The sequence below is a fragment of the Agrobacterium sp. SORGH_AS_0745 genome (assembly GCF_030818995.1).
GTDB lineage: Bacteria > Pseudomonadota > Alphaproteobacteria > Rhizobiales > Rhizobiaceae > Agrobacterium > Agrobacterium tumefaciens.
Genome location: NZ_JAUTBI010000003.1, coordinates 1,229,113 through 1,286,783 on the forward strand (window position 1 = coordinate 1,229,113; position 57,671 = coordinate 1,286,783).

50 protein-coding genes, 1 tRNA gene and 1 pseudogene (1 of these 52 running past the window's edge) are annotated in these 57,671 nt (G+C 59.0%); 38 read left to right on the top strand and 14 right to left on the bottom strand.

Features of this window, described 5'->3' with window-relative positions:
* The first annotated feature begins 119 nt into the window (after nt 1–119).
* The 22 genes and pseudogenes from QE432_RS15705 (at nt 120) to folD (ending at nt 20,505) form a co-directional block, all read left to right on the top strand.
* A complete protein-coding gene (locus QE432_RS15705; protein WP_306624889.1) occupies nt 120–770 on the top strand; it encodes a hypothetical protein in 651 nt (216 codons plus the stop codon).
* On the top strand, nt 767–2,059 hold the full coding sequence (locus QE432_RS15710) for a MotB family protein (RefSeq protein WP_306624891.1): 1,293 nt from the start codon (nt 767–769) through the stop codon (nt 2,057–2,059). The genes QE432_RS15705 and QE432_RS15710 overlap by 4 nt, the downstream gene beginning before the upstream one ends.
* Entirely contained in the window at nt 2,056–3,330 is a 1,275-nt protein-coding gene (gene motC, locus QE432_RS15715) for a chemotaxis protein MotC (protein ID WP_306624893.1), read from the top strand. Before QE432_RS15710 ends, motC begins: the two co-directional genes overlap by 4 nt.
* Complete coding sequence (gene fliK / locus QE432_RS15720; protein ID WP_306624895.1) at nt 3,327–4,682, top strand: flagellar hook-length control protein FliK; 1,356 nt, start codon at nt 3,327–3,329, stop codon at nt 4,680–4,682. The genes motC and fliK overlap by 4 nt, the downstream gene beginning before the upstream one ends.
* Nucleotides 4,630–5,196, top strand: a complete 567-nt coding sequence (locus tag QE432_RS15725; RefSeq protein WP_019564301.1) for a lytic transglycosylase domain-containing protein — start codon at nt 4,630–4,632, stop codon at nt 5,194–5,196. Before fliK ends, QE432_RS15725 begins: the two co-directional genes overlap by 53 nt.
* A 282-nt stretch (nt 5,197–5,478) precedes the next feature.
* Entirely contained in the window at nt 5,479–6,150 is a 672-nt protein-coding gene (gene rem / locus QE432_RS15730; RefSeq protein WP_003515107.1) for a transcriptional activator Rem, read from the top strand.
* Nucleotides 6,151–6,254: 104 nt separating this feature from the next.
* A pseudogene (locus QE432_RS15735) lies at nt 6,255–7,536 on the top strand (flagellar hook protein FlgE).
* A 22-nt stretch (nt 7,537–7,558) separates the two neighbouring features.
* Nucleotides 7,559–9,037 carry a flagellar hook-associated protein FlgK gene (flgK, locus tag QE432_RS15740; protein ID WP_003515109.1) on the top strand — a complete coding sequence of 493 codons (1,479 nt, stop codon included), beginning with the start codon at nt 7,559–7,561 and terminating at the stop codon, nt 9,035–9,037.
* Nucleotides 9,038–9,040: 3 nt separating this feature from the next.
* Nucleotides 9,041–10,144, top strand: a complete 1,104-nt coding sequence (locus QE432_RS15745; protein WP_003515111.1) for a flagellar hook-associated family protein — start codon at nt 9,041–9,043, stop codon at nt 10,142–10,144.
* Between the two features lie 34 nt (nt 10,145–10,178).
* Complete coding sequence (gene flaF / locus QE432_RS15750; protein ID WP_003515112.1) at nt 10,179–10,523, top strand: flagellar biosynthesis regulator FlaF; 345 nt, start codon at nt 10,179–10,181, stop codon at nt 10,521–10,523.
* On the top strand, nt 10,520–10,969 hold the full coding sequence (gene flbT, locus QE432_RS15755; RefSeq protein WP_003515113.1) for a flagellar biosynthesis repressor FlbT: 450 nt from the start codon (nt 10,520–10,522) through the stop codon (nt 10,967–10,969). The genes flaF and flbT overlap by 4 nt, the downstream gene beginning before the upstream one ends.
* On the top strand, nt 10,960–11,430 hold the full coding sequence (gene flgD / locus QE432_RS15760; RefSeq protein ID WP_306624897.1) for a flagellar hook assembly protein FlgD: 471 nt from the start codon (nt 10,960–10,962) through the stop codon (nt 11,428–11,430). The genes flbT and flgD overlap by 10 nt, the downstream gene beginning before the upstream one ends.
* A gap of 49 nt (nt 11,431–11,479) precedes the next feature.
* Nucleotides 11,480–11,746: a flagellar biosynthetic protein FliQ gene (locus QE432_RS15765; protein ID WP_003515115.1), complete on the top strand. Its 267-nt coding sequence runs from the start codon at nt 11,480–11,482 to the stop codon at nt 11,744–11,746.
* A gap of 159 nt (nt 11,747–11,905) precedes the next feature.
* Nucleotides 11,906–13,993 carry a flagellar biosynthesis protein FlhA gene (flhA, locus tag QE432_RS15770; RefSeq protein ID WP_003515116.1) on the top strand — a complete coding sequence of 696 codons (2,088 nt, stop codon included), beginning with the start codon at nt 11,906–11,908 and terminating at the stop codon, nt 13,991–13,993.
* The gene (gene fliR / locus QE432_RS15775; protein ID WP_003515118.1) at nt 13,990–14,745 is read left to right on the top strand and encodes a flagellar biosynthetic protein FliR; all 756 of its coding nucleotides are present in this window, start codon (nt 13,990–13,992) and stop codon (nt 14,743–14,745) included. Before flhA ends, fliR begins: the two co-directional genes overlap by 4 nt.
* Nucleotides 14,746–14,760: 15 nt before the next feature.
* Nucleotides 14,761–15,180: a hypothetical protein gene (locus QE432_RS15780; RefSeq protein WP_003515120.1), complete on the top strand. Its 420-nt coding sequence runs from the start codon at nt 14,761–14,763 to the stop codon at nt 15,178–15,180.
* Nucleotides 15,181–15,295: 115 nt separating this feature from the next.
* Nucleotides 15,296–15,853: a rod-binding protein gene (locus tag QE432_RS15785; RefSeq protein ID WP_003515121.1), complete on the top strand. Its 558-nt coding sequence runs from the start codon at nt 15,296–15,298 to the stop codon at nt 15,851–15,853.
* 29 nt (nt 15,854–15,882) lie between these two features.
* Nucleotides 15,883–16,251: a hypothetical protein gene (locus QE432_RS15790; protein WP_003515122.1), complete on the top strand. Its 369-nt coding sequence runs from the start codon at nt 15,883–15,885 to the stop codon at nt 16,249–16,251.
* Nucleotides 16,251–16,787: a hypothetical protein gene (locus tag QE432_RS15795; RefSeq protein ID WP_003515123.1), complete on the top strand. Its 537-nt coding sequence runs from the start codon at nt 16,251–16,253 to the stop codon at nt 16,785–16,787. The genes QE432_RS15790 and QE432_RS15795 overlap by 1 nt, the downstream gene beginning before the upstream one ends.
* A 177-nt stretch (nt 16,788–16,964) precedes the next feature.
* Nucleotides 16,965–17,639, top strand: a complete 675-nt coding sequence (locus QE432_RS15800) for a WecB/TagA/CpsF family glycosyltransferase (protein ID WP_065688341.1) — start codon at nt 16,965–16,967, stop codon at nt 17,637–17,639.
* 113 nt (nt 17,640–17,752) lie between these two features.
* Nucleotides 17,753–19,528, top strand: a complete 1,776-nt coding sequence (locus QE432_RS15805; protein ID WP_306624901.1) for a hypothetical protein — start codon at nt 17,753–17,755, stop codon at nt 19,526–19,528.
* A 77-nt stretch (nt 19,529–19,605) separates the two neighbouring features.
* A complete protein-coding gene (gene folD / locus QE432_RS15810) occupies nt 19,606–20,505 on the top strand; it encodes a bifunctional methylenetetrahydrofolate dehydrogenase/methenyltetrahydrofolate cyclohydrolase FolD (protein WP_112290872.1) in 900 nt (299 codons plus the stop codon).
* A gap of 9 nt (nt 20,506–20,514) precedes the next feature.
* Here folD and QE432_RS15815 read toward each other — a convergent pair whose 3' ends face one another.
* Nucleotides 20,515–21,540 carry a LacI family DNA-binding transcriptional regulator gene (locus tag QE432_RS15815; protein WP_013635488.1) on the bottom strand — a complete coding sequence of 342 codons (1,026 nt, stop codon included), beginning with the start codon at nt 21,538–21,540 and terminating at the stop codon, nt 20,515–20,517.
* Between the two features lie 275 nt (nt 21,541–21,815).
* On the opposite strand from QE432_RS15815, the gene QE432_RS15820 reads away from it, so the two are divergent.
* The 6 genes from QE432_RS15820 (at nt 21,816) to QE432_RS15845 (ending at nt 28,872) form a co-directional block, all read left to right on the top strand.
* Entirely contained in the window at nt 21,816–23,177 is a 1,362-nt protein-coding gene (locus QE432_RS15820; protein WP_306624904.1) for an ABC transporter substrate-binding protein, read from the top strand.
* 107 nt (nt 23,178–23,284) lie between these two features.
* Nucleotides 23,285–24,298 carry a carbohydrate ABC transporter permease gene (locus QE432_RS15825; RefSeq protein ID WP_306624906.1) on the top strand — a complete coding sequence of 338 codons (1,014 nt, stop codon included), beginning with the start codon at nt 23,285–23,287 and terminating at the stop codon, nt 24,296–24,298.
* Nucleotide 24,299: 1 nt separating this feature from the next.
* Complete coding sequence (locus tag QE432_RS15830; protein ID WP_003515133.1) at nt 24,300–25,460, top strand: carbohydrate ABC transporter permease; 1,161 nt, start codon at nt 24,300–24,302, stop codon at nt 25,458–25,460.
* A gap of 36 nt (nt 25,461–25,496) precedes the next feature.
* Complete coding sequence (bglA, locus tag QE432_RS15835) at nt 25,497–27,152, top strand: beta-galactosidase BglA (protein WP_306624909.1); 1,656 nt, start codon at nt 25,497–25,499, stop codon at nt 27,150–27,152.
* Nucleotides 27,153–27,173: 21 nt separating this feature from the next.
* Nucleotides 27,174–28,262, top strand: coding sequence for an ABC transporter ATP-binding protein (locus tag QE432_RS15840; protein ID WP_003515137.1), 1,089 nt, complete (start codon nt 27,174–27,176; stop codon nt 28,260–28,262).
* A gap of 253 nt (nt 28,263–28,515) precedes the next feature.
* Nucleotides 28,516–28,872: a hypothetical protein gene (locus QE432_RS15845; RefSeq protein ID WP_034501827.1), complete on the top strand. Its 357-nt coding sequence runs from the start codon at nt 28,516–28,518 to the stop codon at nt 28,870–28,872.
* A gap of 21 nt (nt 28,873–28,893) precedes the next feature.
* Here the strand turns inward: QE432_RS15845 and QE432_RS15850 are convergent, their stop codons facing one another.
* The 7 genes from QE432_RS15850 to QE432_RS15880 form a co-directional block, all read right to left on the bottom strand.
* The gene (locus QE432_RS15850; RefSeq protein WP_111782933.1) at nt 28,894–30,258 is read right to left on the bottom strand and encodes a metallophosphoesterase; all 1,365 of its coding nucleotides are present in this window, start codon (nt 30,256–30,258) and stop codon (nt 28,894–28,896) included.
* Nucleotides 30,259–30,451: 193 nt separating this feature from the next.
* Nucleotides 30,452–32,272: a phosphogluconate dehydratase gene (gene edd, locus QE432_RS15855; protein ID WP_111782809.1), complete on the bottom strand. Its 1,821-nt coding sequence runs from the start codon at nt 32,270–32,272 to the stop codon at nt 30,452–30,454.
* Nucleotides 32,273–32,395: 123 nt separating this feature from the next.
* Nucleotides 32,396–33,094, bottom strand: a complete 699-nt coding sequence (gene pgl, locus QE432_RS15860) for a 6-phosphogluconolactonase (protein WP_019564290.1) — start codon at nt 33,092–33,094, stop codon at nt 32,396–32,398.
* Nucleotides 33,095–33,104: 10 nt separating this feature from the next.
* Nucleotides 33,105–34,580: a glucose-6-phosphate dehydrogenase gene (gene zwf, locus QE432_RS15865; protein ID WP_038489859.1), complete on the bottom strand. Its 1,476-nt coding sequence runs from the start codon at nt 34,578–34,580 to the stop codon at nt 33,105–33,107.
* Nucleotides 34,581–34,717: 137 nt separating this feature from the next.
* Nucleotides 34,718–35,068, bottom strand: a complete 351-nt coding sequence (locus QE432_RS15870) for a hypothetical protein (RefSeq protein WP_013635497.1) — start codon at nt 35,066–35,068, stop codon at nt 34,718–34,720.
* A 26-nt stretch (nt 35,069–35,094) separates the two neighbouring features.
* A complete protein-coding gene (locus QE432_RS15875) occupies nt 35,095–36,381 on the bottom strand; it encodes an NAD(P)/FAD-dependent oxidoreductase (protein WP_306624914.1) in 1,287 nt (428 codons plus the stop codon).
* 10 nt (nt 36,382–36,391) lie between these two features.
* On the bottom strand, nt 36,392–37,828 hold the full coding sequence (locus QE432_RS15880) for a glutamine synthetase family protein (RefSeq protein ID WP_013635499.1): 1,437 nt from the start codon (nt 37,826–37,828) through the stop codon (nt 36,392–36,394).
* Between the two features lie 129 nt (nt 37,829–37,957).
* On the opposite strand from QE432_RS15880, the gene QE432_RS15885 reads away from it, so the two are divergent.
* A complete protein-coding gene (locus tag QE432_RS15885) occupies nt 37,958–39,139 on the top strand; it encodes an NAD(P)/FAD-dependent oxidoreductase (RefSeq protein WP_111804400.1) in 1,182 nt (393 codons plus the stop codon).
* Nucleotides 39,140–39,248: 109 nt separating this feature from the next.
* Here the strand turns inward: QE432_RS15885 and QE432_RS15890 are convergent, their stop codons facing one another.
* On the bottom strand, nt 39,249–39,596 hold the full coding sequence (locus tag QE432_RS15890) for a hypothetical protein (protein WP_003515148.1): 348 nt from the start codon (nt 39,594–39,596) through the stop codon (nt 39,249–39,251).
* A gap of 83 nt (nt 39,597–39,679) precedes the next feature.
* Here QE432_RS15890 and QE432_RS15895 point away from each other — a divergent pair, with 83 nt between their 5' ends.
* On the top strand, nt 39,680–40,552 hold the full coding sequence (locus tag QE432_RS15895) for a LysR family transcriptional regulator (RefSeq protein WP_003515150.1): 873 nt from the start codon (nt 39,680–39,682) through the stop codon (nt 40,550–40,552).
* A gap of 6 nt (nt 40,553–40,558) precedes the next feature.
* Here the strand turns inward: QE432_RS15895 and QE432_RS15900 are convergent, their stop codons facing one another.
* A complete protein-coding gene (locus tag QE432_RS15900; RefSeq protein WP_003515151.1) occupies nt 40,559–40,816 on the bottom strand; it encodes an SMc00767 family acetate metabolism repressor in 258 nt (85 codons plus the stop codon).
* 83 nt (nt 40,817–40,899) lie between these two features.
* Nucleotides 40,900–42,189 (bottom strand): isocitrate lyase, encoded by a 1,290-nt coding sequence (gene aceA / locus QE432_RS15905; protein ID WP_013635503.1) that lies wholly within the window; start codon nt 42,187–42,189, stop codon nt 40,900–40,902.
* Nucleotides 42,190–42,443: 254 nt separating this feature from the next.
* Here aceA and QE432_RS15910 point away from each other — a divergent pair, with 254 nt between their 5' ends.
* The 5 genes from QE432_RS15910 to QE432_RS15930 all read left to right on the top strand — a co-directional run bounded on the left by QE432_RS15910 (nt 42,444) and on the right by QE432_RS15930 (nt 48,182).
* Nucleotides 42,444–43,859, top strand: a complete 1,416-nt coding sequence (locus tag QE432_RS15910; protein WP_003515152.1) for a helix-turn-helix domain-containing protein — start codon at nt 42,444–42,446, stop codon at nt 43,857–43,859.
* Nucleotides 43,860–44,010: 151 nt separating this feature from the next.
* Nucleotides 44,011–45,108, top strand: a complete 1,098-nt coding sequence (locus QE432_RS15915) for a polyamine ABC transporter substrate-binding protein (RefSeq protein WP_003515154.1) — start codon at nt 44,011–44,013, stop codon at nt 45,106–45,108.
* 179 nt (nt 45,109–45,287) lie between these two features.
* Complete coding sequence (locus tag QE432_RS15920) at nt 45,288–46,445, top strand: ABC transporter ATP-binding protein (protein WP_013635505.1); 1,158 nt, start codon at nt 45,288–45,290, stop codon at nt 46,443–46,445.
* Nucleotides 46,446–46,456: 11 nt separating this feature from the next.
* Nucleotides 46,457–47,365, top strand: a complete 909-nt coding sequence (locus QE432_RS15925) for an ABC transporter permease subunit (RefSeq protein ID WP_003515156.1) — start codon at nt 46,457–46,459, stop codon at nt 47,363–47,365.
* 4 nt (nt 47,366–47,369) lie between these two features.
* Complete coding sequence (locus tag QE432_RS15930) at nt 47,370–48,182, top strand: ABC transporter permease (RefSeq protein WP_003515157.1); 813 nt, start codon at nt 47,370–47,372, stop codon at nt 48,180–48,182.
* 311 nt (nt 48,183–48,493) lie between these two features.
* Here the strand turns inward: QE432_RS15930 and QE432_RS15935 are convergent, their stop codons facing one another.
* Nucleotides 48,494–50,152 carry an ABC transporter permease gene (locus tag QE432_RS15935; protein ID WP_065703845.1) on the bottom strand — a complete coding sequence of 553 codons (1,659 nt, stop codon included), beginning with the start codon at nt 50,150–50,152 and terminating at the stop codon, nt 48,494–48,496.
* Between the two features lie 85 nt (nt 50,153–50,237).
* On the bottom strand, nt 50,238–53,984 hold the full coding sequence (locus tag QE432_RS15940; protein WP_306624919.1) for a PAS domain-containing sensor histidine kinase: 3,747 nt from the start codon (nt 53,982–53,984) through the stop codon (nt 50,238–50,240).
* Nucleotides 53,985–54,345: 361 nt separating this feature from the next.
* Here QE432_RS15940 and QE432_RS15945 point away from each other — a divergent pair.
* From QE432_RS15945 to QE432_RS15955, 3 genes are all read left to right on the top strand, one after another.
* Nucleotides 54,346–54,422 (top strand) — tRNA-His (locus QE432_RS15945).
* A gap of 166 nt (nt 54,423–54,588) precedes the next feature.
* Complete coding sequence (locus tag QE432_RS15950; protein ID WP_162632878.1) at nt 54,589–56,220, top strand: Ppx/GppA phosphatase family protein; 1,632 nt, start codon at nt 54,589–54,591, stop codon at nt 56,218–56,220.
* The gene (locus tag QE432_RS15955; RefSeq protein ID WP_097101564.1) at nt 56,217–56,957 is read left to right on the top strand and encodes an RlmE family RNA methyltransferase; all 741 of its coding nucleotides are present in this window, start codon (nt 56,217–56,219) and stop codon (nt 56,955–56,957) included. Before QE432_RS15950 ends, QE432_RS15955 begins: the two co-directional genes overlap by 4 nt.
* On the opposite strand, the gene QE432_RS15960 is transcribed toward QE432_RS15955, so the two are convergent.
* Nucleotides 56,958–57,671: the 3' portion of an MDR family MFS transporter gene (locus QE432_RS15960; RefSeq protein ID WP_003515163.1), read on the bottom strand. 684 nt of this gene lie beyond the right edge of the window; the window shows 714 of its 1,398 coding nt (coding positions 685–1,398); its start codon lies off the right edge, out of view; its stop codon occupies nt 56,958–56,960.

Sequence of the window (57,671 nt, forward strand, 5' to 3'; positions counted from 1 at the left end):
CCGGAAACAATTGAAGAGACGGGCAGGGTAGCAAGGATGACGGTGGTGCCGCCAAACGGCTTAGATCGCAGGCAACGAAACATGTCTCGCCCCTTTGGCCTGTCTTGCCGGGGGCCGGCATGAGCGCGTCCATTGCAAGATATCTCAAGGATTTCGGTGACGTGCAGCCCGCGGGACTGACGTTCGGCGAACCGTTGGCGGATGTCGACGGCATTTCCGGTTTTGGCGATATTGCGTCCGGTTTCGATGAATTCGAGCCGCTCGACGTCGAAAGCGAAAAACAGGCCGCCTATGCCCGTGGTCACGAGGATGCGAGCCGCGAGATCACGGAGAAAATGCAGGCCGAGCGCGAGGAGCTTCTTGCCGCTCATGCCGCAGAACTCGAAGGCTTACGTTCCGTCTATCTGGAAGAAATTGCCGTTTTCCTGTCGCTAAGGCTGCGTGAAGGCATCGATGCGATCGCGACCAATCTCAGCGAACAGACCGCCAATATCCTTGCCCCGGTTCTGACCGAAGAGCTGTCGCTGAAGGCGGTTTCGGCGCTTGCGGATGTCGTTCGCGCTTCCATGCCGGATGGCGAGGCCGTGACCCTTGTCGTGAAAGGCCCGAAAGATTTGTTTGAGCAGCTGAAGACGCAGCCGGGCTTTGAAGAAGAGACGATGAAATTTATCGAGACGGCAGATATCGACCTCTCCGTTGAGTTGGGTGAAAGCGTGTTCGTCACGCGCATGTCCGCCTGGGCGTCCAGTCTTCGCAAGGTGATGAAATGAGTGAAGGCGAAAATCACCACCACGGCAAGAACGAGATCATCATCGTCAAACGCCACAAGGGCGGGCACGATGGCGCCCATGGCGGCGCGTGGAAGATCGCTTATGCCGACTTCATGACGGCCATGATGGCGTTCTTCCTCGTCATGTGGCTGGTCAACGCCGCAAACGAGGAAACCAAGGCCTCGGTCGCCAGCTATTTCAATCCGATAAAGCTGTCCGATGAGAAACCCTCGTCCAAGGGGCTGGAAAAACCCGTGGACAAGGAAGAGGGCGTCGAGAAGAAAGACCAGTCCAACATAAAGGCGGAAAAGGTCACCCAGGGTTCAGCCGCCGCGACAGGTGAAGACCTGACCTCGCAGACCGGGGAGCAGTCGAACTTCTCAGAAGCGGACTTTTTCGAGAATCCCTATTCCGTTCTGGCGGAAATTGCCCAGCAGGTCGGGCAGCAGGCCAATGTCAGCGCCAAGGGCGAAGGTGGTGCTGCCGATTCCGGCCCGGCGACGGGTGCGAGCGGCGGTGAGGCTTACCGCGATCCCTTCGATCCCGATTTCTGGACCCAGCAGGTGAAGATCACACGTGCGGACCAGCAGCAAAATCCGGTCGAACAGCAGCAATCTGCCGAGAACAAGCAGCAGGACGCTGCCAAGGATAATGAAGCGGTTGCGGCTAAATCGTCTCAGCAGTCAGCCGATGGTGCAGATCACGGCAAGGCCATGGAAATCGCCGCCGTGGTGCCGCAGCAGCGGCCGGGTGCCGCCGAGCAGGCAGCACTTACGCAGCCTCAGCCGGAGCAGCAGCAGCAGCAGCAAGGTACTGCTGCGCAGAAGGAAGAGGCTAAAGAGCTGCGCCAAGAGATCGAGAAGCAGATATCCGGCATCAGCGGCAAGCTCGCCGAAGGTCTGGTGGTGACGCCCGCCGAAGGCGGATTGCTGTTGACCATTTCCGACCAGACGGAAACGCCGATGTTCAATGTCGGATCGGCTGTGCCCCGCGGCGAAATGGTCCTGGCCATGGAGAAGATCGGCAAGTTGCTTCAGGAGCGTGGCGGCAGCGTGGTAATCCGCGGCCATACCGATGGACGCCAGTTCAAGGGTGAGGCCAATGACAATTGGCGGCTTTCCATGGACCGCGCGCATAGCGCCTATTACATGCTGGTTCGCGGCGGCCTGTCGGAAGAGCGGGTGAAACAGGTTTCGGGTTTTGCGGACCGCAGATTGCAGGTGCCGGCAGACCCGCTGGCGAATGCGAACCGCCGTATCGAAATCCTGCTTGAGGCCGATCGGGGGTGAGTGTGACGAAATCCTCGAAACGTTGGGTTTTTCTTGCGGCGACACTGTGTGGTCTCGGTGCCGAACCGGCGAAGGTTTTTGCGCAATCGCAAGACAACCTCATGCCCTATGCCATGTTGCGCTCCCTGCAGTTCGTGCAGGATTCGGTCACCATGGGAGACCATTCGGCAACCGAAATGCAGCGGTTTCTGCTCCAGACGATCGACGAGCGGCTTAAGAGCGCACCTTCGGCGATCTTCAAGGATCCGCGCAATGTCGATGCGGCGCTTGTCTACGCGATGAGCGGCGGCAATCCGGCCACGCTCGAATTGCTCGTCGCGCGGGATGTGGACGGCAATTTCGACAGCCGCGTCGCCGATATTCTGCGCAAATATCTGTCCGGCAAGGGAACGCTGGTCGCCCAGAGCATCGCGGCCATGGTGCCCGAGTATCGCGGCACGAGAATTGGCGCCTATCTTGCACTGATCGGCGGCAATGTGACGATCCCCCGCGATCCGGTGGCTGCCCTCGGTTTCTATGACATAGCCCGGCTCGAAGCGCCCGGTACCATCGTGGAGGAGGCTGCACTCCGCCGCTCGCTTGCTATCGCCGTTGAAGACGGCGATGCCGGGCGTGGCGTCGAATATGCACAGCGTTACGCGCGGCGGTTCCTGCATTCGCCCTATGCCAGCCAGTTCGCGGACCTTCTGGTCTCACTGGTGGTCAAACGTGTCGATTCCATCGGGCACGACACGATAGAGGAAACATTCGCCATGATGGACGCGGAGAGGCAGAAGGAAGCTTATCTACGCCTGTCCCGTCTCGCGGCGATCAGCGGCAAGGATTCGCTGGCGCGCATGGCGGCGTTAAAGGCGAAAGCGCTGTCGCCGGATATGCCGGACCAGCCGCAAGTTCAGGCAAATCTCTATGAAAGCCTTTCCAATATCGGCACGCCCGATGTGGTGAGCGCGATTGAAACAATCGGGCAAATTCCCGAGGCCCAGCTTTCGGATCGCGACAGGGCCCTGCGGGACGCGGCAAGGGCAATCGCCGACCAGGTGGTTCGTCCGCCTTCCCCGCAGCCTGGCACCGATCCCGGTGTCACGGCAGGGCAGGGGGCCGGGTCGGGCGCGCCCGCGAATGAGGCCAGTGCCGAGACCAAGGGCATATGGAGAGTTGAAAACCACAAGGCTGAGGATGAGGGCGAGAACGTCCGGCAACTCGTGACGAGCGGCCGCAGTAAGCTCGATGAAATCGACAGCCTTTTGAAGAAAGGCGAGGGGGCACCATGATCGACGCAACCATCAACGCGATAGTGAATGCGCCATTTAACGATCCGCGCGCTGGCAGCGCCAGTGTGAGGGACGACGCCAAAGGCGGAAGTTTCGGCGACACCCTCGCGACGGTCAGGGAAGAGCGCCCGCCGCAGGCACCGCACTCGCGTCATCAGCAGGAAGCGGGATCGGCTGAGGAGCAGCATGCGCAACCGGATGACGATGCGGAAAAGACTGATGTGCCGGTCAAGCGGCCCCCGAGCTTCCTGAACGTGCTCGTCAAGGACCATTCCGGAGAAGGCCATGGTCACGAGGCGCTGGCGGAGCTTCAGAATGCGATTAAGACGGCGCACACATCGCCTGAAAACGGCAAACCTGGCAAGAAGGTCAAGGACGCCGACAAGGAGAGCCAGACGGCGGCGGATGCAATCGATCCGAAGCTGGCAGAGCTGCAGACGCTCACGGCCAATGTCGGCGATATCGTGACAGCCAAGACGCCCCTTGAGGAAATTGCGCAGGCGATTGCCGGCAAGGCCGATGTCAAATCCGAAAAGGTTGAAACTGTCAGGGGTAAGGCTGAGCCTCTGGCGAAGGACATGCACGCACGGACCGAGCTTGCCGGAAACGAAGCCGGATCCGGATCGGGCACTGAAGGCGACGCCTCGGCATTCCGCTTCGCATCTCCTCGTTCCGGCACGGCCCGCGCTCTCGATATGAGTACGGTTCAGCGGGATGGCCGCGTCGAGTTCGATGCCCGGGAAAGCAGCGGCAAGGCGACCGAGACGATTACGGTTCTCGATTCGCGGCGGTTCATTGGTCTGGCACCTTCATCCAACGCCTCGGCTCTGACTGGCCTCATCGCCAATGATTCTGAATGGGTTAGCGCCATGCAGCCCGGCTCGTCGCTGTCCAATGAGGCGGCCCAGAGCAGTACCGGCAAAGTCGTCCATACGCTGAAGCTGCACATGACGCCGATCGAGCTGGGATCGGTGACGATGTCGTTGCGTCTTGCCGGCGATGAGCTTGCCGTTCACATGACGGTGGAGAACGTGGCCGCCTACAAAAAGCTTCAGCAGGACAGCAAGAGCATCCTCGATGGCCTCAAGGCGCAGGGTCTGACGGTCGATAACATCACCATCAGCATTGCTTCTTCTGACAAGAGTGACCAAACGGGCACACAAGCCAACAATCAGCAAAATCAGCAGGCGCAGCAGCAAGGCCAACAGGCCGCCGCAGGGCGCAACCGTGACGAGTCCGGCACACGCGGCGGACGGCAGGGCAATGGTGATAATTTGGGGGTGCATAATGAAGGCATGGATGGCGCTCTTGGCTCTGCCCGCACTTCTGCTGACAACGGCGTTTACCTCTGAAAACGCCTCCGCTTCGGCAACGTCAGGTGTCTGTGAAAGGGAAATTCAGTCCGCCGCCCGCAAATACGGCGTGCCGGAGGGAATTCTCTATTCTGTCGGCCTGACCGAGACCGGTCGCAAGGGTCGGCTTGACCCCAACGCCATGAATATTGAGGGAAAACCGGTATTTGCCTCCTCCACCGAGGAGGCATTGACCACTTTCGAGACGGCAAAGCGCAACGGCGCCAAGCTGATCGACCTGGGATGCATGCAGATAAACCACTATTTCCATGGCGAAAACTTCACATCCGCGCGTGAAATGTTCGATCCGCGCCGCAATGTCGAATATGCCGCCATGTTCCTGCGCAATCTCCACAACAGGCACGAAACCTGGACCATGGCGGTCGCCCGCTATCATGCCGGGCCCAACAACGACCCGGCTCAAAAGAAATATGTCTGCCGGGTGATCGCCAATCTGGTGGCGACGGGCTACGGAAAATGGACCGCCAACGCGAAAAATTTCTGCGACGGATAACAACCATCGATTGTTTTGATGCGATCAAGGACTCGCAATTTGAAATGTGGCGAGAGAAAGCCCTAAAAAAGGCGCCGCAAGCGATTTTTTCGGATTTTTGAAATTTTTACACAAAAATTTTGTACCGTATATGGTTAACAACCACTATATATAGATCAAATCGGCACAAAATGGTTAATCAATTATTAATAACTATCGATGATTTCCTACAGTTGTCGCTGAATCCCCCGATTCGTACCAATGCCGCATTGGAAAACACCACACTGATTCGGAGGCGGACGAATGATCGTAGTGGTTGATGAGCGCGAGCTCGTTAAAGACGGCTATACTTCTCTATTTGGGCGTGAGGGCATCCCCTCGACCGGTTTCGATCCGGTCGAATTCGGGGAGTGGGTCTCGACGGCAGCGGACAGCGATCTGGCGGCCGTAGAGGCATTCCTGATCGGTCAGGGCGACCGGAGCTTCTCCTTGCCGAAGGCGATCAGGGATCGCACGACGGCACCGGTGATCGCGGTCAGCGACCAGCCCTCGCTGGAATCGACTCTGGCGCTGTTCGACAGCGGCGTCGATGACGTCGTGCGCAAGCCGGTTCACCCCCGTGAAATCCTTGCGCGTGCGGCGGCGATCCGTCGCCGCCTGCAGGTTATCTCGAATTTCACCGATGCGGGACCGATCCGGGTTTTCTCCGACGGTCGTGATCCCGAAGTTGGTGGCGAGGTCTTTGCCTTGCCGCGGCGCGAGCGCCGCATCCTTGAATATTTGATTGCCAATCGCGGACGCCGCGTTTCCAAGGCGCAGATTTTCAATGCCATCTACGGCATCTTCGATGATGACGTCGAAGAGAACGTCGTGGAAAGCCACATCAGCAAGCTTCGCAAGAAGCTTCGCAAGAAGCTCGGCTACGATCCGGTCGATTCCAAGCGTTTCCTCGGTTACAGCATTGATTGGCAATAATATTCATTCATCCGCGTGGTCTTTTTCAAACGCGGTATTTCAGACAGCTTCACGCAAGCCAAACGCTTTACCTTCTCCCTGAAGATGACCACGAGGGTTTTTGAATGAGTATTTTCGGCACTATGCGAACCGGTGTGTCCGGCATGAATGCACAGGCTAACAAGCTGGGAACCGTTGGCGACAACATCGCCAACGCAAGCACCACCGGCTACAAGCGCGCATCGACGTCGTTCTCCTCGCTCGTTCTGCCCTCCTCGTCGGGCAGCTATGCCTCCGGCGGCGTGCAGTCCAACGTTCGCTACAGCATTTCAGAGCAGGGCAACCTGTCCTACACCACGTCGAGCACCGATCTTGCCATTCAGGGCAACGGTTTCTTCGTGGTTCAGGATGGTGGCGGCACGCCTTATCTCACACGTGCCGGCTCGTTCGTGAAGAATGCGGAAGGCTACCTGGAAAACGCAGCGGGCTTCCAGCTGATGGGTTACCCCTACGGGGCAAATGCGCCAGCTGCCGTCGTCAACGGCTTTACCGGCCTTGAGGCCGTCAACGTCAATAATTTCGGCCTGACAGCATCGCCCTCCACGCAGGGCAGCTTCCCGGCCAACCTCAATCGCGATGAAGCCGCTGTTGCGGCGGGCTCGCGTCCGAGCGACAACCTTGCAACATCGACGATCGGTAACAAGACATCGTTGACGGCGTACGACAGCGGTGGCGCGAAGGGTTCTCTACGATTTCTATTACACCAAGACCGGCGCCAATACCTGGGAAGTGGCAGTCTATCGTCAGGACCAGTCGACCAATGGCGGCTTCCCTTACACGGCGACCCCAGCAGCGAACCTTGTCAAGGAATCAGTCACGCTGGCATTCGACCCGGCGACCAATAAGCTCACACCTACCTCTCAAAAGTCGATCACCATCAACGACACGGTCAGCGGCGTCCCGCAGGCAATAAGTATCGACCTGTCCGACATGTCGCAGTTCTCGACGAAGTTCACGCCCGGCACCGCGATCCTGAACGGTAACGGCCCGAGCCAGATCAAGGACGTGGAAATCGGCAAGGACGGCGTAGTGACTGCAGTCTATCAGGATGGTGGCCGCCGCAACATCTACCAGCTGGCGGTTGCCACGGTACCGAGCGTCGACAACCTCTCCCCTCAGAACGGCAACGTTTATCTGCCGAGCAACGAGTCGGGCGTCGTCACCATCGGTTTCCCGCAGACGGGCAGCTTCGGTTACATCCAGAAGGGTGCGCTTGAGGGCTCGAACGTCGATATCGCCAGCGAACTCACCGATATGATTGAATCCCAGCGTATCTATACAGCGAATTCGAAAGTCTTCCAGACCGGGTCGGATTTGATGGATGTCCTGATCAATCTGAAGAGATAGTAATTCTCACGAGGACAAATGAATGTCGCTCACGTCAGCAATGAATACTGCGCAGTCGATCTTCAACAATACAGGTAAGCAGACGGACGTTACTTCGAAAAACATTGCCAATGTCGGTAATGCGAACTACGTCAAGCGAACCGCCATTCTCGGCACGACCATGTCAGGTGCAAGTATTGTCGCCAACGGCCGTGCCCAGAATGAGAGCCTCCTGAGGCAGACGATCTCCAGTGCATCCCTCGCTTCCGGCCAGAAAACCGTTCTGACCGGGCTCGAGGAGATGAAAAGCCTTTTCGGCGGCAACGATTACGAGAGTTCGCCTGCCACCTATATGAAGGAACTGCTGAAGAGCCTTGACGGTTACGCCTCAAAGCCGAGCGATTCCGCGCTTGCTGCGACTGCGGTTACATCCGCCGTGGACGTCGCCAATTCCCTGAACAAGGCTTCGTCCGAGTTGCAGGCGATGCGCCTGCGTGCCGACAAGGAAATGTCCCTTCAGGTCGACAAGCTGAACGGCCTGCTCGCGAAATTCGAGGAAGCCAATAACGAGGTCAAGGCGCAGACCGCGATCGGCGGCAATCCAAGTGATGCTCTCGACCAGCGCGAGACGCTGCTGAAGGACATTTCGTCCATCATCGGGATCAACGTCGTCAATCGTGAAAACAACGACGTGGCGCTCTACACGGCGGATGGCGCGACCCTGTTCGAAGTCGTGCCGCGCAAGGTTACTTTCAAGGCGCAGCCGGGCTACGACGCGACGGTCACGGGGAACGCGATCTACGTTGATGGCGTCGCGATCAAGGCGAGCAGCGGCAGCAACACGACAGCGGAAGGTTCGCTTCAGGGTCTGATGCAGGTTCGTGACGACCTGGCGCCAACCATGCAGAGCCAGCTCGACGAAATTGCGCGCGGCCTCATCACCATGTTTGCGGAAAAGCCGGCCAGCCCGACCAGCACGCTGCCGAAGATGCCAGGCCTCTTCACCTACGGCTCCCCTGCGGCCACAACCATTCCGGCAAGCGGTGTTGTCTCTCCCGGGCTCGCTGCGAGCATTACCGTCAACCCTGCGTTAATTATTTCCAAAGGTGGAAACCCGGAATTGTTGCGCGACGGCGGTATCAACGGTACCGCTTATGTAATCAACAGCACAACTTCAGGCGGAACCGGGTTTTCCGCACTGATCGACAGCTATGTCACTGCTTTTGACGCGCCCATGAATTTTGCCGCGTCGACACGTATCGATACGAATACAAGCATCCTGAAATACGGCACCAACTCGGTGGGGTGGCTCGAACAGGAACGATCCGGCGCAACTTCGGCAAACGAAGCGAAAAGCGCGCTCTATGAGCGCTCCGCCACCTCCTATTCGAACAATACTGCCGTCAGCCTGGATGAGGAGCTTTCGCTGCTCATGGATATCGAGCAATCCTACAAGGCCGCCACGAAGCTGGTGACCACCATCGACGACATGCTCAAGTCGCTGATGGATATGGTGAGGTAATAGATGAAAACGTCCTTCATTTCATCGCTGGCGATGCAGAACAGCATGCGCAGCACCATCCTCAAGGCCCAGCTTGAGATGACGAACCTCAATACCGAGCTGACCACGGGTAAACATGCGGACCTGGGCGTGACGCTGGGTGCCAACACGGCCCGCAGTCTTGACCTTAATCGCGATGTCGATCGTCTCTCTTCGCTCGTCAGCGTCAATTCCATCGCCACGCAGCGCCTCAAGTCCTCTCAGGCGGCACTTGATGGCATGGCAAAGGCCGCCCAGGAAATTCAGAAGGTTCTTGTTCCGAATACCAGCAGCGCAGCACCAACGCTGGCAACGGTCGCCAAAACCATTTCGAATGCGTTCAACACCTTCACCGGTTTTGCCAATACGGCAGTCAGTGGCGAATTTCTGTTTTCCGGCATCAATACGGATGTGAAGCCTATCGATGACTACTTTGCCGAAGGATCGACGCTGAAGGCAGCCTATGAGGTTGAGCTGAACGCGTTCATGGCGGCACAGACACCTGCGGTCGGTAACATTGCCGACCTGTCCAAGGATCAGGCCGCGGCGTTCATGACCCGTATCGAAGGCGTGTTCAACGGTACTACGCCGGTTACGAACCCACCGCACAGCGATCTGACGGCCGGCCAGAATTACGATTTCTGGACGACCTATGGATCGAAGGCGAGCGACACGAACATGACGAGCCGCATCAGCCAGAACGAGGTGGTCGAGACATCGACCAACAGCAACTCGCAGGGCATGCGTTATTTCGCGATGACAGCAATGACGGCGATGACGTTCCTTGATGACAAGGTCCCAAGCGACGTTCGCGAATTGGTGGCAACCAGGTCGGTGACCAATATAGGCACGGTCATTAGTGGTTTGAACCAGCAGCAGAGCCAGCTCGGCCTTTCCGAAAGCCGTGTTTCGAAAGCGAACGACTCGCTCGCCGCCCAGAAAAAGATCATCGAGACTCATCTGCTGGATATCGAGGGGATCGATACCTACGAGGTGAAGACACGCCTGGATCTGCTCCAGCAGCAGATTGAAATTGCCTACAGCCTTACGTCGCGTCTGCAAAAAATGAGTCTGGTAAACTACCTCTGATGAACAGGGGTGGCGGCAGATAAAGGATACATGAATGTACCAGTTTTCCTACGCCGAAATCATGGAGGATGGTGTCGCAGACGCGAAGGATCGCGAGCGGCAGGCGTTGACAAAATCGATCGATCTACTGGTGGAGGCAAAGGATTCCTCTTCCCAGCGCCACACGATCGAAGCGCTTTTTTACACTCGACGGGTCTGGATCCGCTTCATTGAGGACCTCAAGCAGCCCGAAAACCAGCTGGCCATGGAACTCAGGGCAAATCTGATTTCGATCGCGATCTGGATTTTGAAAGAGTGCGAACTGATCCGGAAACGTCAGTCGACGAATTTCCAGGGTATAATTGACGTGACAACCATCATCAGGGATGGACTGAAATGAAAAGTACACTTCGAATCTCGCTGAAATCGGGCGAAAAGATTTTCATCAACGGCGCGGTTTTGCGGGTGGATCGCAAGGTGGCCCTCGAATTCCTGAACGATGTCACGTTCCTGCTTGAAAACCACGTCCTGCAGCCGGAGCAGGCGACGACGCCGCTCAGACAGCTTTATTTCATCGCCCAGATGATCCTCATCAACCCGGAAGGACGCGAACAGTCGACGAACCTGTTCCGCAAATCCGTGAGCATGCTGCTGAATTGCTTCCAGCATGAGGAGATTCTGGCCGAACTCAAGCGTATCGACGGTCTGGTTGCCTCGGGTAAGGCTTTCGAAGCGCTGAAGGCCATTCGTGGCCTGTACCCGACCGAGGAAAAGATCCTCAACAATCAGGAAATGACCCCCGCAACGATCGAGCAGATTCGCAAGGAGATCGCACCATGGCGGTAGATGCAGTCACGTCGGCAGCCTCTAACCCCTGGGCAAATGCCGGGGCGAGCAGCAACGACAAAAGCGCGGCCTCGCTTAACTACGACAGCTTCCTGAAGCTTCTCATCGCCCAGATGAAAAACCAGGATCCGACCAGCCCGATGGATGCCGGCCAGCAGATGTCGCAGCTTGCGAGCTTCTCGCAGGTCGAGCAGACGATCAAGACCAACACCCATCTGAAGAGCATGCTGCAGGCCGAAGCCCTGACGCGCGCTTCCGACCTGGTTGGCAAAACGGTCAAGAGCGCCGACGACAAGGTCACCGGCGTGGTAAAGGAAGTCGAAGTCTATTCGGACGGCGTCGTCGCCATCACAGAAGCTGGTGACAAAGTGCTGCTGCAGGCCGGTGTGACCTTCTCGAACGGTCCGATCGCGACTACACCTGATAGCGGCACCGATTCGGACGTGCCGGCAGATTCCTGACATTGAAGAGGCGGCATGACGCCGCCTTTCCGGAATAAAGGATGCGACGATGAACGAGGCCGATGCGCTTGATATCATGCAGGCGGCAGTCTGGACGGTTCTCGTCGCGGCCGGTCCCGCCGTTCTCGCGGCCATGATCGTTGGTGTCGCCATCGCCTTCATCCAGGCCCTGACCCAGGTTCAGGAAATGACGCTGACCTTTGTCCCTAAAATCGTAACGATCATGATCGTTCTCGGCGTTGCCGCCCCGTTCGTGGGCGCGCAGATCGCCCTTTTTTCCAATCTCGTCTTTTCGCGGGTTCAGTCGGGCTTCTGACGCCCGTACCGTCTGGATGCCATCCTCGCGCAAGCTTCAGCGACTAGGGATAGGCTGAAGCATCGGGCTGAATTGCGTCAGCGATTTTAGAAAACCGGTGCCGCGGAACCGTGCGGCGGCTTTTCCGTCGCCCTTCTCATGAAGAGACAGGACGATTTTATGGCGCAACCACCAGTCATTTCCTTGCCCAAGGTAAGCCCGAGCATGCGGGATGTCGGTTTCGCATTGGGCATCGTGTCGATCCTCTGCGTGCTGTTCCTGCCCATTCCGGTCGTTCTGGTGGATGTCGGTCTGGCCTTTTCCATAGCACTTTCGGTCCTCATCCTCATGGTGGCGCTCTGGATACAGCGTCCGCTGGATTTCTCGTCTTTTCCAACCGTGCTGCTGATCGCGACCATGATTCGCCTGTCGCTGAACATTGCGACGACGCGTGTCATCCTTTCGCACGGCAACGAGGGGCCGACGGCGGCGGGCGGCGTGATTGCGGGCTTCTCCAGCCTCGTCATGTCGGGCGACTTCGTGATCGGTCTGATTGTCTTTCTGATCCTGATCACCGTCAACTTCATCGTTATCACCAAGGGTGCCACCCGTATCGCCGAAGTCGGCGCGCGCTTCACGCTGGATGCCATTCCCGGCAAGCAGATGTCGATCGATGCGGATTTGTCCGCTGGCATCATCGATGAAAAGGAAGCGCAACGCCGTCGCCGCGAGCTGGAAGAGGAAAGCTCGTTCTTCGGTTCGATGGACGGTGCCTCGAAGTTCGTACGCGGCGATGCGATCGCCGGCCTGATCATCACCGCGATCAATATTTTCGGCGGCATCATCATCGGTTACTTCCGCCACGGCATGCCGATCGGCGAGGCTGCCGATGTTTTCGTGAAGCTTTCGGTCGGCGACGGTATCGTTTCGCAGATCCCGGCCCTTATCGTGTCGCTGGCGGCCGGCCTTCTGGTGTCGCGCGGCGGCACCTCGGGATCGACGGATCAGGCCGTCATCAATCAGCTGAGCGGATATCCGCGTGCCTTGATGGTCGCAGCCATGCTGATGGGGCTTCTTGCCGTCATGCCTGGATTGCCCTTCCTGCCCTTCACGCTTTTGGGCGGCATCATGGCCTTCGGCAGCTGGTATATTCCGCGCCAGGTCGAAGCGGAAAGCGCGCAGCGCCGTCAGGAAGAGGAGGACAAGGTTCTCCAGACCAACGAAGCGGAAAAGGACTCCGTCAAGCAGGTCCTCAAGACGTCCGAAATCGAACTTGCCCTCGGCAAGCAGGTTTCGACCCGCCTCCTCGGCGCGCATCAGGAACTGGCTTTCCGTGTCGGCAAGATGCGCAAGAAGTTCGCGACCCAATACGGCTTCGTCGTGCCGGAGATCAAGGTCTCCGACGACATCATGATCCCGGAAAAGGCCTACCAGATCCGTGTCCATGGCACGACGATCGCGTCGAGCAATCTGCGCGTTGGCGATGTTCTTGTCGTGACGGGGGCAGGGCGCAAGCCGAGCATTCCGGGCGACGAAATCCGCGAACCCGCCTTCGGCATGCCGGCCGTTTCCATTCTCGAGACATTCACCGAGGATTTGAAGCGCGAAGGTTTCCACCCGATCGACAATGTCTCTGTGGTGCTGACGCATCTGAGCGAAGTCATTCGCAACAATCTGCCGCAATTGCTGTCCTACAAGGACGTCAAGATCCTCATCGACCGGCTGGACCCGGAATACAAGAAGCTTGCCGACGAAATCTGCTCGTCGCACATGTCCTATTCCGGCCTGCAGGCCGTGCTGAAACTGCTGCTCGCCGAACGTGTGTCGATCCGCAACCTGCATCTCATTCTGGAAGCGGTCGCCGAACTTGCCCCGCATGTGCGCAAGACCGAGCAGATCGTCGAACATGTACGGGTGCGCATGTCGCAGCAGCTCTGCGGCGATCTTGCCGACAATGGCGTATTGCGTGTGCTTCGCCTCGGCAACAAATGGGACATGGTCTTCCATCAGGCGCTCAAGCGCGATCAAAAGGGCGAAATCGTCGAATTCGATATCGATCCCCGCCATCTCGAGGAATTTTCCGAGCAGGCATCGAAAGTTATCCGTGAATTCATGGATCGCGGACTACCCTTTGTCCTTGTCACGTCGCCGGAAACACGGTCCTATGTGCGCATGATCATCGAACGACTCTTTGCGACCCTGCCGGTTCTCTCGCATGTGGAACTGGCCAAGGGGCTGGAGATCAAGATTCTGGGCGCCATTTCATGATAACCGACCCGCAAGGGACAATTATCGCATTGTTCCTTGCAATTTGCCGTATCGGCGCCTGCTTCATGACCATGCCGGGCTTTTCCAGTTCGCGCATCTCGCCGCAGATACGCATTCTCCTGTGCGTTGCGGTGTCCATGGCGCTTCTGCCGGTACTGTGGGATACGATCTATCCGAAAGTCTCCGGCGCAAGCCAGGGCGCCGTTGTCGGCCTCATCTTCACCGAGATCGTCATTGGCGCGATGTACGGGCTGATCGCGCGGTTTTACACGCTCGGCTTCCAGTTCACGGGCGCGCTCATCGGCGCATCCATCGGGCTTAGCGCTCCCGGCGGAGCGGATGCCGTTGAAGACGTGCAGGAAAACCAGATATCGAACTTCATCACCTTCGGTGGGCTCATGGTGCTGTTCATCCTGGATTTCCACCATATCGTCCTGCGGGCGCTGGTCGATTCCTACGCCACGACACCGGTCGGCGCGCTCATCAGCGGCCAGAAGATGCTGATAACCCTGACAGATACGCTGCGCGCCTCCTTTTCCATCATGCTGCGGCTTGCCAGCCCCTTTGTAATTTACGGTCTGATGTTCAACGTTGCGGTCGGCCTCATCAACAAGCTGGCGCCGCAGATACCGGTCTACTTCATATCGACGCCTTTCGTTCTCGCGGGCGGTATTTTCATGCTTTACCTGTCGATCGCGGCCCTCATCCGGCAATTCGTGGATGGTTTCGGCCCGGTCTTCATCGGCTTCTGATCTGGAGAAAACGCCATGGCTTCGGACAAGCGTTCGGCCAAACTCAAGCGCCTGGTAACGGTCCAGCGCCACATGGAGAAAATGGCCGAGGTTGAACTGGCCGACACCACCCGCGTGCGTGCCGAAGTGGCGCAATCCATGGAGAATGTGCTTGAAGCGATGAGTTCCATGGAGCCGGTCCACCAGACGTTCTCCAGGCACTATTCGGATCGTTACGGCCGCCTTGTCGTCAAGGACCGTCAGCTCTCCGGCGTGCAGCAATTGCAGGAAAACAAGGTGCTCAAGGAAAAGACCAAGGCCGACCGGCTGGAGGACAGGATGCATCTCGCCCGCGATCTCGAGGATCGTGAGGCCGACGACAATGCAATCTATGATCTGTTAGAAATCACGAACGCATCCCGGACACCAGCCTCCAGCAAGGTTGGCGATCCATAGTCTGTCCCGTTGTTGCATCGTTGGGCGTCCAGAGAGACGTATTCAGCGGTGTTTCTTGATTGAGCGAACGCCCCGGTTTTAATGCCGCCCGTTCGTCAGCTCGGGAGTTCTGGACGTGGCGATATCGGTTATAAGCGATCTGGTGATGGATGTGGTTCGCGCTGCGGACCCTCAGGAAGTGCAGGTCGCCCAGGAAAAATTGAAGGCGAACAAGGCGGCTTTTGCTGCGACGAGCCTTGCCGATTCGGGCAAGGGCTTTGGCGCTGCCATTGATATGCTTGACAGCGCCACTTCGAAGGCAGGTCTCGGCAATACCAACATCCGCTCTGCCCGTACCGAAGTTCCGGAAACATATCGCAAGTATGAGGCTTCCGTGCTTCAGACCTTCGTTGCCAACATGCTGCCGAAAGACAGCGAGGAGGTCTACGGCAAGGGCAACGCCGGCGAGATCTGGAAAAGCATGATGGCGGAACAGTTTGCCGACACTATCTCCAGAAATGGCGGCGTTGGCATTGCAGAACAGGCCTACAAGGATGCGTTGCGGAAAGCCGAGAGCAAAGGCATCACCGACGTATCCATGAATGACAAAGACCATAATGCTGCAATTCGGATGGTGGCGGAGTTCGAAAGGCAGGTCCTCGGCGTTTCCAATGATAAAACGGACGAGGCTTGAGCATGATAAATCATAACGAGGAGACAAGCATGGACCTTATGTCGAACGACCACCGCATCAAATCCGTTCTCGGCCGTCTTGAAATGATCATCGACAATGAGAATGACAATATCGGTAAGGACCCCCAGTTCGATTTCAAAGTCTCCAATGCCCATAAAAGCCGTTGCCTCTATGAGTTGACGATGTTGTTCCGCGATACGCCCCATGAGGAAATCGCCGCCGGACATCTCGATCAGGTGCAGGGCATCAAGTCCAAGCTCGCGACCAATGCCAGCCGCGTCGAGGCGCATCTGAATGCGGTTCGCGCTGTTGCGGATCTTCTCAAGACCGCGATCCAGGAAGCCGATACGGACGGCACCTATTCCCAGGAACAGTTCATGTACGGCGCAGCCTCCTGATGTTGAAGCTTCTTCTCACCGGCGTCTGGGTTTGCGCCGTCACGCTCGGCGCGGTGTATTTCTCCGTCCAGATGGCGACGGCCCCCTCGTCGGGAGATGAGGCGGGGGCGAAAAAGGCAAGTCTGCAGCTGGTCAAAGGCGAAAGCATCACCATCCCCGTCATCAATGACGGTGGTGTGAACGGTTATTTCCTCAGCCGCATTTCCTTGCGTGTCGACAAGGACAAGATGGCGAAGATCGAACTGCCAGCAACGCAATTAATGACCGACGAACTGTTCACGCTTCTGGCGGGTTCTTCCATGGTCAACATCGCCAATATCTCCACCTTCGACCCTGATGTCTTCAAGCAGCGCATCCGAGAGGGGCTGAACAAGAAACTTGGAGACGAGGTGGTCGGGGACGTCCTGATCGAGCAGCTCGATTATCTGTCGAAGGCCGATATTCGCGAGCAAAAGGGCAACGGCTCGCCCCGTTCGGTCAAGCTTGTCGAAGGCGAGAAAGTCGACACCGGAAAAGAAGCGGCCCCAAGCCACTAACGGCGGCGCGGTGCAGGCCACCGGTCTGGTTAATCGCCCCTTTCTATTTTCCGGAATATTCGATCGGTTGCCTTCAGGGTAAATTCAACCAGCACCTGTATAAACAGATCCATGAGCTGCCGTCCCGCAAACCATGCGCCGGATTGGCGGCGGTGGATTTGGCATTCGGGGGCTGGCATGAATTTCGCGGCAGATTTTGCGCGGACGGGATCGCAACGGAATATTCACGGACTGCGCGTCTGTGATCTGGACTGGAACGGGGCGCTGGAAATGGTCAGCGGCCAGGCTTCGGCTTGTGATGGCCACACGATGCTCTCGTTTCTTACCATCCAGAATGCCAGGCTGTCCCTCAAGGACATTGCTTACAGGCAGATTCTGGAAAGCTGTCTGCTTCTGCCGCAGGGCAGGGGGATGAATGCCGCCGCACGCGCCGAGCACGGCAAGCCTCTGCCCGAGACCATCGATGGCGTTGCCTTCGTCATGGCACTTCTGACCTATATGGCGGTGCCGAAACGTATCGGCGTTGCGGGGGATGATGCAGCACAGGTCGGAGAGGTCCTCGCCAAGCTGCGCGCACATGCGCCCTGGCATGATTTCGTGATGCTGAATCGGGATACGTCGGGCGTGAAGGTGGATGTCGTGCTGGCGGGCATGCTTGCGGAAAACCAGGAGAAATGGCTGCATCGCAGCATCAATCGCGATGATGCGCGTCTCGCCATCGCGGTCGGTCCCCTGTTCAAGGTGCTGGCGTCCGAAGTGGCTGGCATGCCCGAAATCTTTCGCAAGCTGCATATGAGCTGGCTTTACAGCCTTTGCGCCGAGCCCTGGCACATCGCGCTCGGCAAGGGCTGAGGCGGGTCGGCAAAGCCCGCGTTAACCATTTGTTTGCCACGATCCTTTAACCTCCCGTAAGGTTTTGAAAGCCGCCTGTTGCGGGCGGCGCCGAGCGTGGCAGACGGCTTCAGATGGTTGATCACAGTCCCGATATGATGGCGACGCGCCCTGATGAGGATGGTGTTGCCGTGCCTGCGTCGCAATTTCGCAAACATTGTCTGCGGCTTCTGACAGCTGGTTGCGTAGCCGCCGCCACCGTTGTGGGGGCTGCACTTCCGCTGCTGCTCATCGATTCCGGTTTTCGCGGATATGTTTCGCAGGCGCATGTCGAGGTTACCCAGACCGGCTACGATGCACCCGATGCAGCACGCTTTCTTGCCATGGCCCGCCGCACCCTGCTTTCTCCGTCCGGTCTGGACCGTATAACGGGCGACCTCAAATTGAAGCCCGCCGACATGGTCGGCGTTCGCAATCAGGGCGAACTTGGCCTGCTTTTCGACCTTTTGACCGGGGCGGATACCCGTTCGCTTTCCCCGCGTGAAGCATTGAACGGTGCTGTGGGCGAGGCGATACGTCTGGAACTGACGCCGGATGAAAACACGCTGATCGTAACCTCGAAGGCAGCGACGCCGGAAACCGCGATGCGGCTTACGGATTATCTTTCGATGCGTGTCATGGCGGATGGCAAGGCCGGCACCATGACGCCCGCCATGCGCGAGACGGAGCGGGCGCGCACCCGGTTGGACGAGGCGGAAGCCGCCTTGAACGGTTTCCAGATGCGCCACGGCGAGGCCGTCCTGGCGGAAGTGCAGCAACTCGAGCAGCAATTGCGCGACCTCAATGACAGCCTTGCGGGGACGACCCAGCAGCAGCAGTCGCTTCAGACGGATCTGGCGGTGGCCACCGGCCTCAAGCCGAATGACGTATTGTCAAAGCCCCTGCCGTCAGGCGCTGCTTTCTCTGTGCTTGAGGACATCAGGCAAAGACATGCAAGTGCCAGCATGGCGCTTTCAGGCGTCTCGGTCGATTACGGCCCGAAACATCCCCGCCGCATCGCCGCCCAGAATGCCGTAGATGCCGTGCAGGCGCTTGTCGCTCCCGCATTGCGTCAGCTGGTCGATGGCTTGCGCGCCGATGAGAAGCGCGTCGCACAGGAAGTTGCAACCGCGAACGCCGAACGAACGAAACATCTCGACCGCCTGAGCAGCCTTGGTGTCACGCCCGGTGGATTCTCCAGATTGCAGGGTGAACTGGAAACGGCGCGAAATGCCTACCTTGAGGCGAGCGAGCGTCGGGACATGTCCTCATCCACCACAACCGCCGTGGAGACCCGCCTCACCAGGAAGGCCGGACCGGGCGAATTGTCGCGCGACCTCACACAAGCCGCTATGCTGGCAGGCGGTGGCGCGTTGCTTGGCCTGTTGGGCAGCTTGTATCTCCTGAGCTACCGTCGCCATGACGAGGAGGAGGCACTCGTCTTTGATGATGCGCATGTTCTGCCCTCCGAAAAAGCGCCTGAGCAATCGGGGCAGTTTCCCGAGTTCGAGCCGATCGAGCCGGATGTGTTCGATGATCTTGAAGAACTGGCCGCGGACAGCGAATTCGAGCCGGAGGCTGAGTTCGTGGACTATTACGCCGGGGCGGCGAACGATAGCGGATTCGATACCGATGACATTCCGCTGGACGAGCGTGTGCGGCAGGTTCTGATGGGCAACCGCACCGTCAGGAATACCCCCCAGACGACACCGGAGCTGCCGCCCTTGCTCAGTGAAGCCCTTGCCGGGCATTTCGATCACGAGCAGGCCGAAGCCGAGGAATTGGCGGAATTGAGACGCGAGTTGGCGCTCTTGAGGGAGCGCCTCGCCGATTACGCCGAGCATCGCGACGACTACCGCAAAACTGCCTGACGAAGCTGCATTTTTGCTTGCATTCCTGCAAAGTCGGCACCATACGGGGCCAACGTAATCCAGCAGGAGCAGGACGCATGGCAGTTGTGATTGACGGAAAGGCAAAGGCGGCTTCGGTAACGGAGGCGGTCCGCAAATCGGCAGAAACGCTTGAGGCGGAACAGGGTGTGAAGCCCGGTCTCGCGGTTGTCATCGTCGGCAACGATCCGGCCAGCCACGCTTACGTGAATTCCAAAAGCAAGACAGCCAAGCAATGCGGTTTCAATTCCGTTCAGCACACGCTGCCGGAAGAAACAACTCAAGATCAGCTTCTGAAGTTGGTCGGCGAACTGAACGCCGATCCCTCCATCCACGGCATTCTGGTACAGCTTCCTTTGCCGAAACACTTCAATTCCGATGAGATCATCCAGTCGATCCTGCCCGAGAAGGATGTGGATGGCCTGAGCGTGCTGAACGCCGGCAAGCTGGCGACCGGCGATCTCGCAACCGGCCTCATCTCCTGCACGCCAGCCGGCGCCATGCTTCTGGTGCGCAGCATTCACGGCGAAGATCTTTCCGGCCTGAACGCCGTGGTCATCGGCCGCTCCAACCTTTTCGGCAAGCCGATGGGCCAGCTTCTCCTGAATGCCAACGCCACGGTGACGATGGCGCATTCGCGCACCAAGGATCTCGCCACCGTCTGCAAGACGGCCGATATTCTCGTGGCGGCGGTGGGTCGCGCGGCAATGGTGAAGGGCGATTGGGTGAAGTCCGGCGCGACCGTCATCGATGTCGGCATCAACCGCATTCCCGCTCCGGAAAAGGGTGAAGGCAAATCGAAACTGGTCGGTGACGTCGCCTATGATGAGGCAAGCGCAGTCGCTGCTGCCATCACCCCCGTTCCGGGCGGCGTAGGCCCGATGACGATTGCCATGCTGATGGCCAACACCGTCATCGCCGCCTATCGCGCGCTTGGAAAAACCGCACCGAAGTTCTGAAATCGGTAGTTACTCTTTCGGAGCCGGTCCTGTGGAGGCGCGGACGACAAGTTCCGCCTTCCAGAGCTCCTGATGAGGTTCGGTCTGGTTAAGCTTGATCCGGTTGATCAGGCGCTGCCCGACACGCACCCCCGCCGCCCGCAGGGATGAGCGGGTGGTGGTGAGAGGCACCGAGAAATTGTCGGGCTTCAACAGCGGCAACACATCGTCATGGGCAATCAGCGAAATATCCTTGCCCGGTTTCAAGCCGCGCTGGTTGAGCGAGCGGATCACGCCGAGTGCCAATGCGGTACTGGCGCATACAATGGCGGTTGGTCTTTCCGGCTGTGACAACAGCGCTTCCATGCCGAGATAACCCTCCTCATCGGTCATGCTGCTGTGTCTTGTGTGTTCCGGGCGCAATGTCAGCCCATTTGCCGTTAGCGCCTTTTCCACCCCGAGACAGCGGCGGAAGGTGAAGTCGTAGCCCTCCGGCCCGTTAAGAAGCCCGATCCGCTTGTGGCCAAGCTGAAGCAGCAGCTGGGTCGCATCGCGAAATGCGGCCTCATTGTCCACGTCGAGAAAGGGATAATCCTCTTCCACGCCGATGGAGCGGCCATGGACGAGGAAGGGCAGGGAAAGCGATTGCATCATGGCGATGCGGGCGTCGTTCTTCTTCATATAGGCGAGGTAGATGCCATCGACGCTGCCGCTCGCCGCCAGCCCCCGCAGGGCTTCCCGTTCCTTTTCCGGCTCAGTGGGCGTGATGACGAGGTGAAATCCGCTGCGAGCCGCTTCTTCGCCTAGACCGCTCAGGAATTCGCCGAAATGCACATCCGAGCGGTGGTGCTCGCCAACCGGCATGACCAGTCCGATGGAGCCGACCTTGCCGGTCGCCAACCGTTGCGCCGCGGCATTCGGGCGATATCCGGTCTTTTCGGCGGCTTCCATGACGCGGCGGCGCGTCTCTGCGCTCACCTCGGGATATCCGTTGAGCGCTCTGCTGACGGTTGTCTGAGAAATCCCCAGCAGTTGCGACAACTGTTTCAGGTTCATGTTTGTTTTTCCTCCATGCGCGCGCATCGGAAATGGCAAAAGCCTCTCCTCTAACTCCCAAAGCGCTTTAGTTTTTTACCAGTCCCTGCCGGTTTTCTCAATCGAAAACGATAGCCGCCTTTCTAAGTAAGTATGACTATTCATACGACAATGCGGCATGTCCAGCGAAAGAGCCTCTTGACTCCTTCTCAATGACAATGAGATGAATAGGCAGCCAAAGCGCTTTGATTTATGGGAGATGCTTTGAGCCTTTTATGTGATGGGAGGTAAATCACATGCAGAAGACCTTTTTGGCGACGGCGGCTTCTATAGTGCTGCTGTCGGGTTCGGCCTTTGCCGCCGATCTGAAATTCGCGCCCGGTCAGGATGCCAAGTTCAACTGGAAAAGCTACGAAGACTTCAAGGCGGCCCATGCCGATCTGAAAGGTCAGACGCTGACGATTTTCGGGCCCTGGCGCGGTGAGGACGAGGCGCTGTTCCAGACGGTGCTGGCCTATTTCTCCGATGCGACCGGCGTGAACGTCCGCTATTCCTCCTCGGAAAACTACGAACAGCAGATCGTCATCGATACGCAGGCGGGTTCTCCGCCCAACATCGCCATCCTGCCGCAGCCCGGTCTTCTGGCCGATCTCGCCGCAAAGGGTTTTCTGGTTCCGCTCGGCGATGAGACGGCAAACTGGGTCAAGGACAATTACGGCGCAGGCCAGTCCTGGGTTGATCTCGGCAGCTACAAGGGCAAGGACGGCAACAAAGCTTACTTTGCATTTCCCTTCAAGGCCGACGTGAAGTCGCTCGTCTGGTACGTACCTGAGAACTTCGAGGAAGCGGGCTATAAAGTGCCCGAGAGCATGGAAGACCTGTTCAAGCTGACGGACCAGATCGTTGCCGATGGCGGCACACCCTGGTGCATCGGCCTCGGTTCCGGCGGTGCGACCGGCTGGCCGGCAACGGACTGGGTGGAAGACCTGATGCTGCGCACGCAGCCACTCGACGTCTATCAGAAATGGACGACGAACGAGGTGAAGTTCACCGATCCGGCCGTCGTTGCGGCAATCAATGAATTCGGCAAATTCGCCAAGAACGAAAAATATGTCAGCGGCGGCGTTGCGGCTGTGGCCTCCACCGACTTCCGCGACAGCCCGAAGGGTCTCTTCGACATTCCGCCGAAGTGCTACCTCCACCATCAAGCGTCCTTCGTGCCGTCCTTCTTCCCTGATGGTACCAAGGTCGGAACGGATGTGGATTTCTTCTATATGCCGACCTATGCCGCAAAGCCTGAACTCGGCAAGCCGGTTCTGGGCGCCGGCACGCTCGTCACCATCACCAAGGAAGCGCCCGCCGCCAAGGCTTTCGTCGATTTCCTGAAAACCCCGATTGCGCATGAAGTGTGGATGGCACAATCCAGCTTCCTGACGCCATACAAGGGTGTGAACGTCGATACCTATGCCAATGAGCAGATGAAGCGCCAGGGCGAAATCCTGACCACCGCGACGACCTTCGGCTTTGACGGTTCCGACCTGATGCCGGGCAAGATCGGCGCGGGTGCATTCTGGACCGGCATGATCGATTTCGTCGGCGGCAAGTCCGCCGATCAGGTCGCCGCCGATATCCAGAAGGCCTGGGACGGCCTGAAGTAACCTCAACAGAGCTTGGCCCGGCGGTGATGCCGCCGGGCCTTTGCCAACGGAATGGCGCGTCGACCGCATAAAATCAGCGCGGCGCGGAGAAGATCAAGGGAGGGAATATGGCTCAACAACTCGTTTCTGCCATAGGCGTCATGGTAGCAGGCGTTTTTGCCTGTGCCGCCTATTATTGGCTATCCGACAAACTGTTGCAGGTGATCTTTCCCGTCCGCTCGGGAGACGTGTTGCAGGCATCCCGCAACCTCAACCGCCGCGCGGCGGTCCGGCCCTGGCTGTTCATCGGCCCCGCCCTCCTGCTTCTTCTCGTTTATCTGGTCTATCCCGTCATCGCCACGCTGATCCTCTCGTTCCATGACCGGACCGGCGCCGAATTCGTCGGCCTTGCCAACTATCGCTGGGCATTTTTCGATGCGGGTTTCCGCCAGTCGATCTTCAACAACATTCTCTGGCTGGCCGTGGTGCCGGCTGCCTGCACCTTCTTCGGCCTCGTCATCGCCGTCATGACCGACCGCATCTGGTGGGGCAATATCGCCAAATCCATCGTCTTCATGCCGATGGCTATCTCCTTCGTCGGTGCCTCCGTCATCTGGAAATTCATTTACGAGTATCGCGCCGAAGGTCAGGTGCAGATCGGTCTCCTCAACGCCGTCGTCGAGTTTTTCGGCGGCAGCCCGGAGGTGTGGATTTCCATGCCCTTCTGGAACAACTTTTTCCTGATGGTCATCCTCATCTGGATTCAGACCGGCTTTGCCATGGTCATCCTGTCGGCAGCGCTGCGCGGCATTCCGGAAGAGACAATCGAAGCGGCCGTCATCGATGGCGCCAATGGCTGGCAGATCTTCTGGAAGATCATGGTCCCGCAAATCTGGGGCACCATCGCCGTCGTCTGGACGACGATCACCATTCTCGTTCTCAAGGTTTTCGACATCGTGCTGACCATGACCAACGGTCAGTGGAACACCATGGTTCTCGCCAATCTCATGTTCGACTGGATGTTCCGCGGCGGCGGTGACAGTGGCCGAAGTGCGGTCATAGCGCTCATCATCATGGCGGCGGTCACCCCGATCATGGTCTGGAACATCCGCCAGGCGAACCGCGAGATGGAGGGCCGCTGAGATGGATATCGTAAAACGTCTGCGCCGCGTCGGCCTGCCGCGCCTCATCGTCCATGCCAGCGTGCTGGTCGTCGTGCTTCTCTGGCTTCTGCCCACACTCGGTATTCTCGTAAGTTCCCTGCGCGACAAGGACCAGATCACCGTGTCAGGCTGGTGGACGGCCTTTTCCAGTTCCGAGCAGACCGCGGCGGTTCGCCTTGCCGACGCTGCCGTGCAGAAGCAGGACGGGAACCGCTACGTCATATCAGGTAATGTTTTTGAAAGCGGACAGGGGGGCAAGGTTGCAGCCTTCGGCGTTCGCGTGCAGGAGCCGACGGCCTTCAAAGCCGGTGAAGCGGCAGATATCGGCGACGGGGAAACGCTGCTCGTCAATACGGACGGCACCTACGAATACAGCAAGGCCTCAAGCTTCGAGGGCTCTCGCGGCAAGCGCGTCTATATTTCCGTCGCGACACCGCCGGTCTTCACACTCGACAATTATCGAACCGTCCTGACATCGGAAGGCATCGGCCAGTCCTTCGTCAACTCGCTGACAGTCGCCGTTCCGGCAACCGTCATTCCGATCCTCATCGCCGCCTTTGCCGCCTATGCGCTGTCATGGATGAGCTTTTCCGGCCGCAATTTTCTGATTGCGATGGTGGTGGGCCTGATCGTCGTACCGTTGCAGATGTCGCTGATACCGCTCCTGAAACTCTACAACGAAATCGGCAATATCTTCGGCGTACCCTCCAAGACCTATGCCGGCATCTGGCTGGCCCACACCGCCTTCGGTCTGCCGCTCGCCATCTACCTGTTGCGCAACTACATTTCCGGCCTGCCGAAAGAGATCATCGAAAGTGCGCGTGTCGACGGCGCGAGCGATTTCGAAATCTTCGTCAAGATCATCCTGCCGCTGTCCTTCCCGGCGCTCGCCTCCTTCGCCATCTTCCAGTTCCTGTGGACCTGGAACGACCTGCTCGTCGCCATGGTCTTCCTCGGCACGCAGAAGGATGAGCTGGTGCTGACCGGTGCTTTGAACGCGCTGCTCGGTTCGCGCGGCGGCAACTGGGAAATTCTCACCGCCTCGGCCTTCGTTACCATTGTCGTGCCGCTCGGCGTCTTCTTTGCCCTTCAACGTTATCTCGTGCGTGGCCTGCTCTCAGGCTCCGTCAAGGGAGGCTGATTATCCATGAACGCCCATACCAGACAGGATGAGACTATGACCGCTCCGGTGATTTCCGCTTTGACGCCCAACAAGGATTGGTGGCGCGGCGCCGTGATCTATCAGATCTACCCGCGCTCCTATCAGGACTCCAATGGCGACGGCATCGGCGATCTCAAGGGCATCACCGACCGGTTGGCGCATATTGCCGGTCTCGGTGCCGACGCCATCTGGATTTCGCCCTTCTTCACCTCGCCAATGAAGGATTTCGGTTACGACGTCTCGAATTATGTCGATGTCGATCCGATGTTCGGTACGCTTGCCGATTTCGACGGGTTGATCGCGGAAGCGCACCGTCTGGGTATCCGCGTCATGATCGACCTCGTCATGTCGCACACGTCTGACCAGCATCCGTGGTTCGTGGAAAGCCGCGCCAGCCGCAACAATCCGAAATCGGACTGGTATGTCTGGTCGGACAGCAAGCCGGATGGCACGCCGCCCAACAACTGGCTGTCGATCTTCGGCGGCTCCGGCTGGCAGTGGGACCCCACCCGCATGCAATATTACATGCACAACTTCCTGACCTCGCAGCCGGATCTCAACCTGCATAATCCGGAAGTGCAGGAAGAACTGCTCAATATCACCCGCTTCTGGCTGAAGCGCGGCGTCGATGGTTTCCGCCTCGATACCATCAATTTCTATTTCCATGATCTGGAATTGCGCGACAACCCGGCGCTGGCGCCGGAGCGCCGCAACGCCTCCACGGCACCTGCGGTCAATCCCTACAATTTCCAGGAACATCTCTACGACAAGAACCGCCCCGAAAACATCGCCTTTCTGAAACGCTTCCGCGCCGTGCTGGACGAGTTTCCGGATATCGCCGCTGTCGGCGAAGTGGGCGACAGCCAGCGCGGACTCGAAATCGTCGGTGAATACACCTCCGGCGACGACAAGATGCAGATGTGCTACGCCTTCGAATTCCTGGCGCCGGATGCGCTCACGCCGCAGCGTGTTGCCGATGTGCAGGCGGATTTTGCCAGGGCCGCACCGGAAGGCTGGGCCTGCTGGGCTTTCTCCAATCACGATGTCGTTCGCCATGTCAGCCGCTGGGGCGAGCATGTCGAGGACAAGGACGCTTTCGCCAAGGTGCTCTCGGCGTTGTTGATGACGCAGCGCGGCTCCGTCTGCATCTATGAGGGTGAAGAGCTGGGCCTTACTGAAGCCGATATTGCTTTTGAGGATTTGCAGGACCCCTACGGCATCCAGTTCTGGCCGGAATTTAAGGGCCGCGACGGTTGCCGCACACCGATGGTGTGGGATGCGGGCCATGCGCAGGCCGGCTTTTCGACCTCGGACAAGACCTGGCTGCCCATTCCGGCCGAACACAAGCAGCGCGCCGTCAGCGCCCAGCAGGGCAATGAGGCATCCGTGCTGGAGCACTACCGCCGCTTCCTTTCCTTCCGCAAAAAGCATCCCGCTTTTGCCAAGGGCGGCATCGAATTCCAGCCAGTGGAGGGCGACGTGCTGAGCTACACCCGCACGCTCGGCAACGAAACCGTTCTGTGCCTCTTCAATCTGTCCGCGACACCGGCAAAGGCGACGCTGCCGGAAGGGAACTGGGAGGTTCTCGAAGGCCACGGCTTTGCAAGCGGTGTGGACGGCAGAAGCGTAGAACTTCCGGCATGGGGCGCTTTCTTCGCCCGTTACGCCTGATAGAGCAGGGAGGAACAACCCATGACAAGTCTCGTTCTCAAGGATATCCGCAAATCATACGGGCAGGTAAAAGTCCTGCACGGCATCGATCTGGAGATCGAACAGGGCGAATTCATCGTTTTCGTCGGGCCGTCCGGCTGCGGGAAATCGACGTTGCTGCGCATGATTGCGGGTCTGGAGGAAATCACCGGCGGTGAGATGTTTATCGACGGCCAGCTGGTCAATGAAATCCCGCCCTCGCGTCGCGGCATTGCCATGGTGTTCCAGTCCTATGCGCTTTATCCGCATATGACTGTTTACGACAACATGGCCTTCGGCATGAAGATCGCCAAGGAAAACAAGCAGGAGATCGACCGCCGCGTCCGCGCCGCTGCCGAAATCCTGCAGCTGACGCAATATCTGGAGCGTTTGCCCAAGGCTCTTTCTGGCGGCCAGCGCCAGCGCGTCGCCATCGGCCGTGCCATTTGCCGCAATCCCAAGGTGTTCCTGTTCGACGAACCCCTGTCGAACCTCGATGCCGCGCTGCGCGTCGCAACCCGCATCGAGATCGCCAAGCTCAATGAGCAGATGGCAGACACGACGATGATCTACGTCACCCACGATCAGGTGGAGGCGATGACGCTGGCCGACCGTATCGTCGTTTTGAATGCGGGTCGTGTGGAACAGGTCGGCCCGCCGCTGGAACTTTACGAAAACCCCGCCAACCTCTTCGTGGCGCGGTTCATCGGCTCGCCCGCCATGAACATCATTGCGGCAAAAATTGCCGTAACCGGGGAGCGGACTTCGATCGAACTTGCCGGAGGCAAGACGCTGAACATCGTCGTTCCCACGCCTGCAACCGAGCAGGGCAAGGCCGCGAGCTTCGGTGTCCGGCCGGAGGATTTGAGCATCGTCACCGGCGACGATTATCTTTTCGAGGGAAAAGTCGCGATCGTCGAGGCTCTCGGTGAAGTGACCCTGCTTTATCTCGAAGCGCCCAAGGGGCAGGAGCCGATCATCGTCAAGGTGCCGGGCATCGTATCCGTCGCCAAGGGTCAGACCCTGCGTTTTGCGGCACCGCAGGCAAAGCTCCATCTCTTTGATGCCGAGGGCAAGAACTACCGCAGATAGTTGCGGAAACAATGGCCGTGAGCTTCAGGAAACATGCCCCGGAACGTCCCGTTCCGGGGTTTTTTCATGATATTTTGCCGCTGTGGAAAAATGCCAAAAATGTTCCGTCTTCGGTCTGTTTAAGGTGACGCTGATATGAATTGTTAAAGACTACGTTTTAATCTTGGAGACGTTGAAAGAGCATGGAGGTCAGGGCGTGCAGAGCAGTGCGGGTGTTATCAAGAACAGTTACCTGACCAAGGAAGAATCCTTCATGTACGACCGCGAAGGCCGGTTTCGCATGGAAGACACCATGAATGCGGCGCGCATCGAATATACCGAGAAGGCCGTCATGCATATGGCCGCTCGCCGTTGCGACGTCATTCGCATTTCCCAGACCGAGGCCGTGCTGGCGCTGCTGACGAAATACAATCTTCCGAACCAGTTCTATCTGGATATTCCCGACGCCCGCATCACCAAGATCGGTTGCGTTATGTTGCGCGTCAACGCCAACAACACCATCCACGTCCGTTTTCTGCGCATGTTGACGCAAAAGGAACTCGACCGCATTTTCGTGTTCAGCACGCATCCGGCGCACAAGGACCGGAAGCTCGATATCCGGTCTTTCTAAGGGGCTGGAGAATCTCCGGCTTCAGGAAAGCCCACCCAGAACCGTCTGCTTCAGCTTCACATCCGGCACTTCCGCAAAGGCAAGATCGCTGCGGCCGAAATAGGATTTCTGGTTGGTGGCGGACCAGTCGTTGCAGACCAGTTTGTATCGCTCTCTCGCGACCGGTTTTTCCGGCATGGCGTAAAGATAATCGCCGGTGCGGTCAGCAAGCGGAATGTCGCCGTCCTGATTGCAGCGCTTGAGGATTTGCGCAAGCGTTTCGCCATCCACTTCCGTCACCATCAGCTTGCCGTCGAAACGCAGCGAGGCGTTGAAATCGTAGCGGCGGATATCGCCCCTTGGCAAACCAGCGCCGAAGGAGGTGTGGCCGATGAAGCCGACATCCGCGCCGGTTTTTGTGGCGATTAGCTGCGCCACACGGCGTCCTGCCTCGTCAACTGTCATCGCCTTTTCCGTTTTGCCGACAACCGCCTTCTCTTCTGCCGTCAGATGTTTGTCGAGCGTCTGTTCGATCAGGCCTTTGAGCGCCGGGGAGGAGGGGGCGTCGCTGTCGATGGCGACGGTCTCGATCGTCGGCGCCTTGCCAGCAGCTTCGATCGTCGCAATGGCCATGGAGGTGCACCATGAGCCCGTGTGGACATAGCGCGTCGCACCCTGTTCATGCACGAAGTTCAGGTGATCGTGGCCGCCGACCAGCAGGGTGCCATCGGGCAGCAACGGCAGGATATCGCGGTCGGCAACGACACCGGCGTGGCTGAGAACGATGTTGATCGCCTCCGGCTTGACGATTGCAGGCAGATTCGCCTTGGCCCATTCCACAGGCTGCGGAATATCCAGCATCTCACGCGTCGCCTTCGGATAGGTATTGATCGCGTTGGTGGCAAGGCCCGCAACGACGACCGTCCGTCCGCCCACACTCACCTCCGCACTGGCCGGTGCATAGGGTGCGCCGCTGCGCTTGTCGATGATGTTGGACAGCACGGTAATGCCGAGCGCGCGGGCACGACTGACGAAATTGGCGAGGTCGTTATCGATATCCGGTTCATGGTTGCCGATATTGATGACGGTGGGCGCGAGCCTGGCGAGCGCCGAGAGGAACGTCCACTCGATTTCGCCAGACGACCGTGTCGCCACCGCATTGCCGGTTTCGAACAGGTCGCCGTTCAGAAGAATAATGTGGGGCGTCTTTTCAGCCGCGATGCGCATTTCTATGGCTGCTAGGAGCTGCCCGATGCGCTCATAGGCCGAATGCAGGTCGGAAATCACGATTGCACGCAGGGCCACATCCTGCGCTTCCGCCGGCGTTGCCACCACCATCAGCGGCAGTATGGCGGTGCCAGCCATAAGCTTCAGCACGTCACGGCGTTTGCTTGAGAAAATCGTCATGTCTGGCCCCATCATCTTGAAATGCGTCATCGTCCCGCGGCTGGCTGAGAAGCCCCTATAGGGCGATCATCACAGCCGCATGACAAGTTTGGCGTTTAAGAGACGGGAAATAAAGCGGTTTCAGCGCGAGTTATGCGGGTCATGCCAAGAGGGTGCGGAGGCGAGGCCGAATCCGGCCTTCGCCTCCGGACGATCAATGGAACAGAACGCTGGCGCCCTGGTCGGCAGGGCCGACATTACGGCGGAACGGGGCGAAAAGTTCGCGGCCCATGCCCCATTCGTTGGCGGAAAGGTCGGCGCGCGCCGGTTCGCGCTTTGCCAGCTCTGCGGCTGGAACAAGCACTTCAAGCGTTCCGGAAATGGCGTCGAGACGGATGATGTCGCCATCGCGGATGAGCGAGATCGGGCCGCATTCGGAAGCTTCCGGCGTGACATGGATGGCGGCCGGCACCTTGCCGGAAGCGCCGGACATGCGTCCGTCCGTTACCAGCGCCACCTTGAAGCCGCGATCCTGCAGCACGCCAAGTGGCGGTGTCAGGCGGTGCAGTTCCGGCATGCCGTTGGCCTTCGGACCCTGGAAGCGGACGACAGCGATGAAATCGCGGTTGAGCTTGCCGTCCTTGAAGGCATCCTGAAGCTCCTGCTGGTCGCTAAAGACGATCGCGGGCGCCTCGATGATATGGCGTTCGGGCTTGACGGCGGAGATCTTGATGACCGATTTGCCGAGGTTGCCGGTCAGCATTTTTAGACCGCCGGTCGGCTGGAACGGCGTTTCAATGCTGGCGAGAACCTTGGGATCGTGGCTCTGCTCGGGAGAAGGCTCGCGGGTCACCGCGCCGTTTTCGTCAAGCTTTGCATCCACGGTGTAGGCTTCGAGCCCCTGTCCGAAGACGGTGCGGACATCGTCATGCACGAAGCCCTGTTTCAAAAGCTGCTTGATGAGGAAGCCCATGCCGCCTGCGGCGTGGAAATGGTTCACATCCGCAAGACCGTTGGGATAAACGCGGGCAAGCAGCGGCACGGTATCCGACAGGTCGGAAATATCCTGCCAGGTGAGGATGATGCCTGCTGCGCGCGCCATGGCGATCAGATGCATGGTGTGGTTGGTCGAGCCGCCCGTCGCGTGCAGGCCAACGACGCCGTTGACGATCGAGCGCTCATCGATCATTTCGCCGGCGGGCGTGAACTCGTTGCCCTGCGCGGTGATGGCGAGCGCCCGCTTGGCGGCCTCGCGTGTCAGCGCGTCGCGCAGCGGCGTGCCGGGATTGATGAAGGAAGAGCCGGGCATATGGAAACCCATGATCTCCATCAGCATCTGGTTGGAATTTGCCGTGCCGTAGAAGGTGCAGGTGCCGGGACCATGATAGGATTTGGACTCCGCCTCCAGCAGCTCGGCGCGCCCCACCTTGCCCTCTGCATAAAGCTGGCGAATGCGGGATTTCTCGTCGTTCGGCAGGCCGGTGGTCATAGGCCCGGCGGGGATGAAGATGGAGGGTAGGTGACCGAAGGAAAGCGCTGCGATGACGAGGCCGGGAACGATCTTGTCGCAGACACCGAGATAGACGGCGGCGTCGAACATGTTATGCGACAGGCCGATGCCGGCAGCCATGGCGATGGCATCACGGGAGAATAGCGAGAGCTCCATGCCCGGCTGGCCCTGGGTTACGCCGTCGCACATGGCAGGCACGGCACCCGCGACCTGCGCCACGCCGCCGGCTTGCGCTGCGGCCTCGCGGATGATTGCCGGAAAGGTCTCGTAGGGCTGGTGCGCCGACAGCATGTCGTTATAGGCGGTGATGATGCCGAGATTACCAACCCGGTCGCCGGCAAGGAGGTCCTTGTCGGCGGGGGAACAGACAGCAAATCCATGCGCGAGGTTACCGCAGGAGAGAGTGGAGCGATGAACGCCCTTCGAAACCTGCAGCCGCAGCCGCTCTAGATAGGTCTCGCGGTAAGGCTTGGAGCGTTCGACGATGCGGGCGGTAATGGCCTGAATGCGGGAATCGGCGGACATGAGCGTTCATCCTGTTCGTTGGTCGAGAACCGGCGTTCCGGGAGATGAAGGACCGGTTATCGTGTTTTCGTCTTGTGTCGTCGGGCGCTGTCGCGGGGCCGCTTGCGCGGCAACCGCATCCAGTTATGGCGCCCAGTAAATATCCAGGGCGGTTTCTGCCCGGTTCAGCACGGCGCGGATCGGCATTTCGTCCTCATCCTCGCCCGACTGTGCTTTTTCAAGCGTCGCCTTTTTTGCTGCACCTTCGATGTGGAGCACCAGAAAACCTGCATCGTGAAGGCTGGAGAAGTTGAACGTCAACCGTTCTTCCCCCGCGGTTTCCGCCGCCATGGTCAAAACGCCGCGCGGTTCGTCAAGGTCGAGCGCTTCGTAGAGATTGTCGCCACCGGGAAAGAACGATGCCGTATGCCCATCCGTTCCCATGCCCAGCACGACGACATCAAAAGGATCGCAGATCGCTTCGGTCTTGACGGTCGCAAGCGTCGCTGCATCCTCAGGCGAGGCCGCGGGCTGGAACAGCGGCACGAAATAGGCCGCCTTCGCCTTGTCCTGCAACAGGTTCTCGCTGACCAGCCGGTGGTTCGAGCGCTCGCTCTCCGGCGGCACGAACCGTTCGTCCACCAGCGTCACGCTGATGTTGCTCCAGTCGAGATCATGATGGGAAAGCGCCTGGAAGAACAGCTTGGGCGTTGAACCGCCCGAAACGGCAATGCTTGCCGTTCCGTATTCTTTCGTTGCTGCGTCGAGACGCGCGGCGACATCCGCCGCCAGGGTTTTCGCCAGTTCAGCGGCTGTGTCGAAGACATGGATTGTTTCGCTCATACCCGCGCCCTCAGTCAGCGTCGTGCCAGGTGCGGCCGTCGCGCTCGATCAGTGCGATCGAGCCGCTCGGACCCCAGGTTCCGGCAGTATAACCCTGTACGCCCTGTCCCAGCTCTTCCCAGCTCTTGAGGATAGGATCGACCCAGTCCCAGGCCGCTTCCACTTCGTCGCGGCGCATGAACAGTGTCTGGTTGGAGCGGATGGTATCCATCAAAAGCCGCTCATAGGCATCGGGGCTGCGCACATTGAAGGCTTCGGCAAAGCTCATGTCCAGCGAGACCTGACGCAGACGCATGCCGCCCGGGCCGGGATCCTTGATGAGCAGCGACTGCTTGACGCCTTCGTCCGGTTGGAGGCGAATGACCAGCTTGTTGGCTTCGATCTTGCCGGCCGCATCGTCGAAGATCGAATGCGGGATCTGCTTGAACGTGACGACGATTTCCGAAACGCGGGTCGCAAGGCGTTTTCCCGTGCGAATGTAGAAAGGAACGCCGGCCCAGCGCCAGTTGGCGATTTCGGCCTTGATGGCGACGAAGGTTTCCGTGTTGGAAACGCCGCCCTCCAGCTCCTCCAGATAACCTTTCACCGGGCCGCCTGCGGAAGCGCCGGCGCGGTACTGGCCGCGAACCGTCAGCTTTTCGACATTGGTGGTGTTGATCGGCTTCAGCGAGCGCAGGACCTTGAGCTTTTCGTCACGCACGGCTTCCGCGTTCATGGAAGCGGGCGGCTCCATGGCAACGAGGCAAAGCAATTGCAGAATGTGGTTTTGCACCATGTCGCGCAACGCACCGGCCGTATCGTAATATCCGGCGCGACCCTCAAGGCCGACAGCTTCTGCGACCGTGATCTGCACGTGGTCGATATGGGCGGAATTCCAAAGCGGCTCGTAAAGCGCGTTGGCAAAACGCAGTGCCATCAGGTTCTGCACCGTCTCCTTGCCGAGATAGTGGTCTATGCGGAAGATCTGTTCTTCCTTGAAGACGTGGCCGATGGTGTCGTTGAGTTCCTGCGCCGAGGCAAGGTCGCGGCCGATCGGCTTTTCGACGACGATGCGGGTCGAGCGGGTGATAAGCTTGTGTTCGCGGATCTTGTCGGCGATATCGCCGAAAATGCCGGGCGCAACAGCGAGATAGAAGGCGCGTATGCGCTCCTTGCCCTCATCGAGCAGCTTCTTCAACACGTCCCATCCGTTGCCGGATTTTGCGTCGACGGGAACGTAGAAAAGCCGGTTGAGGAACAGCGCAACCTGCGCATCATCATATTCGCCCGCCTTTAGATGCTCCTTCAGCGCGTCTTGCGCGAATTTGCGATATTCCTCATGGCTCATGACCGAACGCGACGCGCCGATGATGCGGGTCGGCTCCGTGAACTGGCCTTCGACCTGACGGTGATAAAGGGCCGGCAAAAGCTTGCGCTCTGCCAAATCGCCTGTGCCGCCGAAAACGACACAATCAAAAGCTTCAACAGGAATGATCTGACTGCTCATATCGATACTCTCGATCTTCAAGGGTTGAGGCATCCATAATCTAATCGATTTAAAAATGCCAGTCTCAGTTATGTGAAATTATGAATTTTGGTTTCACGGGTCGAAAACCCGTACCGATTGTCATTGAATGATGCCGGCTAGAAAGCAGGGTTCTTGAACAAGCCTTTGGCCGGCGGCGGAACGGAAAAAAAGAAAAAAACGACGATTGCTGCGATTTTCCCCATCCATGATCGCGGTGATGGCTCATCGACCTTGTGCGAGGCATCTATGCTGTCCAGCAGCAGTCTTGCCTCATGCCGCTGCCACTCCGGCACCCGGATTTCCATGCCTCCGAAAGCGACCGTCAAATGCCAGTTCACGGAAACGATATGGGCCGAGGGCACGGTGGTGTGGATGCCATAGGCGCGCAGAAACGAACACGTCACGGCGGTTTCCGCCATCCCGTAACCGGTCGCAATCGTTACAAGCCTGTCGCTAGGTCTTTCCATCAGATCTCCAGAGGTGGGCGGATTTCCTAAAACCTGTCTCGCAATGCGTACCATGAGAGCGCCAGGAAAAGCAGCGGTGCCCGCAGCGATGCGCCGCCGGGGAACGAAGGAACCTTCAACCGCGCGAATGGCGCCAGCATATCCTGTCTGCCGAGAACGAGATCGGCATAGAGCTTGCCGCAATAGTTCGACAGCATTACCCCGTGTCCAGAATAACCGCCGATGGAGGTGACCCCTGGCATGACTTCCCGCACGAACACCCGCCTTGGCAGGGTGATGCCGACGGAGCCGCCCCAGGAATGGGTGATCTCGACATTTCCGAGTTCGGGATAGATTTCCGCGATCTGCCGGCGAATATGGCTGGAAATGTCGCGCGGCGTATCGGCCGTATAGGCCTCGCGCCCGCCGAACAGCAGCCGGTTGTCGACCGTCTTGCGGAAATAGCGCACCACGAAACGGGAATCGGCCACGGCTTCCTTGCCGGGAATAATGCCAGGATAAGCGTCAAGCGGTGCGGTCGCGCCGATGAAGGAGCGGATGGGCATGATATGGGCCGCCGTCACCGGTTCCAGATTGCCGATATAGGCATTGGTCGCAATCAGCACCCGCGTTGCGGTCAGCGTGCCGGAGGGCGTTTCGATGATGGTCTTGCCGCCCGCCTGGCGTATGGATTTGGCGGGCGTCATTTCATGGATGCCGGCGCCCGCCTCTTTTGCGGCTTTCGCAAGCCCGACCAGCAGCTTCAGCGGATGGATATGGCCGGTGCCGGTATCGCGTGTGCCGCCGAAATAATGGCTGGAGCCGACACGTCTGCGTGCGTCCGCCCGCTCCATGTAGGAAATATGCGGATAGCCGTAGCGATTGTTCATCGCATCGACGCTTTTGCGGTAATCTTCTTCGTAAGCAGCCTTGTGCGCAACATAGAGCTGCCCCGGCAGATACTCCATGTCGATGCCGTGATCGCGGGCGAAGTTGAGGACGTAGTGCTTGGCATCCTCGGCGATATCGAACAGTACCTTGGACTGCTCGAAGCCGATCTCGTCTTCCATCTCGTCGGGAAACGAGCGCTGCCCGGTGCCGAATTGCCCGCCGTTGCGGCCGGACGCGCCGTCGCCGAAACGATGCGCCTCGATCAAGGCGACGGAGACACCGTTGGCGGCAAGATTAAAGGCGGCCTGAAGCCCGGTATAGCCACCGCCGACGACCGCGACGTCCACTGCTTTCGACCCGTCGAGCGCCGGATATTGCGGCCGCTCCTGGGCGCTTGCCTGATACCAGGAAATACCCGGCGCTATCGGGCTTTGCCACGTCATGCTTCAGACCTCACACGTTGAGAAGCAGGAATTCCCGCTCCCATGGGCTGATGACCTGCATGAATGTCTCGAATTCCCCGCGCTTCAGGCCCGCATAAAGGCCGACGAATTCATGGCCGAACACCCGCTCGAACTGTTCTTCGCCTTCCAGCAGCGCCACGGCTTCCAGCAGCCCGCGCGGCAGGTCGATGGAGCCTTCATTGGCCGTATCGGCGGTCGGTTCGGTCGGCTCGATATTGTTGACGATGCCGAGCCAGCCGCAGGCAAGCGAAGCGGCAAGCGCGAGATAGGGATTGGCATCCGAACTCGGCAGGCGGTTTTCGACACGCCTTGCCTGCGGGCTGGAAATCGGCACGCGGAAAGCCGTCGTGCGATTGTCGTAACCCCAGGCATTGTTGACCGGGCAAGCCATGTCAGGCGTCAGGCGGCGATAGGAATTCACGTAAGGAGCAAGCATCACCAGCGCGTTCGGAACATAACGCTGCATGCCGCCGACGAAGGCGAAGAACTCCTTGGACGGGCCGCCGTCCTTGTTGGAGAAGATATTGCGGCCGCTGTCGATCTCCACCACCGACTGGTGGATATGCATGGCCGAACCCGGCTGGCCCTGCATGGGCTTGGCCATGAAGGTGGCGTAGATGCCATGCTTCAATGCTGCTTCACGGATCGTGCGCTTGAACAGGAACACCTGGTCGGCAAGTTCGATCGGATCGCCATGGCGCAGGTTGATTTCCAGCTGGGCCGGGCCTTCCTCATGGATCAGGGTATCGATCTCGAGGCCCTGTTTTTCGGAGAAGTGATATATATCGTCGATCAGTTCGTCGAACTCGTTGATGCCGGCGATGGAATAGCTCTGCCCACCGACAATGGAGCGTCCGGAGCGGCCTTTCGGCGGATGCAGCGGATAGTCAGGGTCGTCATTCATGGCGACCAGGTAGAATTCGATTTCCGGCGCGACGACCGGCTTCCAGCCTTTTTCCGTGTAAAGCGAAAGCACGTTTTTCAGCACGTTGCGCGGCGTATAGGGAACGAAATTTCCCTCGGCATCCACGACATCGCAGATCACCTGCGCGGTCGGGTCGCTTTCCCATGGCACCACGGACAGCGTGGAAAGATCAGGCACAAGCTTCAGGTCGCTGTCGCGCGGCTCATAGCGGAAGTTTGCCGTCTCATCCGGATATTCGCCCGAGATCGTGTGGCGATAGAGCGCGGAGGGCAGGGCAAGCGAGGTGTCGCCCGTAAATTTCGCCGTCGGCATCATCTTGCCACGCGCAACCCCGGCAAGATCGGGTGTTATGCATTCAATATCCTCAATACCGCGCGCCCTCAACCATTGCGAGGCTTCGCGCCAGGAGGAAACGCCACGGGTAGAGGAAAGGTCGAGGGGAGGTTTCTTTGCCATGGTTGCCTGTTTCTTCGGGCGGAGCATGGTTTTCTTCGGGGGCATGTATCACCGGGTCTGTGTTTCGACTGGCGCCATCATAACCGGAGTTTGGCAATTGGCGAGGGGGAAAGCGCCATTGACAACGGGCGACACTTCGAAAAGAGGAAAGGGAGAAGCAAACGGAAAACAACTATGGCAGACAAATGTGACGTGCTGATTTTGGGGGCGGGGGCTGCCGGCATGATGTGCGCCATCCGCGCCGGCCAGCGCGGCCGCTCCGTCATCATCCTCGACCATGCCAAGGCGCCGGGCGAGAAAATCCGCATCTCCGGCGGCGGCCGCTGCAATTTCACCAACATCCACGCCGGACCGAAGAATTATCTCTCCGCCAACCCGCATTTCGCCAAATCCGCACTTGCCCGTTACACGCCGCGCGATTTCATCGCTCTGGTCGAAAAACACCGTATCGCCTGGCATGAAAAGACGCTTGGGCAGCTGTTCTGCGACGATAGCGCCAAGGAGATCATCCGCATGCTGCTTGGCGAAATGCAGGCTGCGAAGGTGAAATTGAGGCTCGAAACCGCCGTTTCTGATGTCGCCCATGATGGCGGCCGGTTTCGCGTGACGACCTCCGGCGGCGTCATCGAGGCGGAAAGCCTTGTGGTCGCAACGGGCGGCAAGTCGATCCCGAAAATGGGTGCGACCGGTTTTGCCTACCAGATCGCCGAGCAATTTGGCCTGTCGCTCATCGAGACGCGCCCCGGTCTCGTGCCGCTGACGCTTGATCCTGCGGCACTGGAAAGGCTGAGCCCCCTTGCCGGTGTTGCCGTGCCAGCCGAAATTTCCCATGGCAAAACGGCTTTCAACGAAGCACTGCTGTTTACCCATCGGGGCCTGAGCGGCCCGTCGATCCTGCAAATCTCCTCCTATTGGCGGGAGGGCGATACGATCCGCCTGAAACTGGAGCCTGCGCGCGATATCGTCGCCTTGCTAAAGGAAGCGAAACAGAAGAACGGCCGCCAGTCGGCCCAGACCGCTCTTGCGGAAATCCTGCCGAAACGGCTGGCGCAGTATGTCGTCGAAAAATCGGGGCTGACCGGCAACCTTGCCGATATGTCAGACAAGGCTCTGGCGACCTTGGCGAATGAGGTGCAGGACTGGCAGATCAAGCCAGCCGGTTCCGAGGGATATCGCACGGCGGAAGTCACACTTGGCGGCGTGGATACGACCGGCCTCGATTCCCGCAGCATGGCAGCGAAAACCGTGGCGGGCCTCTATTTCATCGGCGAATGTGTTGACGTGACCGGCTGGCTGGGCGGTTATAATTTCCAGTGGGCCTGGGCCTCCGGTCAGGCAGCAGGTGAATTCGCCTGAAACCGCTCGTATTAACACCTTGTTAATGGGCACGGGTCATCCTGACAGAATGCCAGCAAAGCCGAATCTCGTTGTGGTTCCGCTGTACATGATGTCATGCTGGAGGCTCTTAACAGGGCATGGGTCGGTTGAGTTTTTCGTCAGGAGCCCGCGCATGAACAGATCCGCACATCGCCGCCCTCGCGCCATTGCCATCGCCCGCGCCGAAAGCGAGAGCAGGCAGTTGGCCTTTCGCCTGACTGCAATCGCAGCCGGTGCCGTGGCTGCCCTGATCGCCCTTTTTTATTAAGGTCAGGCTCTTCGCTTTCGCCCTTGCAGCAACCGCGATAAACAGCCGCCACGGCCAGGATGCCTCGGCCATATCGGCATAGAATTTCTCTTCCTGCCGGATGGCTTCCCGCCGCGTGCGCGGAGTCTGGTTTTCGATGATGGCCAATGCTGAATAAAATACGTGCATGTCACTCTCCATGTTGCGGAGGGCCATGATGCACGCCGTTTTTTGATTTATCTGCGCAAGAAAATGCGCTACGTTTTTCATAAATGAAAAACGTCACTTGGGATTCATACCAACTTTTCCTCGATGTGTCACGCAGCGGCGGCCTGACGGGTGCTGCGGCGCTGACGGGTTTGAGCCCTGCGACTATCGGGCGACGCATGGTCGAACTGGAGGAACGTATCGGCAAGGCGCTGTTCCAGCGCAGCCAGACGGGATACGCGCTGACACCGGATGGCCGCGCGCTGTTTGACCGCCTTCAGGCGATGGAAAACGCGGCAAAGGATATCGAGGGATGGCAAAAGGCGTCGTCGGCCTCTTCCGTCGTGCGCATTGCCGTCGGCACCTGGAATGCCTGGCTGCTTGCAGTAAATTTCTCCGCCATCTGCACGGATCGCGACGATTTCCGCATCGATCTTTTCATCGCCGAACAAAGGGCGTCTTTGGCGCACCGTGAAAACGACATCGGCATTCGCGCTTTCGAGCCCGAGGAACGCAACCTCGCTGCCATCAAGACGGGGGAGGTGGCCTATGCGCCCTACAGGTTGCGCAACGCCGCCAGCTCCGTTTCAGACCGGTGGTTGGCGGTGGCGGAAGAAAACGCCATTTCCGCCTACCTGCGCTGGCCGCATGAAAACCGGCGGGACAATATCGTGGTGACCGTCAACAGGCCAACGGCACTGCTCGATCTCACGCTGGCCGGGGCAGGGGTTGCCGTGCTGCCGTGTTTCGTGGGCGATGCCGATGCGGGGCTGATGCGTGAGGGTGACGAAATCGAAGCGCTTCGTCACAATCAGTGGATCGTCATGAACAATGACGATCGCCACCGCCGCGATATACGGACGGTGGCGGACCGGATGACGCGTCTCATCAAGCGACATTCCGATTTGTACGCCGGACGAAAAAGCCGTCCGGCATGAGCGGTGTCACGCAGCAGCACTTCCCTGCGCAACGATGACCGGGATCAGAAGATCGCCCCAGTTGCCGCCCCCGCCGTGATGGCGGGCTGAGCGGACGAGTTCAACGGAAACACCGGCCTCAACGGCCTTCATGACGGCCTGATTGAGGCGGTGCAGATCGTTGGCCAGCATGCGGATGGCGACCTGTTGATCCTGCGTCATGGCGGAGGACTGCTCCTCGGCGCGTTCCTTGACGTGGGTCTTGATGGGGTTATGGGCATTCATGGCATTTCTCCTCTCTTTATTGGTTGGGGTTCTTGATGCGATTTGCAAGCCCTTCCCGTTCAAGGGAAGGGCAGTTTTCCAGTTTATTCCGCCGCCGGGCGGAACTGGTCGTGCTCGGTGGATTCCTTCATGGCGGTGGTCGAAGACGTGCCGCCCGAGATTGCCAGCGACACAGCGTCGAAGTAGCCGGTGCCGACTTCGCGCTGGTGTTTGGTGGCGGTGTAGCCGTTAACCTCGGCCGCGAATTCCGCTTCCTGAAGCTCGGAATAGGCCGCCATCTGCCGCTCCTTGTAGCCGCGCGCCAGTTCGAACATGCCGTAATTCAGCTGGTGGAAGCCGGCCAGCGTGATGAACTGGAACTTGTAGCCCATCGCCCCGAGTTCGCGCTGGAACTTGGCAATCGTCGCGTCGTCGAGGTGCTTTTTCCAGTTGAACGACGGCGAGCAATTGTAAGCCAGCTTCTTGCCGGGGTGCACCTTGTGCACGCCCTCGGCAAACCTGCGCGCCTGCTCGAGATCTGGCTTGGAGGTCTCGCACCAGATCAGATCGCAATAGGGCGCATAGGCCACCGCACGGGCGATGCAGGGTTCAAGACCGTTCTTCACCTGATAGAAGCCCTCTACGGTGCGGCCGGCATCATAATCAACGAAGGGCTGGTCGCGCTCGTCAATGTCAGAGGTCAAAAGCTTGGCTGCCTCCGCATCGGTGCGGGCGATGACCAGCGTCGGCACGCCCATGACGTCGGCTGCAAGTCGTGCCGCCGTCAGGTTGCGAATATGCGCCGCCGTGGGGATCAGAACCTTGCCGCCGAGATGGCCGCACTTCTTTTCAGATGCCAGCTGGTCTTCATAGTGAACACCGGCTGCACCGGCCTCGATGAATGCCTTCATGATCTCGAAGGCGTTGAGCGGTCCCCCGAAACCTGCTTCCGCATCGGCAACGATCGGCGCGAACCACGTGTCGACCGAAAGGCCCTTGCCCTCTGCCGTCTCGATCTGGTCTGCCCGTTGCAAGGTGCGGTTGATGCGCTTTGCAAGCTCTGGCGCCGCATTGGCGGGGTAGAGCGATTGGTCCGGATACATGGCGGAGGCCGTGTTGGCATCTGCCGCAACCTGCCAGCCGGAAAGATAGATCGCCTTCAGCCCGGCGCGAACCATCTGCATGGCCTGGTTGCCGGAAAGCGCGCCGAGCGCATTGATGAAATTCTCTTCGTTGATCAGCTTCCACAGCCGGTTGGCACCCATCTCGGCCAGCGAATGGCGGATTTCAACGGAGCCGCGCAACCGCTCCACGTCGGCGGCGGTATAAGTGCGCTCAATGCCGTCGAAGCGTCCCTGCGGTGCGCCCGGAACAAGTTTGTAAAAATCCGTCATACTTCTCTCTCCCATGATAAGTGCGGTTTCAGAAACGTGCTATCTTCAACTGTGTGAAGCGCCGTTCGATGTGACTACATTTACATTTTCATGAGTTTGAGCGCCAGAACAAACATAAAAACAGTGACTTGAAAGAGGTTATGCTGTAGTGTGCATGACAGGGCGGAGCTGTAAAATTGTAAATTTTGTAAAAGCCTCATGCCCGGCGATTTTGTAACAGACTTGTATGAGTCTTTCGATGTGAGGTTGAGGCTGTGTCGGAAAACAAGATTTTTGCTGGCCCGCGCGTACGTCGTATTCGCAACGGTCTGGCGCTGACGCAAACGGCCATGGCCGAGGCGCTGGCGATCTCGCCTTCCTACCTCAATCTCATCGAGCGCAATCAGCGGCCGCTGACCGTGCAGCTGCTCTTGAAGCTCGCTTCAGTCTACAAGGTGGATCTGGACGACCTGCAAGGCGAGAGTGCCGGTTCCGCCGGGCAATTGCGAGAGGTCTTCGCCGATCCGCTCTTGGTGGGCGAGGTGCCGTCGCCGCAGGAGCTGATCGAGGTGGCAGATGCCGCGCCCAATGCGGCAAGTGGCGTCGTCAAGCTGTACAGGGCGTATCGGGAACAGGCGCAGCGCCTTTCCGACCTCTCGGATCTTCTGGCGCGCGAAGGACATGAGACGGCGCTTTCCTCCACCCGCCTGCCGATAGACGAGGTGCGGCACGTCTTTGAAAACCGGCCGGCCTATGTCCATTCCATCGATGCGGCGGCAGAAGAACTCCACAAGCAATTGTCGGCGGGCGAAGATCTCGCCGCGGGCCTTCGCGCATGGCTTCAGAAAAACCACGGTATCGTGGTCAGAACTCTGCCGGTCCATGCCATGCCCAATCTGCGGCGGCGTTATGACCGCCATTCCATGCGGCTGTTTTTGTCCGAGCGCCTGTCGCAGCCGGATCAGCTCAGGGAAATGGCGATGGAAACCTGTCTTCTGGCGCTTCGAGAGGAGATTGGCGCTGAGCTGGAGACGCTTGGCCTGAAGGGGGAGGAGGCACGGCGCATCGCCCGCTTCGAGCTGGCGCGTTATGCCGCCCATGCCCTGATGATGCCCTATGGTGCGTTTTTGAGTGCCGCCCAGCGCGCGAAATACGATCTCGATGTCCTGCGATCACGCTTCAATGTGTCGTTCGAACAGGCCGCCAACAGGCTCGTCAGCCTGCAAAGGCCGACGGCTGCGGCAATCCCGTTCTTTTTGATGGAGACTGACAATGCCGGCAACCGTTTCCGTCTTGCGGGCGCCGGGGGTTTCCCGAGGGCACGGTTTGGCGGCCTTTGTCCGCGTCTTAATATCCACGCAGCTTTTGCCCAGCCGGGGCAGGTGCTGGTGGAGCCGGTGGAGATGCCTGACGGTGACGCCTTCCTGACTGTGTCGCGCACACTTGAAGGCCCGCAGGCCGGTTTCGGCGAAAGGGTGCGGCGAACGGCCGTGCTTCTGGGCTGCGATCTCGCCCAGGCCGGGGAGACGGTCTACGGGGCTGCCGGCGCAGGCGGGCCGACCATTGCCATTGGTCCCTCGTGCCGGCTGTGTGAAAGGCAGGGCTGTCTGTCGCGGGCGGAGGCCCCGCTGACGAGGCCGCTCGGCCTGGACGAAATGGTGACCGGTCTTAGTGTTTTCGACTTCCAGTAGAGGTTTCGCATCACTTTTTTCCCGGTGGAACACATTCGGTTGAAAATGCTGTGCTGCACATTTCCCGCTTGCTCCCTTTTGTTTTCCTTTCTAGTCTCACTAAAAAAGGGGATCACGCTTCCGTCACGAGGATGCGTTAACAGGAGAAATCATGAAAAACCGTTCGCTCCGTTTCACTTTGGCTCTCACGACGGCGCTCGTTGCTGCAGGCTCGGCAATGGCCCAGGAGAAGGTCGTTCACGTCTTTAACTGGTCGGATTATATCGACGAATCGATCCTTACCGATTTCACCAAGGAAACCGGCATCAAGGTCGTTTACGATGTATTCGACAGCAACGAACTCGTGGAAACGAAGCTTCTGGCCGGCAGCTCCGGCTACGACGTGGTGGTGCCGACAGGCCCCTTCCTTGCCCGCCAGATCAATGCCGGTGTTTTCCAGAAACTCGACAAGTCCAAGTTGCCGAATCTGAAGAACATGTGGCCGGATGTCTCCGAGCGTCTGGCGAAATACGACCCCGGCAACGAGTATGCCGTGAACTACATGTGGGGCACAACAGGCATCGGCTATAACGTCGCCAAGGTGAAGGCGGCTCTCGGTGATGTTCCGGTCGACAGCTGGGATATTCTCTTCAAGCCGGAAAATGCCGAAAAGCTGAAATCCTGTGGCATCAATATTCTCGATGCATCGGACGAGACCTTCGCCATCGCGATGAATTACCTCGGCAAGAACCCGGACAGCAAGGAAACGGCCGATCTGGAAGCGGGCGGTGCCGTCTATTCGAAGATCCGTCCCTTCGTGAAGACCTTCAACTCCTCCGCCTATATCGACGAGCTGGCAAATGGCGACAGCTGCATCACGATCGGCTGGTCGGGTGACATTCTTCAGGCGAAAAAGCGTGCCGAAGAAGCCAAGAACGGCGTCGAGGTGAACTACGTCATCCCGAAGGAAGGCACCTATATGTGGTTCGACAACCTTGCCATCCCGGCGGATGCCAAGAATGTCGAGGAAGCTCACACCTTCATAAACTACCTGATGCGCCCGGAAGTCATCGCCAAGGCGTCCAACTATGTTCAGTATGCGAACGGCAACCTTGCCTCGCAGGCGCTGATGGATCCGTCGGTTGCCAAGAACCCGGCGGTCTACCCCAATGCCGAGACGATGAAGAAGCTCTTCACCATCTCACCCTACGGACCGAAGGAACAGCGCGTCTTGAACCGTGTCTGGACGCAGATAAAGACCGGTAGCTGATAGCTCCGCGCGCTGGTTGAGAAACGGCCGGCGGGCCTGTTTCTCTGATACCTTGCCGGCAGGTCACGCAACCTGCCGGCGCTGCCCGCCTCATGGCATCGGACCGAAAAGTGTGACGCGGTTTTCGGGAAATCCGATGCTCAAATCTACAAAATCAACGGGATTTGAGGGTAGGGTGAATGGCGAAAACTCTGGGGCCGGTCAAACGCAAATTTAGCCCTTGGGACAATCCCGATGCGGTTCCCTTCATCCGGTTTGAAAACGTCACCAAGCGGTTTGGCGATTTCGTCGCCGTCGATAATCTGACGCTCGATATTTACGAGCGGGAGTTCTTTTCGCTGCTCGGTCCTTCCGGCTGCGGCAAGACCACGCTGATGCGCATGCTGGCCGGTTTCGAGGAACCGACCAATGGGCGTATTCTCCTTCAGGGCAAGGATATTTCCGGCGTGCCGCCCTACAAGCGCCCGACCAATATGATGTTTCAGTCCTACGCCCTTTTCCCGCATATGTCGGTGGAGAAGAACATTGCCTTCGGTCTGGAGCAGGACGGTCTGCCCAAGGCAGAAATATCCTCGCGGGTCGAGGAAATGCTGCGGCTCGTCAAGCTCAGCGAGTTTGCCAAGCGCAAGCCGAGCCAGCTTTCGGGCGGCCAGCGGCAGCGCGTGGCGCTTGCCCGCTCGCTTGCAAAGCGGCCGAAGGTGCTTTTGCTGGATGAACCGCTCGGTGCGCTCGACAAGAAGCTGCGCGAGGAAACCCAATTCGAGCTGATGGACATCCAGACCAATCTCGGCCTCACCTTCCTGATCGTCACCCATGACCAGGAAGAGGCAATGACGGTGTCGGACCGGATCGCGGTCATGGACAAGGGCATTGTGGTGCAGGTGGCAACACCTGCCGAGATCTACGAAGCGCCGAACAGCCGTTACGTGGCGGATTTCATCGGCGACATCAATATTTTCGACGCCAATGTCGTCACTAACGCGTCCGATATCGGCAAGCCGGGACTGGTGACACTCGATTGCGACGGGTTGACAGTTGCCGTGGAGCAGGAATGCGCCGCGGTCACCGGAAGCCGGGTGGCTTTCGCCATCCGCCCGGAAAAGGTCCGCATCTCGCTCGATCAACCCACCGACAGCGCCGTCAATTCCGCTTATGGCGAAGTCTGGGATATCGGCTATCTCGGTGACTTCTCGGTGTTCATCGTCAAGCTTGCCGATGGCCGTGTCATCCGTGCAGCGCAGGCGAATGTCTCGCGTCTCGTGGATCGCCCGATCACCTTCGGCGATATGGTGTGGTTGAACTGGAAACAGGATTCCGGTCTTGTGCTAACGCACTGAGGGGGGCTTTTATGGCGATCACCACTCCTGAAAACCGGCAAAGTCCCTGGCGATGGCTGGTCGTCGCGGTTCCCTATTTCTGGCTGATGCTGTTTTTTGCAGCGCCCTTTTTCATCATTTTCAAAATATCGCTTTCGGATACGGCGATATCCATGCCGCCCTATACGCCAGTCTTCGAAGGGTTTTCGAAGCTTGGCGCGTTCTTCTCGCAGCTGGATTTCGAAAACTACCTGTTTCTGACGGAAGACCCGCTCTACATCGACGCCTATCTCTCGTCGCTGCGCATCGCATTCATCTCCACCTTCCTGCTGTTGCTGATCGGTTATCCCATGGCTCTTGCCATGGCGCGTTCGCCGTCATCCATCCGCCCGACGCTGGTGATGCTGGTCATCCTGCCGTTCTGGACCTCGTTCCTGATCCGCGTTTACGCCTGGATCGGTATTCTGAAGCCCGAAGGTCTGCTGACGGTGCTGTTCCAATGGCTCGGTTTTCTGGGGCCGGACCAGCAGGTCAATATCTTCCGCACCGAGACGGCGATCTTCATCGGCATCGTTTATTCCTATCTGCCGTTCATGGTGCTGCCGCTTTATTCGGCGCTGGAAAAATTCGACAATACGCTTCTGGAAGCGGCGGCCGATCTGGGTTGCCCGCCCTGGAAAGCCTTCTGGAAGATTACCTTCCCGCTGTCGCTGCCGGGCGTGGTGGCCGGGTCGATGATCTGTTTCATCCCGATAACCGGCGAATTCGTCATTCCCGATCTGCTTGGCGGTGCGCAGACGCTGATGATCGGCAAGACCCTCTGGACTGAATTCTTCGGCAACCGCGACTGGCCCCTGGCATCCGCCGTTGCGGTGCTGCTTCTACTGTTGCTGGTGGTGCCCATCGCCATCTTCCAGAACCAGCAGAAGAAAGTCGGGTGAGGCCATGAAACGCGGAAAATTCGACATCACCGTCCTGACCCTCGGTTTTGCCTTTCTCTACATCCCGATCATCATCCTGATCGTTTATTCCTTCAATGCCTCGAAGCTGGTCACCGTCTGGGGCGGATTTTCGCTGCAATGGTACAAGTCCATGTGGTCGAACCAGGGGCTGATGGATGCAGCCTGGGTGACGCTTCGTGTCGGTATTTTGAGCGCCACCATCGGCACCATCCTCGGAACGCTGGCGGCGCTGTCTCTGACGCGCTTTGCGCGCTTTCCGGGACGCGTGCTGTTTTCGGGCATGATCTATGCGCCGCTCGTCATGCCGGAGGTCATTACCGGTCTGTCGCTGCTTTTGCTGTTCGTGGCCGTCGGGGTGGATCGCGGCTTCTGGACGGTGGTTATCGCCCACACCACCTTCACCATGTGTTATGTGGCAATCGTCGTGCAGTCGCGTCTGTTGACCTTTGATCGCAGCCTCGAGGAAGCAGCGCTCGATCTCGGCTGCCCGCCGGTCAAGACCTTCTTCAAAATTACCCTGCCGCTGATCTTCCCGGCCGTCATCGCCGGCTGGATGCTGGCGTTTACGCTGTCGCTCGATGATCTCGTGATCGCAAGTTTCGCTACCGGTCCAGGTGCGACGACGCTGCCGATCAAGATTTATTCGCAGGTTCGTCTTGGTGTCACACCTGAGATCAACGCCATCTGCACGATCCTTATCGGGCTTGTCACAATCGGCGTGATTGTCGCTTCCATCGCCTCCAAACGCACGGAACTCCAGCGGATGAAGGACGAACACGCAGCCGCGCGCAACTGATCGAATATTCCTCTCCGATTTCTACGCGTTACTGTTGAGGCGTCGATAAAATTAGAAACCTGTAATTTAGTTTTTGACTTTTACGGTCTCAAAATAGGAATTATCGTCGGTAATTGATCGATTTTGGTTTTAACCGCTTGTTAATAGGAGTTGGCGGAAAGTAAATCCCAACGCAGGGCTGTCAAACTTTAGATAGCCGGGATTGATAATTTCCATATGGCGAGGTTGTCCCCCTTTCTCTCGTTAAAAAAGCACAACTAATACAGGCGGCCGAGAGGCCGCCTTTCTTTTTGCCGCCATGCGGGTTGCCTTCAGCGGTTTTCCGGATGATCCATCGATTTCGACACGAGAAGCACGGGGATAAGCCCGGCAATGATGATGATGATCGCCGGCACGGCGGCATCCTGCACCCTTGAGCGGGACGCGTCTTCATAGACCAGCGTGGCGAGCGTGTTGAAGCCGAAGGGCCGCAGCAGGATCGTCGCCGGCAGCTCCTTCATGGATTCGATCAGTACCAGAAGAAAGGCTGTCAGCGCCGCAGGCCGCATATTCGGCAACAGCACCTTGAACAGTGTCTGCAACCGGTTGCGCCCAAGCGTTCGCGAGGCCATGTCGATATGCGGCGAGAGCTTCTGGAACCCGGCATCAAGCGTTCCCTCCGCCATGGTCATGAAGCGCACCGAATGGGCGTAGATGATGGCAAAGGCAGTGCCTGACAGCAGCAGGCCGCTCGAAAATCCGAAATGGGAGCGGACAAACCCGTCGACGTGATTGTCGAGACCGGCCAGGGGAATGAGCACGCCGATGGCGAGCACCGTTCCCGGCACGCCATATCCCATGGAGCCAAGTCGCGCGGCCACCTTTGACGTGCGCGAGCGCTCGGTGCGGATGGCATAGGAAAATACGAAAGCCGCAATCAGGGTGACGAAGGCGGCGGAAAGCGAGACCTCGAGACTGTGACCGAGCGCTTTCAGCAGCTTCGGCGCAAACAGCGCATCCAGCCTTTTTGCGGCGTAACCGCCAAGAACGATGACGGGAATGAGGAAACCACTCGCCACAGGAGCGACGCAGAAGAGGCTTGCAGACCAGCGCCGCCAGCCGCGAAGGCTTTTCAACCGGTGGCGTTGCGCCATGGTCGTGGCTTTTGGAGCGGCAAAGCGTTGTTTTTCGCGGGCATTGCGTTCGATGAAGATCAACGCACCAACGATGAGCAGAATGACGGCGGCGATCTGTGTGGCATTGGCAAGATTGCCGCGATTGAGCCAGGTCTCGTAAATCGTGAAAGTCAGCGTCTGGACACCGAGATATTCGACAGCGCCAATATCGTTCAGCGTTTCCATCAGAACCAGCGAAAGACCGATGGCGATCGCCGGCCGCGCCATTGGCAATTGCACGGAAAAGAATACGCCAAGCGGTTTCGCACCAAGCGTGCGCGCAGCTTCGGCCGCAAACCGTCCCTGCATGGAAAAGGCGGCGCGGGCCGAGAGATAGACATAAGGGTAAAGCACCGAACTCAGAACCACCACGGCGCCGCCAAGCGAGCGTACGTCCGGAAACCAGTAGTCGCGGATGCTGTGATAGCCGAAGACGGCGCGAAGGGCGCTTTGTACCGGGCCGGTGAAATCCAGGAACTCGCCGAAAGCATAGGCTGCCAGATACGAGGGAATGGCGAGCGGCAGGACAAGTGCCGCCGACAATACCCGCCGCAAAGGGAATTCGAATGTGGTGACGAGCCAGGCGCAGACAATGCCGAAGAATGCCGTCGTTGCGGCCGTCATCGCCAGCAGCAGGAAGGTTCGAAACCCGGCGCGCGGCAGAACATTGGCTAGAAGGTGTTGCCATCCTTCCGTGCTGCCGGTCAGCGCCAGCCAGAAGACCGCCAGAACAGGCATGGCGGCGATGGCTGCGACGATGACCGCCGTGATGGGCAACAATGAAACGCGTCTTGTTGCCGGAATGGAAACCGTCATGGAAATGCCAGCCTGCTGTCCTGCGAAAGCCTCAACCGGCTGTCCGTTTAGCCGGCGGTTCCCGCATTGCTACGCCCGCATGGCCTTAGTTGGCAAGAACCCGCTGCGATGGAAAGGTAATTTCCACCAGCGTTCCCTCGTTCGGTGTCGAGGTGATGGAGAAGTTCGCACGGTTGGCGTCCACCATCGCCTTGGTCAAGGGAAGGCCGAGCCCGGTGCCATCGCCGCGCACGCGCTTGCCCGATGACGCCACCTGCCGGAACGGCTTCATGGCCTGTTCCAGCTCAGCTCGGGTCATGCCGATGCCGGTGTCGCGGATACGCAGCGCGACGCTGCCATTGGCCTCATAGGCGGTGGAAACCACGATCTGGCCGCCTGATGGCGTGAAGCGGATGGCGTTCGACAGGATGTTGAGCACGATCTGCTTGATCGAGCGCAGGTCGGCAACGATCTGTGGAACGGATTGCGAAAGCGCCGTGCGGATGATGACACGCTGATTGTTGGCCTGCGGCTGCACCAGCGAGACCGCCTCGGCCACCGTCTCGTTCAGCGGAACCGCGATGAAATCGACATCCATCTGACCGGCTTCGATCTTGGAGATGTCGAGGAGGTCGTTGACGATATCGAGCACATGCCGGCCCGAACGTCCGATATCATTGGAATATTCCACATAACGCGGATGACCGATCGGCCCGAAACGCTCGGTCGCCATCATGTCCGCGAAGCCGATGATGGCGTTGAGAGGCGTGCGGATTTCGTGGCTGACACGCGCAAGAAAATCGGTCTTGTGCGCATTGGCGGTTTCCGCCGCGCGCTTGGCGTTGCGTAACTCTTCTTCCGTGCGCTTCCACTGGGTGATGTCACGGATGACCACGCAATAGCCGTGCGAGGATTTGAGCCGCCCGATCGTCATGAACAGCGGCAGAAAACCGCCGGATGCCTCGCGGCCGATCACCTCGCGGCCATCGTTCAGCACGCTGGCGACACCGTTATTGGCAAGGCCGGAAAGATAGTCCAGCACCGCGCGCTGGCTCTCATGCGCAAACAGGGTGACGAAGGGCTTTCCTGCGATTTCGCCATTGTCGTAGTTGAATAGCGCACTGGCGGAGCGATTGAGCGAACGGATTTCGCCGTCGTCTCCCAAAAGCACCACGCCATCCGTTGCCGTTTCCAGAATGGAATGCAGTTCTTCGACTTCGCCTTGCAATACGGAAACGCTGCCTGTGTCGGCACTCGCGGTTTCCGCCGCTGACGTATTCTCGTTGGCTGCCGTAACCGGTGCCTGCTTTTCTTCCAGCGGAACCAGCGACAGCATCAGCGCCTTGGTGTCTTCCCAGCGGATGGATTGCAGCCGTGCCTTGACCGGAATGATGTCATTTTCGGCGCTGACGACGACCATGCCGCCTTCGTTATCAGGCATATCCTCAAGCTCCTGCCGTTGCAGCAGGGCTTCCAGTCCACCGACCTCGTCCAATTCATCAAGAGAGCCGTAGCCCGTCAGCCGCAGGAAATCCGGATTGGCATGGATCAGCCTGTCACCGGCATGCACCAGCAGTGCCACGGGCATCTGGTCCAGCGTTTCGGCGCTCAGCGCATCGGCGGGTCGCAGCGGTGGGCTAACCATCGCAGCGGCGATATCGGCCGCCGGTACCACCTCGGTGAAGGCGACTGTCTTTTCTTCGATCTGGATTTCATCGGCAGGCTTGTTCGTGGCCGCAGGGCGTTCGCCGCGAACATAGTCCGCGAAGAGATCGTCTTCCTCAGCCGGTTCTGCGGCATTAACGTCTTCTTCCAGCACGGGCAGCAGGTCCACCTGTGTTACCGCGTCGATATCGTCTTGGACGTGCTGTGCAGCCGGATCGGTAGAAGGAGCGTCTTCTTCCGCCTTCGGGCCCTCGTCTGAAACGGCATCTACGGGTGCCAGCGTCCGGCCGATTTCGCGGAAGGCGGCCTGCTCGCCTGCGGTCAGGCCCTCGCGGGAGCGCCAGCGGCGCTCTTCCAGATGGACGACCTTGTCGGAGTAGGTTGGCTCCGGCTCTGGTTCCGGGGTCGGTACGATTGCCAAGGCCGGCACTTCGAATTCCGGCGGGCTGTAATCGTGGGGCCGCTCTTCGTCCGAAATCTCGGCTGGCGCATCTTCAGCGGCCGGGGTTTCCTCATCGAGCTCATCGAGAAAAGCCAGCAATTCCTCGTCTTCATCCTCGGCAGCCGGCTGCGGCAAAACCTCGGTTTGAAGGATGTCTTCGCCGTGCAGGAAGGTGAGGCCGGTGGCGTGCGGATCCTCTGCGGCATCGGCCAGCCGCACGATGCCGAAACCACGGAAACCGTCAAATTCGCGCGAGCGCGTATAGGTGGGAAGGGCGGCGAGATCGATCGGCACCATCAGGGACGTGCCTTCAACCGGCCAATAGATCGTCTTGCCAGACCAGGTATCACGGCGGCCGAGAAGCTCGCGAATCTTGCCTTCCGGATCGAGATTGAACAGTGCCGCCACATCGGCAAAACTCATGCCTTCGACAGCTGCCGCCTTCGCGCCCACAGCCTCCGCAAATTCGTGCGAGATCGAGCTGAAGCGGCCCTCGGCATCGATTTTCCAGACGAAACGGGATGCACGCGCACCGGCGTCGAAGACAAAAGGCTGGGGTTCGTCGGTCGGTTCCACGGCCGCCGGGAGATCCTCTTCAACGGGTGCAGCGTCCTGCGCCGCCATTGTTTCAGCTACCTCATCTTCCGCCTCTGCGCGCTCCACGTCCGGGGCCTGTTCGGTATGGTCTTCGCTGGAATCCTGGCCAGCTGCCGGAACCTCTGCCTCATCCGTATCCAGTTCGAAGATATCGGCAATATCGTCCGTCGTCGCCGCATTCGCAGCCGTATCGGCATCCTCCAGCGGGACATCCGCCGGAGCATCCGTTTCTTCTTCTGCTGCAAGCAATGGCAGGACGGTTTCCTCATCCTGTTCCACCGTCACTTCGTCTTCGACGTCGGAAGGCAGTTCCGGCACGTCCTCCACATCTTCTATCCCGGCGACGGCGTCGAGCACGGAATCGAACGAGGCAGCCGTTGCGGCAACAGGCGCGGTCTCGGCAACCGGCAAAGCCGGTTGGGCGGCGGCCGGGGTTTCCTGCGGCTTGTCTTCGGCAAATCCGTTAACGGGATCGAGTGTCCCGAGCGCGGTTTCGACCACGAACAACAGATTGAGTTCTGGCGATATCGTGATCTGGCCGGCGGCGGCGGGCATGTAACCCTTGCCGGTCGGCACGGGCCGTTTGACGAGGTGGCCAGCCTGACCTGCGGCCATCCTAACCAGCGTCCTTGCCGTATGCGGCGTGATGCCGAGCGACGCAAACTTGGCCGAAGCGGCAACGACCTCGTTATCGCCATTGATGACAGCGATATGGATATCGGGATCGTCAAAGCCTTCAATCATGCGCCTTGCGCATTCCGCCGTGTCGGGTGCGGCCTGATCGGTGAGGGCGGAAAACAGAATAGCAGGCTGGCCCGGTTCGGCCTCGATGATTTCCACCTTGGCGGTAACGGCAAGGCTGCGGAAGCCCGCATTGATACGAATGGTAAACGGCAGGCTGTCGCCCGTCTTCGAAAGACGCGCCGCCGTCGCGGCCAGCTGCCGGAAGGTCACGTCCTGCCGTTTGGGCCCCTGTTCCAGAAAATCATAGACCATCGGCGTGCCGAACAGCGCTGCACCGCGCCCATTGGCCCAGAGCGCGCTCTGAAGATCGAGCGAGAACAAAGCCATCGCCTCGCCGCGCCCGAAACCTTCGCGCACCCGTTCATGCACTGCGATATCGATAAAGGGATACTGGACGGGGGGCATGTCGAAACCTATTCTGGCACTACCGGACCTTGCGAGGCTTTCGGCTTCCTCATGAAGCTGAAACGTAAACCCGCTGAGGCACCACGTTAACAGAATTTTAAATAACTTCACAGGGCGGCGCGGTCCACCGCCGCCTGAATGAATCGCCAAATAGAGTTAACATGAACAGGCCCGGCGAGACCCGTTCTGGCCCCGTTCCAGATTGCAAGCGGTATACCCGGCTATCGACTGTTGCCAGCTCTGGCGCCATGAAAACGGCTTGCCTTTCCAAGCCTTTTTTCGCAAAATTCGCTGAAGGACTTGCAAATAGCGAAAACACCTTTTATGTCACCCCCCGTGGCGCCGGTTCGGCGTTTGATGTGCGGTTGTAGCTCAGTTGGTTAGAGCGCAGGTTTGTGGCACCTGAGGTCGGAGGTTCGAGACCCCCCAACCGTACCATCTCCAATTTCCTAAAATTCCTGAAAATCATTGCAGCGATTTCAAACCCGATTTGGGTTATCGCAAGCGCATGTCTTTGCTGCGCGTCGACTGTGCGGTTTCCTCCCTTCCAAAAACCATTTGGCTAAAATCTCTTGCGCTGGTATTGTCCGCCCAACGAAACCTTATGAAAGCCAGCAGCATAGCGTCTACGCTTGTGCGCGGCGAAATGGACAAGACAGTGATCGACCCCGGAAACGGCCCAAAGCCGTCGGAACAAGGGGCGTCGGTGGCAAACAAAGGGAAAGCGAAGCGATCCCGTCGTGGCAAGAAAAACAGGCGTGACGGTAAACCCCGTGACGTTGCTGTGCTGTCGCATGATGTTGCCGCGGATGTTCCGGCCGGTTCCCCCTATGTATCGGCTCTCGAGCCGGATGCCGAACCGCGCAAAAGAAAGCGGCGTCGGCGTTCCCGTGGCAAAGGCACCTCCCATCAGACGCCGCCTGCTGCCAGTGAACAGCCAGAGGCTGTCGTCGCAACGGATGCCACCAATCCATCCTCCGTGCCGCCTGCCGGTGGTCGCAAGTCGCGTAACCGCAAGCGGGCTCACCGTGATCCGCGCAGCCGCGATCCGCAGGGTCGCCCGCTGGTTCCCTCCCATGCGCCCCGACATGTCGGTAAGCAGAACGGTCGCGCCAATGGGACGGCTCAGGAACCGCACCGGCAACAATCCGAAATGTCCGCCCGTCACGGCGCCCGCCATCACGAGCATGGCTCCGAATTCGCAACGGACATGTATGCGGCGCTCGATCTCGGAACCAATAATTGCCGACTGCTGATCGCGCAGCCGACACGGCCCGGCCAGTTCCGGGTCGTCGATGCCTTTTCGCGCATCGTCCGGCTGGGCGAGGGGCTGGTATCGACCGGCCGTCTTTCAGACGATGCCATGGATCGCGCGGTGGAGGCTCTCAAGGTCTGCTCCTCGAAACTTGCTGGACGCCCGATCAGGCGTATGCGCCTCATCGCAACCGAAGCTTGCCGGGCAGCAACCAATGGCGAGGAGTTTCTGGAGCGGGTTACCCGGGAAACCGGGCTCAAGCTTGAGATCATCAGCCGCGAGACGGAAGCGCGTCTCGCCGTTTCGGGTTGCGCCTCCCTGGTCGGGCGTGAAGCCCGTTCGGTGGTGCTGTTCGATATAGGCGGCGGATCGTCGGAAATCGCGGTCATCAAGGTCGGCGAAAACCGTTCCAACCGGCTCGCCAACCACATCACCCACTGGACATCGTTGCCGGTCGGCGTTGTTACCCTCTCGGAACGCCATGGCGGCCGCGATGTGACGCCGGATGTGTTTGCCGCCATGGTGCGGGAAGTCGAAGGGCTGCTGGATGCCTTCCAGTGCCCGCCTCTGGCGCCGCTTGCGCATCACGAGGATTTTCACCTGATCGGAACCTCGGGTACGGTGACGACGCTTGCGGGCGTTCACCTCGACCTGCCGCGCTACGATCGCCGCAAGGTGGATGGCCTCTGGCTTTCCGATACCGAGGTGACGGCGATGCAGGACAAGCTTCTGGCATGGGATTTTGCCGGCCGCGCCGCCAATGCCTGCATTGGTCCTGACAGGGCCGATCTGGTTCTGGCCGGCTGCGCCATCCTCGAGGCCATTCGCCGTCGCTGGCCGGCGCGGCGCATGCGTGTGGCCGATCGCGGGCTGCGCGAAGGCCTGTTGACGGATATGATGGCGGATGACGGCGCATGGCGGCGTAACCGGATAAGGCGCATGCAGATGGCACGGCAGGACAGAACGGAAGGTTTGACATGAGCAAGGCGCCCACAAGCACCAATCGCACCGGCCGAAAGATCGGTCAGAAGGTCAAGAAGACCAAGCTCAAGGCCTCATCGCGCCGCTGGCTGGAACGTCATATCAACGACCCCTATGTGCAGCGCGCAAAGCTGGAAGGCTATCGCGCCCGCGCCGCCTTCAAGCTTCTGGAAATCAACGACAAGCACCAGATCCTGAAGGGTGCCACCCGCATCATCGACCTTGGTGCGGCACCCGGAAGCTGGTCGCAGATCGCTTCTAAGGTGACGGATTCCACCGAGGATGATATCCGCGTCGCCGCTATCGATTTTCTCGAAATCGATCCCATCCCCGGCGTGAAGATCCTGCAGCTCGACTTCCTCGATCCGACCGCACCGGACCAGTTGATGGAGGCCGTTGGAGGCACGCCGGATCTGGTACTGTCCGACATGGCGGCGCCAACCACGGGCCACCAGAAGACGGACCACATCCGCACCATGCATCTGTGCGAAGTCGCGGCCGATTTCGCGGTTCAGGTGCTGGCGGAAGGCGGCCATTTTCTTGCCAAGACCTTCCAGGGCGGCACGGAAAAGGCATTGCTCGACATGCTGAAGAAGAACTTCAAGCAGGTCCTGCATATCAAGCCGGCGTCCTCGCGCTCGGAATCGGTCGAAATGTTCCTGCTCGCCAAGCATTTCAAGGGCCGGACAGCCGCAACGCAGTCCGTTATGCACGTGGATGAGGCGGACGAAGACTAATCACTCTGCCGGTTGTGAGACCTTGCCGCGGTGGCCGGAAACGGCCGCGCCCGCTTGCGCGTCCATGCGGATGATCGGCACGATTGCAAACAGCGAAACGAGCGCCACGATGGTGAAGGCAACGTGGAAATCGGCGAGCTGCAGATGCGAGCCAGATAACATGCTGCTGACTTCCAGGATGGCGGCTGCGAAAGCCACGCCGAGCGCAAGGCTGATCTGTTGCAGCACGGATGCCATCGAAGTTGCCTGACTTGCCTGGCTGTCGTCTATATCGGAATAGCTGAGCGCGTTGGATCCGGTAAAGAAGAAGGAACGGGCAAAGCCCGCCGTGACCAGGCAGATCATGATAAGTGGGTAAGGCGTTTCCGGCGTGAAGAAGCTGTTGGCGAGCGTCGTGAAGGCTCCGACGATGCCGGCTCCGATCAGCGTTGATCTGAACCCCGTTGCGGCAAAGACCCGCTTGGCCATGAATTTCGTGGTGATCGCGCCGATTGCCCCGGCAAAGGTGATCATGCCTGACTGAAACGGGTTGAGCCCGAAACCGATCTGCAACATCAACGGCATCAGGAAGGGAATGGCGCCCGTGGAAATGCGGAAGGCGGTGCCGCCAACGGTGGCCGCCCGGAATGTCGGGTTGCGGAAAATGCGGAAATCCAGAATGGGGGCAGGGTGGTTTGCCGCGTGGCGCACATAAAGAAAGCCGCAGATGAAACC

Coding starts and splice junctions, on each gene's coding strand:
- flaF (WP_003515112.1), top strand. CDS start 10,179: ATGTACCAGTTTTCCTACGCCGAAATCATGGAGGATGGTGTCGCAGAC.
- flbT (WP_003515113.1), top strand. CDS start 10,520: ATGAAAAGTACACTTCGAATCTCGCTGAAATCGGGCGAAAAGATTTTC.
- QE432_RS15900 (WP_003515151.1), bottom strand. CDS start 40,816: ATGAATGCCCATAACCCCATCAAGACCCACGTCAAGGAACGCGCCGAG.
- flgD (WP_306624897.1), top strand. CDS start 10,960: ATGGCGGTAGATGCAGTCACGTCGGCAGCCTCTAACCCCTGGGCAAAT.
- QE432_RS15895 (WP_003515150.1), top strand. CDS start 39,680: ATGAAAAACGTCACTTGGGATTCATACCAACTTTTCCTCGATGTGTCA.
- flgK (WP_003515109.1), top strand. CDS start 7,559: ATGTCGCTCACGTCAGCAATGAATACTGCGCAGTCGATCTTCAACAAT.
- QE432_RS15930 (WP_003515157.1), top strand. CDS start 47,370: ATGAAACGCGGAAAATTCGACATCACCGTCCTGACCCTCGGTTTTGCC.
- QE432_RS15925 (WP_003515156.1), top strand. CDS start 46,457: ATGGCGATCACCACTCCTGAAAACCGGCAAAGTCCCTGGCGATGGCTG.
- QE432_RS15850 (WP_111782933.1), bottom strand. CDS start 30,258: ATGACGATTTTCTCAAGCAAACGCCGTGACGTGCTGAAGCTTATGGCT.
- QE432_RS15805 (WP_306624901.1), top strand. CDS start 17,753: ATGGTTGATCACAGTCCCGATATGATGGCGACGCGCCCTGATGAGGAT.
- QE432_RS15825 (WP_306624906.1), top strand. CDS start 23,285: ATGGCTCAACAACTCGTTTCTGCCATAGGCGTCATGGTAGCAGGCGTT.
- QE432_RS15920 (WP_013635505.1), top strand. CDS start 45,288: ATGGCGAAAACTCTGGGGCCGGTCAAACGCAAATTTAGCCCTTGGGAC.
- QE432_RS15765 (WP_003515115.1), top strand. CDS start 11,480: ATGAACGAGGCCGATGCGCTTGATATCATGCAGGCGGCAGTCTGGACG.
- QE432_RS15745 (WP_003515111.1), top strand. CDS start 9,041: ATGAAAACGTCCTTCATTTCATCGCTGGCGATGCAGAACAGCATGCGC.
- QE432_RS15935 (WP_065703845.1), bottom strand. CDS start 50,152: ATGACGGTTTCCATTCCGGCAACAAGACGCGTTTCATTGTTGCCCATC.
- QE432_RS15790 (WP_003515122.1), top strand. CDS start 15,883: ATGGACCTTATGTCGAACGACCACCGCATCAAATCCGTTCTCGGCCGT.
- QE432_RS15840 (WP_003515137.1), top strand. CDS start 27,174: ATGACAAGTCTCGTTCTCAAGGATATCCGCAAATCATACGGGCAGGTA.
- QE432_RS15800 (WP_065688341.1), top strand. CDS start 16,965: ATGAATTTCGCGGCAGATTTTGCGCGGACGGGATCGCAACGGAATATT.
- QE432_RS15915 (WP_003515154.1), top strand. CDS start 44,011: ATGAAAAACCGTTCGCTCCGTTTCACTTTGGCTCTCACGACGGCGCTC.
- QE432_RS15940 (WP_306624919.1), bottom strand. CDS start 53,984: ATGCCCCCCGTCCAGTATCCCTTTATCGATATCGCAGTGCATGAACGG.
- QE432_RS15880 (WP_013635499.1), bottom strand. CDS start 37,828: ATGCCCCCGAAGAAAACCATGCTCCGCCCGAAGAAACAGGCAACCATG.
- QE432_RS15885 (WP_111804400.1), top strand. CDS start 37,958: ATGGCAGACAAATGTGACGTGCTGATTTTGGGGGCGGGGGCTGCCGGC.
- QE432_RS15820 (WP_306624904.1), top strand. CDS start 21,816: ATGCAGAAGACCTTTTTGGCGACGGCGGCTTCTATAGTGCTGCTGTCG.
- rem (WP_003515107.1), top strand. CDS start 5,479: ATGATCGTAGTGGTTGATGAGCGCGAGCTCGTTAAAGACGGCTATACT.
- QE432_RS15950 (WP_162632878.1), top strand. CDS start 54,589: ATGAAAGCCAGCAGCATAGCGTCTACGCTTGTGCGCGGCGAAATGGAC.
- QE432_RS15780 (WP_003515120.1), top strand. CDS start 14,761: ATGGCTTCGGACAAGCGTTCGGCCAAACTCAAGCGCCTGGTAACGGTC.
- QE432_RS15795 (WP_003515123.1), top strand. CDS start 16,251: ATGTTGAAGCTTCTTCTCACCGGCGTCTGGGTTTGCGCCGTCACGCTC.
- edd (WP_111782809.1), bottom strand. CDS start 32,272: ATGTCCGCCGATTCCCGCATTCAGGCCATTACCGCCCGCATCGTCGAA.
- QE432_RS15815 (WP_013635488.1), bottom strand. CDS start 21,540: ATGAACCTGAAACAGTTGTCGCAACTGCTGGGGATTTCTCAGACAACC.
- bglA (WP_306624909.1), top strand. CDS start 25,497: ATGACCGCTCCGGTGATTTCCGCTTTGACGCCCAACAAGGATTGGTGG.
- folD (WP_112290872.1), top strand. CDS start 19,606: ATGGCAGTTGTGATTGACGGAAAGGCAAAGGCGGCTTCGGTAACGGAG.
- QE432_RS15890 (WP_003515148.1), bottom strand. CDS start 39,596: ATGCACGTATTTTATTCAGCATTGGCCATCATCGAAAACCAGACTCCG.
- QE432_RS15955 (WP_097101564.1), top strand. CDS start 56,217: ATGAGCAAGGCGCCCACAAGCACCAATCGCACCGGCCGAAAGATCGGT.
- QE432_RS15705 (WP_306624889.1), top strand. CDS start 120: ATGAGCGCGTCCATTGCAAGATATCTCAAGGATTTCGGTGACGTGCAG.
- zwf (WP_038489859.1), bottom strand. CDS start 34,580: ATGAGCAGTCAGATCATTCCTGTTGAAGCTTTTGATTGTGTCGTTTTC.
- QE432_RS15845 (WP_034501827.1), top strand. CDS start 28,516: ATGTACGACCGCGAAGGCCGGTTTCGCATGGAAGACACCATGAATGCG.
- fliK (WP_306624895.1), top strand. CDS start 3,327: ATGATCGACGCAACCATCAACGCGATAGTGAATGCGCCATTTAACGAT.
- QE432_RS15725 (WP_019564301.1), top strand. CDS start 4,630: ATGGCGCTCTTGGCTCTGCCCGCACTTCTGCTGACAACGGCGTTTACC.
- QE432_RS15830 (WP_003515133.1), top strand. CDS start 24,300: ATGGATATCGTAAAACGTCTGCGCCGCGTCGGCCTGCCGCGCCTCATC.
- flhA (WP_003515116.1), top strand. CDS start 11,906: ATGGCGCAACCACCAGTCATTTCCTTGCCCAAGGTAAGCCCGAGCATG.
- fliR (WP_003515118.1), top strand. CDS start 13,990: ATGATAACCGACCCGCAAGGGACAATTATCGCATTGTTCCTTGCAATT.
- pgl (WP_019564290.1), bottom strand. CDS start 33,094: ATGAGCGAAACAATCCATGTCTTCGACACAGCCGCTGAACTGGCGAAA.
- QE432_RS15710 (WP_306624891.1), top strand. CDS start 767: ATGAGTGAAGGCGAAAATCACCACCACGGCAAGAACGAGATCATCATC.
- QE432_RS15875 (WP_306624914.1), bottom strand. CDS start 36,381: ATGACGTGGCAAAGCCCGATAGCGCCGGGTATTTCCTGGTATCAGGCA.
- aceA (WP_013635503.1), bottom strand. CDS start 42,189: ATGACGGATTTTTACAAACTTGTTCCGGGCGCACCGCAGGGACGCTTC.
- QE432_RS15870 (WP_013635497.1), bottom strand. CDS start 35,068: ATGGAAAGACCTAGCGACAGGCTTGTAACGATTGCGACCGGTTACGGG.